Origin of the sequence: Kitasatospora sp. NPDC056184, from assembly GCF_042268405.1 — a bacterium.
Taxonomy (GTDB): domain Bacteria; phylum Actinomycetota; class Actinomycetes; order Streptomycetales; family Streptomycetaceae; genus Kitasatospora.
The window spans coordinates 1-55,382 of sequence record NZ_JBHJUI010000025.1; the positions used below are offsets into that span (position 1 = coordinate 1).

At 75.4% G+C, this 55,382-nt stretch carries 48 protein-coding genes (1 of these 48 running past the window's edge); 25 read left to right on the forward strand and 23 right to left on the reverse strand.

The genetic code is table 11. The features are described from left to right. Window positions 1-88 precede the first annotated feature (88 nt). Both purU and ACFC0B_RS33465 read right to left on the reverse strand, forming a co-directional pair. Entirely contained in the window at window positions 89-955 is an 867-nt protein-coding gene (purU, locus tag ACFC0B_RS33460) for a formyltetrahydrofolate deformylase (RefSeq protein ID WP_376094560.1), read from the reverse strand. Window positions 956-1,078: 123 nt separating this feature from the next. Beyond that, window positions 1,079-1,594: a hypothetical protein gene (locus ACFC0B_RS33465; protein WP_376094563.1), complete on the reverse strand. Its 516-nt coding sequence runs from the start codon at window positions 1,592-1,594 to the stop codon at window positions 1,079-1,081. Between the two features lie 174 nt (window positions 1,595-1,768). On the opposite strand from ACFC0B_RS33465, the gene ACFC0B_RS33470 reads away from it, so the two are divergent. Beyond that, window positions 1,769-3,067, forward strand: a complete 1,299-nt coding sequence (locus ACFC0B_RS33470) for an ABC transporter substrate-binding protein (protein ID WP_376094566.1) — start codon at window positions 1,769-1,771, stop codon at window positions 3,065-3,067. A gap of 87 nt (window positions 3,068-3,154) precedes the next feature. On the opposite strand, the gene ACFC0B_RS33475 is transcribed toward ACFC0B_RS33470, so the two are convergent. Together ACFC0B_RS33475 and ACFC0B_RS33480 are read right to left on the reverse strand one after the other, a co-directional pair. After that, the gene (locus ACFC0B_RS33475; RefSeq protein WP_376094569.1) at window positions 3,155-4,285 is read right to left on the reverse strand and encodes a hypothetical protein; all 1,131 of its coding nucleotides are present in this window, start codon (window positions 4,283-4,285) and stop codon (window positions 3,155-3,157) included. A gap of 186 nt (window positions 4,286-4,471) precedes the next feature. After that, window positions 4,472-5,848 carry a transcriptional regulator gene (locus ACFC0B_RS33480; RefSeq protein ID WP_350553764.1) on the reverse strand — a complete coding sequence of 459 codons (1,377 nt, stop codon included), beginning with the start codon at window positions 5,846-5,848 and terminating at the stop codon, window positions 4,472-4,474. 328 nt (window positions 5,849-6,176) lie between these two features. Between ACFC0B_RS33480 and ACFC0B_RS33485 the strand changes: the two genes are divergently transcribed. After that, entirely contained in the window at window positions 6,177-6,884 is a 708-nt protein-coding gene (locus ACFC0B_RS33485; protein ID WP_376094572.1) for a bifunctional DNA primase/polymerase, read from the forward strand. Window positions 6,885-7,326: 442 nt separating this feature from the next. On the opposite strand, the gene ACFC0B_RS33490 is transcribed toward ACFC0B_RS33485, so the two are convergent. Next, window positions 7,327-8,019, reverse strand: a complete 693-nt coding sequence (locus tag ACFC0B_RS33490) for a metal-dependent transcriptional regulator (protein ID WP_376094576.1) — start codon at window positions 8,017-8,019, stop codon at window positions 7,327-7,329. Between the two features lie 223 nt (window positions 8,020-8,242). Between ACFC0B_RS33490 and ACFC0B_RS33495 the strand changes: the two genes are divergently transcribed. Both ACFC0B_RS33495 and ACFC0B_RS33500 read left to right on the forward strand, forming a co-directional pair. Further along, window positions 8,243-9,007, forward strand: a complete 765-nt coding sequence (locus ACFC0B_RS33495) for an SIS domain-containing protein (RefSeq protein ID WP_376094579.1) — start codon at window positions 8,243-8,245, stop codon at window positions 9,005-9,007. Window positions 9,008-9,310: 303 nt separating this feature from the next. Continuing rightward, entirely contained in the window at window positions 9,311-10,252 is a 942-nt protein-coding gene (locus ACFC0B_RS33500; protein ID WP_376094582.1) for a DUF4231 domain-containing protein, read from the forward strand. Window positions 10,253-10,269: 17 nt separating this feature from the next. On the opposite strand, the gene ACFC0B_RS33505 is transcribed toward ACFC0B_RS33500, so the two are convergent. The 6 genes from ACFC0B_RS33505 to pdxH all read right to left on the reverse strand — a co-directional run bounded on the left by ACFC0B_RS33505 (window position 10,270) and on the right by pdxH (window position 20,377). Beyond that, a complete protein-coding gene (locus tag ACFC0B_RS33505; protein WP_376094585.1) occupies window positions 10,270-11,232 on the reverse strand; it encodes a 2-hydroxyacid dehydrogenase in 963 nt (320 codons plus the stop codon). Between the two features lie 103 nt (window positions 11,233-11,335). Further along, on the reverse strand, window positions 11,336-13,648 hold the full coding sequence (locus tag ACFC0B_RS33510; RefSeq protein ID WP_376094588.1) for an FxsB family cyclophane-forming radical SAM/SPASM peptide maturase: 2,313 nt from the start codon (window positions 13,646-13,648) through the stop codon (window positions 11,336-11,338). Window positions 13,649-13,689: 41 nt separating this feature from the next. Next, on the reverse strand, window positions 13,690-13,869 hold the full coding sequence (locus ACFC0B_RS33515) for a hypothetical protein (protein ID WP_376094591.1): 180 nt from the start codon (window positions 13,867-13,869) through the stop codon (window positions 13,690-13,692). A gap of 35 nt (window positions 13,870-13,904) precedes the next feature. Further along, on the reverse strand, window positions 13,905-17,984 hold the full coding sequence (fxsT, locus tag ACFC0B_RS33520; RefSeq protein WP_376094594.1) for an FxSxx-COOH system tetratricopeptide repeat protein: 4,080 nt from the start codon (window positions 17,982-17,984) through the stop codon (window positions 13,905-13,907). Beyond that, window positions 17,981-19,480 (reverse strand): TIR-like protein FxsC, encoded by a 1,500-nt coding sequence (locus tag ACFC0B_RS33525; RefSeq protein ID WP_376094597.1) that lies wholly within the window; start codon window positions 19,478-19,480, stop codon window positions 17,981-17,983. Before ACFC0B_RS33525 ends, fxsT begins: the two co-directional genes overlap by 4 nt. 264 nt (window positions 19,481-19,744) lie before the next feature. Further along, window positions 19,745-20,377 carry a pyridoxamine 5'-phosphate oxidase gene (gene pdxH / locus ACFC0B_RS33530; protein WP_376094804.1) on the reverse strand — a complete coding sequence of 211 codons (633 nt, stop codon included), beginning with the start codon at window positions 20,375-20,377 and terminating at the stop codon, window positions 19,745-19,747. Between the two features lie 415 nt (window positions 20,378-20,792). On the opposite strand from pdxH, the gene ACFC0B_RS33535 reads away from it, so the two are divergent. Then, entirely contained in the window at window positions 20,793-21,893 is a 1,101-nt protein-coding gene (locus tag ACFC0B_RS33535; protein WP_376094600.1) for a citrate synthase 2, read from the forward strand. A 158-nt stretch (window positions 21,894-22,051) separates the two neighbouring features. After that, window positions 22,052-23,170 (forward strand): phosphoserine transaminase, encoded by a 1,119-nt coding sequence (serC, locus tag ACFC0B_RS33540; RefSeq protein WP_376094603.1) that lies wholly within the window; start codon window positions 22,052-22,054, stop codon window positions 23,168-23,170. A gap of 247 nt (window positions 23,171-23,417) precedes the next feature. On the opposite strand, the gene thpR is transcribed toward serC, so the two are convergent. Next, window positions 23,418-24,017: an RNA 2',3'-cyclic phosphodiesterase gene (thpR, locus tag ACFC0B_RS33545; RefSeq protein ID WP_376094606.1), complete on the reverse strand. Its 600-nt coding sequence runs from the start codon at window positions 24,015-24,017 to the stop codon at window positions 23,418-23,420. A 46-nt stretch (window positions 24,018-24,063) separates the two neighbouring features. On the opposite strand from thpR, the gene ACFC0B_RS33550 reads away from it, so the two are divergent. Next, window positions 24,064-24,582 carry a GNAT family N-acetyltransferase gene (locus ACFC0B_RS33550; protein WP_376094609.1) on the forward strand — a complete coding sequence of 173 codons (519 nt, stop codon included), beginning with the start codon at window positions 24,064-24,066 and terminating at the stop codon, window positions 24,580-24,582. A gap of 54 nt (window positions 24,583-24,636) precedes the next feature. Here the strand turns inward: ACFC0B_RS33550 and ACFC0B_RS33555 are convergent, their stop codons facing one another. Continuing rightward, complete coding sequence (locus ACFC0B_RS33555; protein ID WP_376094612.1) at window positions 24,637-26,166, reverse strand: MFS transporter; 1,530 nt, start codon at window positions 26,164-26,166, stop codon at window positions 24,637-24,639. Window positions 26,167-26,287: 121 nt separating this feature from the next. Further along, on the reverse strand, window positions 26,288-26,722 hold the full coding sequence (locus ACFC0B_RS33560; RefSeq protein WP_355359938.1) for a MarR family transcriptional regulator: 435 nt from the start codon (window positions 26,720-26,722) through the stop codon (window positions 26,288-26,290). Between the two features lie 218 nt (window positions 26,723-26,940). Here ACFC0B_RS33560 and ACFC0B_RS33565 point away from each other — a divergent pair, with 218 nt between their 5' ends. Next, window positions 26,941-27,366, forward strand: a complete 426-nt coding sequence (locus tag ACFC0B_RS33565; protein ID WP_376094616.1) for a VOC family protein — start codon at window positions 26,941-26,943, stop codon at window positions 27,364-27,366. Between the two features lie 23 nt (window positions 27,367-27,389). On the opposite strand, the gene ACFC0B_RS33570 is transcribed toward ACFC0B_RS33565, so the two are convergent. Further along, complete coding sequence (locus tag ACFC0B_RS33570) at window positions 27,390-28,313, reverse strand: DUF4231 domain-containing protein (RefSeq protein WP_376094619.1); 924 nt, start codon at window positions 28,311-28,313, stop codon at window positions 27,390-27,392. A gap of 125 nt (window positions 28,314-28,438) precedes the next feature. Between ACFC0B_RS33570 and ACFC0B_RS33575 the strand changes: the two genes are divergently transcribed. Further along, window positions 28,439-28,882, forward strand: coding sequence for a VOC family protein (locus tag ACFC0B_RS33575; RefSeq protein ID WP_376094807.1), 444 nt, complete (start codon window positions 28,439-28,441; stop codon window positions 28,880-28,882). Between the two features lie 74 nt (window positions 28,883-28,956). On the opposite strand, the gene ACFC0B_RS33580 is transcribed toward ACFC0B_RS33575, so the two are convergent. Further along, window positions 28,957-30,420 (reverse strand): NCS2 family permease, encoded by a 1,464-nt coding sequence (locus ACFC0B_RS33580; RefSeq protein ID WP_376094622.1) that lies wholly within the window; start codon window positions 30,418-30,420, stop codon window positions 28,957-28,959. Between the two features lie 246 nt (window positions 30,421-30,666). On the opposite strand from ACFC0B_RS33580, the gene ACFC0B_RS33585 reads away from it, so the two are divergent. The 3 genes from ACFC0B_RS33585 to ACFC0B_RS33595 are packed head-to-tail and all read left to right on the forward strand — an operon-like array spanning window position 30,667 to window position 33,737. Beyond that, window positions 30,667-30,951, forward strand: a complete 285-nt coding sequence (locus ACFC0B_RS33585) for a DUF2530 domain-containing protein (protein ID WP_376094625.1) — start codon at window positions 30,667-30,669, stop codon at window positions 30,949-30,951. Window positions 30,952-31,003: 52 nt separating this feature from the next. Beyond that, a complete protein-coding gene (locus ACFC0B_RS33590; protein WP_376094628.1) occupies window positions 31,004-33,481 on the forward strand; it encodes an HAD-IC family P-type ATPase in 2,478 nt (825 codons plus the stop codon). Between the two features lie 31 nt (window positions 33,482-33,512). After that, on the forward strand, window positions 33,513-33,737 hold the full coding sequence (locus tag ACFC0B_RS33595) for a hypothetical protein (protein WP_376094630.1): 225 nt from the start codon (window positions 33,513-33,515) through the stop codon (window positions 33,735-33,737). 60 nt (window positions 33,738-33,797) lie between these two features. Here ACFC0B_RS33595 and ACFC0B_RS33600 read toward each other — a convergent pair whose 3' ends face one another. Beyond that, entirely contained in the window at window positions 33,798-37,103 is a 3,306-nt protein-coding gene (locus ACFC0B_RS33600; protein WP_376094633.1) for a sacsin N-terminal ATP-binding-like domain-containing protein, read from the reverse strand. A gap of 164 nt (window positions 37,104-37,267) precedes the next feature. Further along, window positions 37,268-38,149, reverse strand: a complete 882-nt coding sequence (locus tag ACFC0B_RS33605; protein WP_376094636.1) for a DUF3027 domain-containing protein — start codon at window positions 38,147-38,149, stop codon at window positions 37,268-37,270. Window positions 38,150-38,751: 602 nt separating this feature from the next. Between ACFC0B_RS33605 and ACFC0B_RS33610 the strand changes: the two genes are divergently transcribed. The 4 genes from ACFC0B_RS33610 to ACFC0B_RS33625 all read left to right on the forward strand — a co-directional run bounded on the left by ACFC0B_RS33610 (window position 38,752) and on the right by ACFC0B_RS33625 (window position 42,372). Beyond that, window positions 38,752-40,143, forward strand: a complete 1,392-nt coding sequence (locus ACFC0B_RS33610; RefSeq protein WP_376094810.1) for an MFS transporter — start codon at window positions 38,752-38,754, stop codon at window positions 40,141-40,143. 76 nt (window positions 40,144-40,219) lie between these two features. Next, window positions 40,220-40,753 carry a hypothetical protein gene (locus ACFC0B_RS33615; protein WP_376094639.1) on the forward strand — a complete coding sequence of 178 codons (534 nt, stop codon included), beginning with the start codon at window positions 40,220-40,222 and terminating at the stop codon, window positions 40,751-40,753. Between the two features lie 10 nt (window positions 40,754-40,763). Beyond that, window positions 40,764-41,534, forward strand: coding sequence for a futalosine hydrolase (locus tag ACFC0B_RS33620; protein ID WP_376094642.1), 771 nt, complete (start codon window positions 40,764-40,766; stop codon window positions 41,532-41,534). Further along, the gene (locus tag ACFC0B_RS33625; protein ID WP_376094645.1) at window positions 41,527-42,372 is read left to right on the forward strand and encodes a 1,4-dihydroxy-6-naphthoate synthase; all 846 of its coding nucleotides are present in this window, start codon (window positions 41,527-41,529) and stop codon (window positions 42,370-42,372) included. The genes ACFC0B_RS33620 and ACFC0B_RS33625 overlap by 8 nt, the downstream gene beginning before the upstream one ends. A 15-nt stretch (window positions 42,373-42,387) precedes the next feature. Here the strand turns inward: ACFC0B_RS33625 and ACFC0B_RS33630 are convergent, their stop codons facing one another. Then, window positions 42,388-42,771, reverse strand: coding sequence for a cold-shock protein (locus ACFC0B_RS33630; protein ID WP_350541364.1), 384 nt, complete (start codon window positions 42,769-42,771; stop codon window positions 42,388-42,390). Window positions 42,772-43,262: 491 nt separating this feature from the next. On the opposite strand from ACFC0B_RS33630, the gene ACFC0B_RS33635 reads away from it, so the two are divergent. Further along, window positions 43,263-43,499: a hypothetical protein gene (locus ACFC0B_RS33635; RefSeq protein WP_376094649.1), complete on the forward strand. Its 237-nt coding sequence runs from the start codon at window positions 43,263-43,265 to the stop codon at window positions 43,497-43,499. A gap of 60 nt (window positions 43,500-43,559) precedes the next feature. Here ACFC0B_RS33635 and ACFC0B_RS33640 read toward each other — a convergent pair whose 3' ends face one another. Then, window positions 43,560-44,192, reverse strand: coding sequence for an HAD family hydrolase (locus tag ACFC0B_RS33640; RefSeq protein ID WP_376094652.1), 633 nt, complete (start codon window positions 44,190-44,192; stop codon window positions 43,560-43,562). A gap of 101 nt (window positions 44,193-44,293) precedes the next feature. On the opposite strand from ACFC0B_RS33640, the gene ACFC0B_RS33645 reads away from it, so the two are divergent. Genes ACFC0B_RS33645 through ACFC0B_RS33660 form a run of 4 tightly spaced genes read left to right on the forward strand, consistent with a single transcriptional unit; the run spans window position 44,294 to window position 48,362 of the window. Then, window positions 44,294-45,322, forward strand: a complete 1,029-nt coding sequence (locus ACFC0B_RS33645; protein WP_376094655.1) for a FecCD family ABC transporter permease — start codon at window positions 44,294-44,296, stop codon at window positions 45,320-45,322. After that, on the forward strand, window positions 45,319-46,371 hold the full coding sequence (locus ACFC0B_RS33650) for a FecCD family ABC transporter permease (RefSeq protein WP_376094658.1): 1,053 nt from the start codon (window positions 45,319-45,321) through the stop codon (window positions 46,369-46,371). The genes ACFC0B_RS33645 and ACFC0B_RS33650 overlap by 4 nt, the downstream gene beginning before the upstream one ends. 15 nt (window positions 46,372-46,386) lie before the next feature. Continuing rightward, entirely contained in the window at window positions 46,387-47,292 is a 906-nt protein-coding gene (locus ACFC0B_RS33655; protein ID WP_376094661.1) for an ABC transporter ATP-binding protein, read from the forward strand. 56 nt (window positions 47,293-47,348) lie between these two features. After that, the gene (locus ACFC0B_RS33660) at window positions 47,349-48,362 is read left to right on the forward strand and encodes an ABC transporter substrate-binding protein (RefSeq protein WP_376094664.1); all 1,014 of its coding nucleotides are present in this window, start codon (window positions 47,349-47,351) and stop codon (window positions 48,360-48,362) included. Between the two features lie 20 nt (window positions 48,363-48,382). Here ACFC0B_RS33660 and ACFC0B_RS33665 read toward each other — a convergent pair whose 3' ends face one another. The 3 genes from ACFC0B_RS33665 to ACFC0B_RS33675 all read right to left on the reverse strand — a co-directional run bounded on the left by ACFC0B_RS33665 (window position 48,383) and on the right by ACFC0B_RS33675 (window position 52,344). Continuing rightward, window positions 48,383-49,939, reverse strand: a complete 1,557-nt coding sequence (locus ACFC0B_RS33665; protein WP_376094667.1) for a protein kinase — start codon at window positions 49,937-49,939, stop codon at window positions 48,383-48,385. 453 nt (window positions 49,940-50,392) lie between these two features. Continuing rightward, entirely contained in the window at window positions 50,393-51,589 is a 1,197-nt protein-coding gene (locus tag ACFC0B_RS33670) for a hypothetical protein (RefSeq protein WP_376094670.1), read from the reverse strand. Beyond that, complete coding sequence (locus ACFC0B_RS33675; protein WP_376094813.1) at window positions 51,586-52,344, reverse strand: RNA polymerase sigma factor; 759 nt, start codon at window positions 52,342-52,344, stop codon at window positions 51,586-51,588. The genes ACFC0B_RS33670 and ACFC0B_RS33675 overlap by 4 nt, the downstream gene beginning before the upstream one ends. A 406-nt stretch (window positions 52,345-52,750) precedes the next feature. Here ACFC0B_RS33675 and ACFC0B_RS33680 point away from each other — a divergent pair, with 406 nt between their 5' ends. The 4 genes from ACFC0B_RS33680 to ACFC0B_RS33695 all read left to right on the forward strand — a co-directional run. After that, window positions 52,751-53,446, forward strand: a complete 696-nt coding sequence (locus ACFC0B_RS33680; protein ID WP_376094673.1) for a hypothetical protein — start codon at window positions 52,751-52,753, stop codon at window positions 53,444-53,446. Window positions 53,447-53,603: 157 nt separating this feature from the next. Then, window positions 53,604-54,344, forward strand: coding sequence for a tyrosine-protein phosphatase (locus tag ACFC0B_RS33685; RefSeq protein ID WP_376094676.1), 741 nt, complete (start codon window positions 53,604-53,606; stop codon window positions 54,342-54,344). Between the two features lie 28 nt (window positions 54,345-54,372). Further along, window positions 54,373-54,822 carry a GNAT family N-acetyltransferase gene (locus ACFC0B_RS33690; protein WP_376094679.1) on the forward strand — a complete coding sequence of 150 codons (450 nt, stop codon included), beginning with the start codon at window positions 54,373-54,375 and terminating at the stop codon, window positions 54,820-54,822. 41 nt (window positions 54,823-54,863) lie between these two features. Beyond that, on the forward strand, window positions 54,864-55,382 hold the 5' portion of the coding sequence (locus ACFC0B_RS33695; RefSeq protein WP_376094682.1) for a class I SAM-dependent DNA methyltransferase. Its footprint extends 189 nt past the window's final position; the window shows 519 of its 708 coding nt (coding positions 1-519); it begins with the start codon at window positions 54,864-54,866; the stop codon falls past the right edge of the window.

The following is a 55,382-nucleotide window of genomic DNA, read 5'->3' on the forward strand; positions in this document are numbered from 1 at the left end:
AGCCGACAAATCCCAAACAGGACAGTCGAGACGTCAGTCAGGCGGCGAGTCAGACCCACCCGCAGCGTCACCACGAACATCATCACTGTCAGGCGAAGACGACGGTCCGGGTGCCGTTCAGCAGCACCCGGTGCTCGCTGTGCCACTTCACCGCGCGGGCCAGCGCCTGGCACTCGACGTCCCGGCCGAGCGCCACCAGCTGGTCCGGGGTGATGTCGTGGGTCACCCGGGCCACCTCCTGCTCGATGATCGGGCCCTCGTCGAGGTCGGCGGTGACGTAGTGCGCGGTGGCGCCGATCAGCTTCACCCCCCGGGCGTGCGCCTGGTGGTACGGCTTGGCGCCCTTGAAGCTCGGCAGGAAGGAGTGGTGGATGTTGATCACCTTGCCGGAGAGCTCGGTGCACAGCCGGTCCGACAGCACCTGCATGTAGCGGGCGAGCACGACCAGCTCGACGTTCTCCTCGGCGACCAGGTCCAGCAGCCGCTGCTCGGCCTCGTCCTTGTTCTCCCGGGTCACCGGGATGTGGTGGAACGGGATGCCGTAGCCCTCGGTGAGGTCGCGGAAGTCGGTGTGGTTGGAGACCACCGCGGCGATCTCCACCGGCAGCGCGCCGATCCGGGTGCGGAACAGCAGGTCGTTCAGGCAGTGCCCGAACCTGCTCACCATGAGGACGATCCGCAGCTTCTCCTCGCTCGGGTGGATCTGCCAGTCCATCCCGAAGGAGGCCCCGATCGCGGCGAAGCTCGCCCGCAGCTTGTCGACGGTCACCGGCTCGGCGGCGGAGAAGTGCACCCGCATGAAGAACAGACCGCTGTCCCCGTCACCGAACTGCTGGCTGTCGATGATGTTGCACCCGGTCATGAAGAGGTAGCTGGAGACCGCGTGGACGATGCCCTGCTTGTCGGGGCAGGACAGCGTGAGGACGTACTGGGCGCTGGCCGGCTGCTGTTCCACGGTGGGGGTATCCGTCCTGGGCTCGTGCTGGAGTGAATGCTCCAGCGTGTCACACTCCGGAAGGACCCCCACCGGGCTGCCCGCACTGCGGGACGGGCCGCCCCCGACCTGCGCCGCGTCCCCTCAGACCTGGGTCAGGATCCGCAGCACGTCCAGCGAGCGCGGCGGGACGTCCGGGTCCTCGCCGTCGCCGACCGCCAGCTTCACGTGCGCCTCGCGGGCCGCCCGGACCGCCTCCGGCCAGCCGTGGTGCTCCAGGTAGGCCGAGGCCGGGGCGTCCGCGCCGACCTCGTGCAGGATCCGCACCACCCGCAGCACCGCGACGTCCACCAGGGTGGCCTCGGCGGAGTCCCGGAAGATCGTGCCGACGTACTTCTCGGCCGACCAGCGGTCCAGCCAGGTGTCCTCGACCAGGCGGTAGACGGCGTCGGTGACGTCCCCGTACCCCTCGCGGCCGGCCAGCCAGGCCTCCCGCTGGAACCCGGGGTCGGAGAGCATGTGCAGCGCCGAGCGGAGTCGGGCCCGCCAGCGCCACCAGGGAAGGTCGTTGAGCGGCATGCCGCCCATCGTGCTGGAGCGGTGGCCCGGACGAGAAGGGTTTCGGGCAGACCGATACGAAGATTCTGTGCTGGCGGACATGGGAATCGATCGTACGTTCCCCGACCGTTCGTGCTCCACTCCCGATCTACACGCGTCCCCCCTCGGATTTCCGCCCCCGTTTGCCGGTTGTTGGCTGGACGGTCCTCTCGGCTTGCGACACCGGGGATTGGCTGGAACCGGTGCGCAGCACTGCGCCCAGGGAGGGAAAGACCGATGACCAGCCGTACGGGCTCGTCCCAGGCCATGCACCTGATCGCGGGACGGCGCCGCCGGCGCCCGATCGCTGCCGCCGCGACCGCCGCGGCGCTGCTCCCAACCCTCTTCTCGGCCTCCGCGTGCGGCGGACCGGCCGACGCCGCCACCGGCAGCGGCGACCTCACCGTGATGACCTGGGCGCCGTCCGACACCGGTGCGGCCGACCGCCCCGGGATGACCGCCCTGGCCGAGGCCATCGGCCGGGACATCAACGTCAAGGGCGGCCTGCACGGCCGCCGGTTGCGGGTGATCACCTGCAACGAGCACAACTCCTCCGACGGCGCCAAGGCCTGCGCCCAGCAGGCGGTGGACGCCAAGGCCGTCGCGGTGCTCGGCTCCTACAGCCAGTACGGCGACGACTTCATGCCCGTCCTGGAGCGGGCCGGCATCCCGCTGATCGGCGGCTACGGCCTGTCCCAGCCGGAGTTCAGCAGCCCGCTGTCCTACCCGGTGGGCGGCGGCCTGCCGGCCCTGATCGCGGGCAGCGGCCGGCAGCTGGTGGAGGCCGGCTGCAAGTCGGTCGCGGTGATCCGCCCGGACACCCCGGCCGGCGACAACCTGCTCGGCTCCCTGGGCAACGCGCTCAAGCCGGCCGGGATCAAGCCGCTGGACGTCAAGGCTCCGGAGAAGTCCAACGACTACTCCCCGGAGGTCCGCAAGGCGATCGGCGGCGACCAGCCGGGCAACTGCGTCACCAGCGCGCTGGGCGCCGAGCCGACCGGCAACCTGCTCGACGCCTTCCGCCGGACCGGCGCGAAGAACACCCGGATCGCCTCGGTGATCGGCAGTGTGCAGCAGTCGGTGGTCGACTCCACCGGCGGCGACAACGGCCCGCTCGCCGGCGCCTTCGTGACCGGCTGGTACCCGCCGGAGTCGGCCAAGATCTGGGACGGCCTGCGCGCGGTGATCCGCGCCGACACCGCCGGCCGGCACATCGACGCCGCCGACCCCGGGGTGCAGACCACCTGGGTGGCCTTCGAGGTGTTCCGCCAGGTCTCCGACCGGCTGGACGCGGCCGGACGGCAGGTCACCGGCAAGACGATCACCGCGCTGCTGGACGGCGGCGAGCAGATCGACGTGGGGCTCACCCCGCCGCTGAACTGGGCGACCACCAACATGCTGCCGAGCACCGAGTCGCCCCGGCTGGTGAACACCTGGGTCACCTACCAGGTGGTCAAGGGCGGGCAGCTGACCCTGCAGCGGCCCGGCTTCGTGGACGTGCGCTGGGTGCTCACCGGGGGCAAGCCGCCGGCCTGATCCACCGCTCCACCCCGCGGTCCCGGGGCCCGGCCGTCCGACGGTCGGGCCCTCGCCGTGCGCGGGCGCCGCCCGGGCCGGCCGGGGTCAGAGGTCGCCGTCGGTGCGGGTCGGCAGGCCGGTCTGGCCGGCGACGGTGTTCCAGAGCCCGGCCGCCTGCTTCTTGGCGGTGGTGGCGGTGCCGCTCGCGGCGACGGCGTTCTTGTAGTGCTGGTTGTCGTTCTTCTTCGGGTCACAGCCGCCCTGGGCGTCCCCGGCCCAGGCCGCGTACTCGTCGTCGGCGGTCGCCGAGGCCGTCCACGCCGCGTTCAGCTGCTCGACCAGCTGCGGGCCGCCGGGCAGCTTGTCGGTCTTCAGCCCCGCCAGCTTGGTCTGGAGCTCCCGGCGCTGGCCGGCCGCGGCGGTCAGCGCCTGCTGCGACTCCGGCAGCTTGTCGCACTTCTGCACCGAGGCGACCGCGCCGATCACGGCCTGCCGGCTGTCGTTGGCGGTGCCGAGCAGATCGGAGAGCGCCTGCGCCTGCGCCTTGACCTCCGGGTTGACCGAGGCGGTCGTCGGGCCGGCGCTCTGGGCGGTCGCGGCCGCCGGACCGCTGCCGCTGACCGGGGGGACGGCCTTCTTCTCCGTGCCGGAGGTGTCGTCGTCGCCGTTCATCAGCACCGCGACCAGGACGGCCGCCGCCAGGCAGCCCGCCACCACGCCGCCGATGAGCAGCTTGGAGGAGGAACGGCCGGCCCGGCCGCCGTCCCGCCCGGCCGGGGCCTCGCCCGGGTACCCGGGCGCGGGCCGGTCGGCGTACGCCTGCGGCGCGGGCGGGTATCCGGCCGCCGCCTGCGGGTCCGCTCCCGGGTACGGCGGCAGGTACTGGGTCGCCTGGGCCGGGTCGGCCGGGTAGCCCGGCTGCGGGGCGCCGCCCCAGCCCGGCTGGGCCGGGATGGCCTGGGTCGGCAGCGCGCTGTCCCCGAGGTACTCCGGCTGCCCGGACGGCTGCCCCGGGTACGGCCCGGCCGGCGGCCCGCCGACCGGGGGCTGACCCACCGGCGGCCGGCCGGCCTGCTGCCCCTGCGGCGGCCCGTACGGCTGTCCCTGCGGCGGCGGGCCGGGGTGCTGCCCCGGCTGCCCCGGCTGCGGCGGACCCGGCTGCTGACCGGGCTCCGGGCGGAACAGGTCGTCCAGGTTGAAGTCACCCGAGTTGGGGTACGAGCGGCGCTGGCTCAACGCGATTCCTCACCTGTGCACGACCGCGCGCTGACGGCGGACCACATCTCGTCGGTTCTTGGGAGCATCACAGTTCCATGGACGTCGCGCCCACGCTACCGGTTCACCGAACCGGCCGACCACGTGGGCGGACCGTCCCTCACCGACCCCGCACGCTGCCCGCCGTCCTCCTCGACGGCCCCCGGCTCAGGCGGCCTCCGCCTCGGCCCGGGCCTGGAACTCGCGGACCACCCGCTGCTCCCGGTAGGGCTCCAGCCGGCGCCGGAACTCGTCCAGGTACTCCACGCCCCGGTTGGACCGCAGCCCGCTCAGCAGCCGGACCGCCTGGGCCCCGGTCTCGCAGGCCCGCTCGACGTCCCGCTGCTGGAGCTGCGCCGTCGCCAGCAGCACGAGGTCCACCGCGCGGCGCCGCACCCGGGTCGGCGGGTGCAGGTCGAGCGCCCGGCGGGCGTAGTGCTCGGCCGGGCCGGCCTGTTCGAGGTCCCGGTGGCAGTGGGCCAACTCGTCGGCGAGGTAGGCGTCGTCGAAGTGGACGATCCAGTCCGGGTCGTCCTCCGGGCGGCGCTTCTCCATCATCTCCAGGGCCTTGGCGGCCACCGCCTCGCAGGCCTTGGCGTCGCCGAGCAGGGCGTGCCCGCGCGCCTCGGCCGCGTAGAACATCGCCATCGCCGTCGGGGTGGCCACCGTCCGGGCGCCCTCCTGGGCGGCCCGGGCCAGCTGGGCGATCTCCCGCGGGTTGCCCAGGGTCGCCGCCAGGTGGCTCATCGAGGCCGCCAGCACGTACCCGCCGTAACCCCGGTCGTCGGCGGCCTGGGCGAGGCGCAGCGCCTGGATGTAGTAGCGCTGGGCCAGGCCCGGCTGGCCGGTGTCCACCGCCATGTAGCCCGCCAGCTCGGTCAGCCGTGCGACGGCGGCGAAGAGCTGACGGCCGGTCTCGTCCCGGTAGGAGCCGCCGAGCAGTCCGGAGACCACGCTGTTGAGGTAGTGCACCACCACCGGGCGGACGTGCCCGCTGCCGAACCGGTGGTCCAGGTCGACCAGCATCGCGGTGGTCGCCTTGACGGCCGCGACGTCGGTCGGGCCGACCCGGGTGCCGCCGGTGCGGGCCACCACCGGGTCGGGCGGGGTGATCAGCCAGTCCCGGCTGGGCTCGACCAGGGCGGAGGCCGCCACCGTCGCCCCGGTCAGGAAGTCCCGGCGCCCGACGTCGCTGCGCCACAGCTCGCAGACCTGCTCCAGCGCGGCGCCCAGGGTCGGCGCGAACTGCAGGCCGATGCCGGAGCTGAGGTTCTTGCCGTCGGCCATGCCGATCTCCTCGACCGACACGCTGCGCCCCAGCTTGCGCCCGAGCGCCTCGGCGATCACCGCCGGGGCCTGCCCGCGCGGCTGCTGGCCGCGGAGCCAGCGCGCGACGGAGGTCTTGTCGTACCGCAGGTCCAGACCGTGTTCGGCACCGCAGAGGTTGACTCTCCGTGCCAGACCGGCGTTGGAGCAGCTGGCCTCCTGGATCAGCTGCTGGAGACGCTCGTTGGGCTGTCGTGCGACAAGTGGTCTCGCGGCCATTTGGGCTTCGCCTCCCCACACCCTCCGGTCCCGGCCGGCGGGCGACGCTTTCTGCTGATCTCTGTTGCCGAGTTGCCGACTGTCCGACCGTTCAAGGAAACTGACACCAGGTTAGCGATCAGCAACGCCACCGGGATACCCACGGTGACGATCCCGACCCCCCACGCGCCCGGGAGAATGCTCCCGTGCGCCCCCACTGCGCCCACCCTGCCTCCCCCCGGCGCGCTCCCGCACGGTCCGCCTCACCGGTTCGGGTGAATCGGCGTCGCGCGGCGCGGCGGCCGGGAACGGGCCGTAACCCCTCTCACGCACGGTAGTTGAGCACCCCGTGGAAGAGATCCCCGCTCCCCCCGACCAGGGCCCCGGCGCCAACCCGCCCCCGCTGCTCACCGAGGCCGTCGGCTACGCCGAGACCCGTCACTGGGAGGTCACCCCGGGCACCTGGCCGGTCGACGGCGACGGGCCGGTGCGCTGTTCCTGCGGCGAGCCGCGCTGCGCTCTTCCCGGCGCCCACCCGATCGACACCGACTGGACGCGCCGGGCGAGCGCGGGTCCGGGCGCGGTGCGGCGGTGGTGGACGGAGCACCCGGAGGCCTCGATCCTGCTGCCGACCGGCCGGTCCTTCGACGTGCTGGACGTCCCGGAGCCGGCCGGCTGCCTGGCGCTGGCGCGGATGGAGCGGATGGAGCTGGCGCTCGGGCCGGTGGCGGCGGTCCCGGCCGCGCCCGGCCGGTCCGGCCGGCGGCTGCACTTCCTGGTGCTGCCCGGTGCGGCGGCCAGGGTGCCGGAGCTGCTCCGCAAGCTGGGGCGGCCGCCCGGCCGGCTGGACCTGGTGGCCCGCGGCGAGGGCGACTGGACGGTGGCCCCGCCGTCCCGGGTCGGCCCGAGCGGCTTCGCCCAGTGGGCCCGCTCGCCCACCGCGCTCAACCGCTGGCTGCCGGACGCCGCCGAGCTGATCGGTCCGCTGGCCTACGCCTGCGGACGCGCCGCGCCGTCCTCCGCCGCCCGGTCGGCCCGCCCCGCGGCGGTGCGCTGACCGCTCCCCCCGACTGCCGCCCTGCGCCGATCGGGTGAGGGCGCGCCCCGCGCGACACCCCGCGCGCCTGTGACGGGCCTTGTCTCCCACCGGAGGCGGGGCCCGTCATACGCATGTGCGGATAAGGCTTCGGTGTACCCGCTGGTCAACGGCGAAAGCCCCTCGTACGAGTGACAGCGCTCAAGGATTGCCTTGATCGTCCGAGTGGGAGAACTCTCAACGTGAGGGGCCGCCGGACGGGGCGCTCGGTCGGGGAAGCCGGGCGAGGCGGACGGGAGGGACGGAGGGGAGACCGGAGGGGAACGGAGGGGACGGGAGGGACAGGGCGGGGCCGTGGTACCGGCCGGGTTCGGGGAGGCCGGTGCCACGGGGAGCGGGAGGGAACGGGAGGGGCCGGACGGGGCCGGGTGCGCGGGGAGCGCCCGGCCCCGTCCGGCGTTGCTCAGGCCTGCGCGACGAAGACGTGCGCGGCGATCTCCTTGCCCAGCTCGGCGGCGTTGTCGCCGGTGCCCACCAGCACCCCGCCGACCCCGGCGCTCACCCGCACCGTCGACCCCGGCCGGACCCCGGCCCGGCGCAGCGTGCGCATGAGGTCGCCGTCGGTCTGGATCGGCTCACCGATCCGGCGGACCACCACGTCGGAGCCGTCCGCGCCCGGCGTCACGGAGTCCAGCGGGACGAGCCCGGCGTCGAAGCCCTCGCCCTCGGCCTTGGCGTCGCCCAGCTCGTCCAGCCCCGGGATCGGGTTGCCGTACGGGGACTGGGTGGGGTGGCCGAGCATGGCGAGCACCTTGCGCTCGACCGTCTCGCTCATCACGTGCTCCCAGCGGCAGGCCTCCTCGTGCACCTGCTCCCACTCCAGGCCGATCACGTCGACCAGCAGGCACTCGGCGATGCGGTGCTTGCGCATCACCCGCACCGCGAGCCGGCGGCCCTCCTCGGTCAGCTCCAGGTGCCGGTCGCCCGCGACGCGCAGCAGTCCGTCGCGCTCCATCCGGCCGACCGTCTGGCTGACCGTGGGACCGCTCTGCTCCAGGCGCTCGGCGATCCGGGCGCGCATCGGGGTGATGCCCTCCTCCTCCAGTTCCAGGATGGTGCGAAGGTACATCTCAGTGGTGTCGATCAGCCCAGACATCGCCGCTGGCTCCGTTCCTCGGTGTCCTCATCGCCAATTCTGACGCACCGCACCGACTACCGGGTCCGCCGCAGGGCGCGGGGCGGCGTTTCCCGCCTGTTGACAGCGGCGCCGATGAGGCAGCACGGTGCTCGCCAGAGCTTTCTCCACCAGTGGTCCGGACCACCGCGACCGCTTCCCCCACCCGGCCGGGCCCCCCACCGGCAGAGAGCGAAGGCAGCAGATGAGCGAGCTGGTCGGCCGGTACTTCGACGCCGCGATCGCCCACCTCCAGCGGGTCCGCACCGAGGAGGCGGAGAACATCGAGGCGGCCGGGGCGCTGCTGGCCGAGGCGGTCTCCGAGGGCCGCCGGATCTTCACCTTCGGCTCCGGCCACTCCTCGCTGGCCGCCCAGGACGTGGTCTACCGGGCCGGCGGGCTGGTCCCGGTCAACCTGCTGGAGGTCCCCGGGATGGCCGGGGTCACGGTGATGCCGGCGCCGCTGTCCAGCGCCCTGGAGCGGGTCTCCGGGCTGGCCACCGCCGCCCTGGACCTCACCCCCGCCACCAGCGGTGACCTGCTGTTCCTCGTCTCGCTCTCCGGTCGCCAGGTGATGCCGGTCGAGCTGGCCCAGCACGCCCGGAACCGGGGCATGAAGGTGATCGGGCTGACCTCGCTCGCCTACCCCGGCGAGATCGCCTCCGGCCACCCCTCCGGCAGCTACCTCAAGGACCACTGCGACGTCGTCCTGGACAACAAGATCGCGGTCGGCGACGGCGAGCTGACCCACCCCGGCGCCGAGACCACCTTCGGCCCCGTCTCCACCGTCGTCACCAGCGCGCTGATGCAGGCCGTGGTCGCCACCGCGGTGGAACGGCTCGCCGACGCCGCGCTCGCCGGCACCGGTGCCACGCCGCCGCTGTTCCGCTCCGGCAACGTGCCCGGCGGCACCGAGTGGAACGCCAAGCAGATGGCCGACAACGCGGACCGGGTCTTCTACACCTTCTGATCGCGCCGGGCCGTTCGCCGTACGGGGGCGGGACCGCCGGTACCGGGCGGCCTACGCCGACCGGCCGACCGGCGTGGACGCCCGTCCCCGACGGCCGGCCGCCGGGCCACCCGACGGACCGCCGACGACCTGGAGCGCGCCCGGGACCGCACGCCCCGCCGTCGGACCGCGCGCCTCCTCCGTCCCACGTCCCCCACGCCGCGTTCCCGTCCGCACCGCCCGGCCCGACCCGGTCCGAGGCGTACCGCGCCTCCGGTCCGGGCAAGTACCGCCGGGGCGGTGGAGCTGCGAGTGGGGGACGGAATGACGTCGGGTACGGGCTGGACGGACCGGGTGCGGGAGCGCGAGCTGCTGCCGGAGCTCTTCTGGGCGGCCGACTCCGCCTCCCAACAGGGGCAGCAGCGGACGGTGCGGCTCGCCGCCGCCGAACTGCTGCTCCTGGTCGCGGCCGCCACGGCCGGCTCCGCCGACGGCACGCCGTGGGCCTGGCTCGCCGCCGTCGCCTACCTCGGCGCGATCGCCCTCTCCGCCGTGACCAGCCGGCAGAACCCGCAGGGCCTCTGGTACGAGGGCCGGGCCGCCGCCGAGTCGGTGAAGACCCTCGCCTGGAAGTTCGCCGTCCGCGCCGACGCCGTCCAGCCGCCCCCGCGCCCGCTGCCGGACGCCGAGGGCCTCTACGGCCTCCAGCTGGGCCGGGTGCTGCACGCCTTCCGGGGCAGCCGCGCGGTCGGCCCCGGCCTGGCCGGCCGGCCCGCGGAGAGCCGGATCACCCCGGCCATGCGCGGACTGCGCGACCAGCCGCTGGCCGTCCGCCGGGACGTCTACCTGCGCGAACGCATCCAGGTCCAGCACGACTGGTACCGCTCCAAGGCCCGCTCCTGCGCCCGCGCCGGCTTCTGGACCGGCGTGGCGGGCGTCGGACTGCCGCTGCTCGGCCTGGTGCTCGCGGTGCTGCGGGCGATGGGCGAGTTCACCTTCGACGCGCTCGGCGCCGTCTCCGCCGTGGCCGCCTCGGTCACCGCCTGGGCCCAGCTGCGCCAGTACCGCCCGCTCGCCGCCGCCTACGGCCTGGCCGCCGACGAGCTGGCCCAGATACGCGCCCAGCTGGCCCACCTCGACGTCGGCGCCCCCGACGCCGAGGAGCTCTGGGCCCGGTTCTCCCGCGACGCCGAGGACGCCGTCTCCCGCGAGCACACCACCTGGCAGGCCCGCCGCGAGGTCAACAACCCCGCCGACCGCGCCTAGCGTCCGGCGGGGCGCGTCTACCGGCCCACCGGGGTGACCGGGTCCTTGCCGGCGAGGACGGCGAGGACGTTGTCGACGGCGAGGTCGCCCATCGCCTGGCGGGTGCGGACGGTGGCGCTGCCGAGGTGCGGGGCGAGGACGGCGCGGTCCTGGGCGAGCAGGGCGGCGGGGACGGCGGGCTCGCGCTCGAAGTTGTCGACGGCGGCGGCGAACAGCGCGCCGGACTCCAGGGCGGCGGCGAGCGCCTCCTCGTCGACGACGCCGGCGGTCATCGAGACCACCACCGCGCCGGGCGGCAGCAGGGCGAGCCGGCGGGCGTCCAGCAGGTGCCGGGTGGCCGCGGTCAGCGGGCAGGTGACGACCAGCACGGGCGAGGTGGAGAGCAGCTGCTCCAGCGGCAGCCACTCGGCGCCGTCGGCCTGCTCGGGCGGGAGCGGGGTGCGGTTGTGGTAGCGGACGGGCATGTCGAAGCCGCCCGCCCGGCGGGCCACCGCCCGGCCGATCCGGCCCATGCCGAGCACGCCCAGCGGGGTGCCGGTCAGTTCCAGGCCGAGCAGGAAGTTCGGCGCCCACGCCCAGGCCCCGCCGGAGCGCAGCAGCCGCTCCCCCTCGCCGAGCCGGCGGGTGGCGGCCAGCAGCAGGGCCCAGGCCATGTCGGCGGTGGCGGCGGTCAGCACGCCGGGGGTGTTGGTGACCGGGATGCCGCGCTCGGCACAGGCCGCGAGGTCGACGTTGTGGTAGCCGACCGCGTGATTGGCCACCACCCTGAGCCCGGGACCGGCCGCGTCGAGGAGTTCCGCGTCCACCCGGTCGTCCAGGGTGCTGATCAGCGCCCGGCGGCCGCGGACGGCCGCGAGGAGGTCCGCGCGCTCCATCGGCAGGTCGGAGTCGTGCACGGTGGCCGGCAGGTTCGCGGTGAGCCGTTCGACGACACCGGGCGCGAGACGGCGGGTGACCAGGACCGGGGGCAGCTCGTTCATGAGGTCTGAATCTACGCTCCGCCCCCTCGCCGCGGCCGGACGAGGGGGCGGGTGAGAGGTCCCGGACGTCGTGGACGGCCGGCGACGCCTGCGGCCGACCGCCCTAGAGAACGGGCTGCCGCGGCAGGGGGAGCCAGGAGTCGACCGACTCGCGGGCCCCGGCGGCGAAGCGGTGGCCGAGCGGGGTCAGGGCGCCGCTGGTGGCCAGCAGGTCCACGGCCGCGTCGGTCAGGGCGCGCCAGTGGGTGAAGCGGGCCTGCGCGGCCTCGTCCGCGCGGGCGCGGGTGCCCCAGAAGGCGGTCACCGCCAGGTGGGCGTAGACCGCCTGGAAGAGGGAGCCGATCGGGCGTGGGGAGAGGCCGAAGGCCTCGAACAGGCGGGTGTCGGTGCGGTCGTACAGCTCCCAGCGGTCGAGCACTGCGCCCAGCTTCACGTGCTGGAACTCGTGGGCCAGCAGCAGTGCCAGCGTCGGCGCCGTGCGCGGCCGGGCGATGCCGACCGCGCCGAAAGCCTGCCGGGCCGCCGAGCTGACGTCCCTCCCGTCGGCCCCCGGCCGCAGCGGAGTCACGGTGGTCAGACCGGCCCACAGCCCGGCCGCGTACGCGGGCAGGTCGCGGTCGAGCAGCTCGGCGGCCTCCGCCAGGTCCCGTGCCCAGCAGGCGTACTCGGCGGCGCCCAGCCGGTCCGCCACCGGCCAGCGGTGGGCGGCGCGCTGGGGGTCCACGTCCTCCAGTGCGAGCACGCGCCCTCCCGCCAACCCGATCCGCCGCACCGGCTGCCAGCGCGGGTCGCCCGGGCCGGTGAGGGTGCCGTCGTCGGTGCGCGCCGTCCAGCCCGTCCGTCCGCCGGTGACCAGCGCCTCCCGGGCGCCCCCGCCCAGCACCAGCCGGCCGAGGGTCGGCAGGTGCAGCACGCCCTCCCGGAGCGGCACCGCCACCGCGTCCCCGCGCCCCGCCAGGACGGCCGCCGCGGCGGCCAGTTCGGCCAGCGTGCCGAGCCCCGCGCCCGGGTCGCCGCCCAGCCGTCGCGCCGCCCAGGCCCGGACGTACGGGTGGGCCACCACCACGTCCACGGCGCCGGGTTCGGCCGCGTCGAGGTCGGCGAGCAGCTCCCAGGCGGCCGAGCGGGCCAGCCCCGAGGAGCCGTGCACGGCGGCCAGCATCGCCCGGGTGAGGGCGAGTTGGGAGCGGGCCAGGGTGCGGACGGTCTCCGGCCCGCCCAGTCCCCGTGCCAGTTCGCCCAGTTGCGCGTCGCCGAGCTCCGGCCCGGCGACGTCCACCGGCGGAGCCGGACGCCGTCCGCCCCCGGCGCGGGCCGCCAGGCCGTCGATCAGCGCCCGCAGGTCCGCGCAGTACACCGAGGGGTGGTCGAAGGAGCCGTCCCGGTAGCGGTGCGCGTACAGGCCCCCGCCGCAGGAGCGCACCACCGGGCAGGCCCGGCAGGTGGCGTTCAGCCCGGCCAGGCCCGACTGCCGGGCGGCCGTCCCGGGGTGCCGGGCGACCTCGTCGAGGCTGTGCCGGAAGACGTCCATCCCGGTGGCGGGCGCGCCGTCGTACGCCGTCCGCAGGCTGTCCGCCTGCTCGTACGTCCCGTCCGTCTCCAGCACCACCAGGTCGACCGGCTCCAGCCCGAGCGCCTCGCCGAGGCCGGGCAGCCCGGACAGGGTGCGGTGCACCGAGTCGAAGGTGCGGACGGCGAACGGGCGGCCGTCCGCCTCCCACTGCGCGTGGGCGGCCAGCAGCCAGTGGGCGTACGGCGTCGCGCCCGCCCCGGCGGGCCGTTCGGGCGGACGCTCCCAGGTGGCGTGCGGGAGCAGGAAGTCCACGGCGGGCGGCTCCAGTTCGGCGAGCGCCCGGTAGACGGCGAGCGGGTCGTTGTCCACGTCGACGGTGCACAGCAGCCCCGCGTACAGGTGCCGGAACCGGGGCTCGCGCAGCAGACCGGCGGCGCGCAGGACCTGCGGGTGGCTGGAGCGGCCGTCCGCGAACCGGCGGTGGCGGTCGTTGGCGGCCCGGTCGCCGTCCAGCGAGAGGCCGACCCGGATGCCGAGTTCGTCGAACAGCTCGCAGTACGCCGGGCTGAGCCGGACCCCGTTGCTGTGCACCCGCAGGTCCAGTTCGCAGACCTCGGGCAGCGCGGCCCGCAGCGTCTCGGCCGCCCGCCGGATCACCGCCGGCCCCGCGAGCAGCGGCTCACCCCCGTGCAGGACGACGCGCACGGCGGTCAGCCCGTGCGCGGCGGCGTGCTCCCCGATCCGCTCGGCGGCTCTCACCAGCACGGCGTCCCCGATCACGCGCGGCCGGGAGCGCCAGCCGGTGTCGGCGTGCTCGTAGACGTAGCAGTGGTCGCAGGCGAGGTCGCACCGGCTGTGGACCTTCAGGACGACCTGCGTGAGCGGAAGCGGAGGAGGCGTCATGACGCCTCATTTCCAGGGTCGGACGCCCGCTAATCATCTTCTCAGAGAGCCGAGTCGAACGGAGAGACCGGACGGACGCCCGCACCGGCCAGGGCCAGTTCGAGCCGGCCGGCCAGTTCGCCCGCGTCGAGTCGCGCCAGGTCGGCGAGGGCGGGGCGGTCCCGGGTACCGCACGGCTCGGACCGCACGGGCGCGGCACCCGGCTCCGCGGTCTGCTCCATGGACGACTCCCCTTCGCCGGTGGACCGGTCCGCCGTCACGTCGGCGGCATCTCGATCAGCGTGTCCAGCCACTCCCCCACCCGGATCGCCTCGGTGAGCGGGTGGCCGTCGTGCAGCACCGCGCGGACCCGGGCCAGCGTCCGGGCCGCCAGCTCCGCCGCCCGCCCGGACTCGCCGAGGGCCGTGAGCGCCAGGGCCAGGTTCGCCGAGGCCGCGAGGGAGTCCGGGTGGTCCGGGCCGAGGCGCTCGGTCAGCAGGGCGGCGGCCTCGTCGGCCAGCCCGGCCGCCTCGGCGTACGAACCCTGCCGGGCCAGGTCGTTCGCCCGGTTGAGCCGGGCGAGGGCGACCCACGGGTGGCGCTCGCCGAGCACCCCGTGCAGGCCTTCGAGCACCTCGCCGGAGATCGGCCCGGCCTCCTCGACCCGGCCGGCGCGGCGGAACGCCACCCCGAGGTTGCCCGCCGCGATGAGCTCCGCCGGGTGTCCCGACGCGAGGTGGTCGCGGTGGTACCGGTACGACTCCTCGGCGAGTTCGACCGATTGCTCGCCGTCGCCGAGCACGCCGAGCACCGCCGCCAGCGTCCCGGCGGCGACCGCGCCGGCGGGGTGGTCCGGCCCGTAGCGCCCGCACAACCGCTGGTGGACGTCCTCGGCCTCGACCAGCGCCTCCGGGAGCCGGCCCAGCCGCCGCAGGGTGGCGCTGCGGTACCGCCTGGCGCGCAGGGTGTCGTCGTGGTCCTCCCCGAGCACGTCCCGGCTGCGCCGGACCGCCTTCTCCAGCCGGGGCAGCGCCTCGTTCAGCCGCCCCACCTCGGACAGCGCGTGGCCGTAGGTGACCGAGCCGCTGAGCGTGTACGGGCTGCGCTTCCCGAACACCTCCAGCTTCCGCGGGTAGAGGTCCTCGTGGATGGCCACCGCCCCGGTGAAGTCCCCGGCCAGGGCGATCGAGAGCGCCAGGTTGTTCTCGGCCATCAGCGAGCGCCGGTCGTCGCGGCCCAGCACCCGGCGCGCGACCGCCAGCGTCTCCTCGTCCAGCTCCCGCGCCGCCTGGTAGCGGCCCAGGTGCCGGAGGTCCGCGCCGAGGCTGGTGGCGGCCGGGAACACGTCCCGGTGGTCCCGGCCCCGCAGGGTGGTCAGCCGGTCGAAGGCGTCCCGGTCGTTCTCGTACGCCTCCCGGGCAAGCCCCAGGGTCCGCTGGATGTTGCCGAGCTGGACGCGCAGGAGCTGCACCCTGACGTCCAGTTCGGTGCCCAGCCGGCCGACCTCGCGCCAGTGGGCGAGGACCCGCTCGGCCAGCTCGCGGCCCGCGGTGTGGAGGCTGCGCTGCCACAGGTAGCGGACCGAGTTGACGATCCACTGCCGGACCGCCGGATCGAGGGACTCGTCCGCGCCGGACGGGCGCAGGTGGGGCAGCAGTTCGGCGTACCGGGGCCAGTGGTGCGGGTCGTCGGGATCGCCGGGGTCGGCGAGGGCGAGGGCCCGGTGGGCCACGTCGCGGACCCGCTCCCGGTCGGCCCCGCCGACCTGTTCGCGCAGCAGCGCCTGGACGATCCGGTGCACCACCAGCGTTCCGGCGGCCTGGTCGTAGCGGGCCAGGTTGAACTGGTTGACGGTCCGCAGGATGTCGCCGACGGCGAGCCGGTGGTCGGACTCGGACGTGCCCAGCGGGAGCCCGATCGCGTCGATCACCGGGGGGCTGTACAGCAGCCCGATCGGAATGGCGTCCGGGCCGAGGAATCCGCAGATCTCCAGCAGCCGGGCGGCCGGGGCGTTGATCCGGCGCAGGTCGGAGCCCGCGATCCGCCAGGTGGCGGCGGTGGCGGTGGCGTTGGGCCCCTCCTCGACGGCCCGGGCGGGCCCGGAGTCGGACCCGGAGCGGACCGAGCGGTCGAGGATGTCGGTCAGCGTCTCGTCGAGCAGGTCGGCGTAGGTGGCCGCCGGCATCGGCGTCTCCTGGAGCCAGGCGGCCGCCTGGCCGACGGCGAGCGGCAGGTCTCCGAGGAGTTCGGCGATCCGCTCCGCGTCGGCCCGCTCGACGCCGGTGTTGAAGTGCCGGACGAGTTCGACGCTCTCCGCCCGGTCGAACACCTCGACCTCGGTGCGGCCGTGCCGGCGGGCCCAGCGCCGGTCGCGCGAGGTGACCAGGACGTGGCCGTCCGGCCCGGCGACGGGCAGCCAGGGGTCCAGCTGCTCCGGGTCCTCGGCGTTGTCGAAGAGCAGCAGCCAGCGGCGGTAGGGCCGGCCGCTGCTGAGCGCGTCCAGCACCGCGCGGGCGGTGCGGGTGACGTCGCCGTCGCTCTCCAGGCCGAGGCCGGGGGCGAGTTCGGCGAGCTTCTGCGGGATCACCGCGGGCTGCTGGGCGGGCACCCACCAGAGCACGTCGTAGCCGGCCGCGAAGCGGTGCGCGTACTCGATCGCGGCCTGCGACTTGCCGACCCCGCCGATGCCGTAGAGCACCTGCACCGGCGCCCCGTCGGCGCCCGCGGTGAAGCCGTCGCGGACGGCCTCCAGCAGCCGCGTCCGGCCGGTGAAGGTGGGCAGCCGCGGCGGCAGCTCCTGGACGGTGGGGCGGCCGTCGGGGAAGCGCGGCAGCCGCGAGACGGTGAACTCCCCGGAGTCCATCCAGCGCCCGGCACCGGGCGGCGGGCCGATCAGCTCGAACAGCTTCGCCTCGGCCTGCTCGGCGGAGCGGGTCGGCAGGTCCAGCACCCGGTGCCCGGCGAACTGGGGCGGTTCCGGCTGCTCCGCCGCGCCGACCCGCACCGCGAGCAGGCCGCCGGAGTCGCCCACCGGGTCCTGGGTGGTCAGCCGGCGCCAGATCTCCCGGGCCCGCGGCAGCGCGGTGTAGGCGGAGGTGAGCAGGACGAGCAGCCGGCCGTCGCCGTCCAGCGGGCCGGCGGCCTCGGGCAGCGCGGCGGCCTGCGGCGGGCCGGGGTCGAGCGGGACGGCGGCGCTGTGCAGGGTGGCGAGGTAGCCGAAGCCGCGCAGGGTCCCGGCGATCCACTCGGCCCAGACCCGGTCCGCGGGGGCGTAGCTGACGTACACCTGGCGGGACCGGGTGCGGCCGGTGCGCAGGTAGGCCGCGTACAACCGGCGGCGGGCGTCGTCGGGGACCGGGTGCAGCGCGTCGACCCGGCCGTCGGTGAGCCAGGCGGCCAGCCGTTCGAAGGCGGCGAGCAGGGTGCGGCCCTGCCGCGGCCGGTCGACGACGGTGGCCGGCACCTCCTCGTAGGCGTAGAACGGCTTGTACGGCACCTCGACGTCGCGCCAGTACTCCGCGCGGCGCTCGGGGCCGAGCCAGCGGCCCAGGTAGGGGTCGAAGGCGTCGTGGGCGAGGTCGCGCCCGGCCGCCAGTCCGGCGCGTTCGGCGTCCTCGACGCGCATCGGGACGGGCAGCACCCGGATCTCGCGCTCGTCGGCGTCGACGATGGCGCGGGCCGCGTCCACGCCGCCGCGGATGCTCTGGGCGCCGAGGGTGAAGCAGTCCACGACGATGTCGGGCATCAGGACGGTGCAGATGCCGGAGGTGTCGCTGACCCCGGTGCGGCTGTCGATCAGCACGTAGTCGTAGCCGCTGGTCCACTGCTCGCGCAGCGCGTAGAGGAACTCCGCGCCGCGGATGTCCGCGCGGGTGTAGAAGCTGCGCCAGTTGAAGCTGGTGACGGCGGCCGAGTAGGCGGCGTTCTGCCGGCCGGCCGGCATCAGGTCGAGCCGGCCGCCGGCCGGGAGGTCGAGCGCCAGACCGCACAGGTACTGCTCCAGCCGGCCGGGGGCGGCCAGCCAGTCCCGGGGGTCCGGGCCGGGGCCGGGGCGGTCGGGGCCGGGCAGCGCCTCGTCGACGTAGGCCCGGAGCATGTCGATCAGGCCGTCGGTGGCGTGGAGTTCGGGGTCGACCAGCAGCGGGTGGTAGTAGCGGTGCAGGCCCGGGGCCTCCAGGTCCCAGTCCACCACCAGGACGCGCAGGCCCTGGCTGGCCAGGATCCAGCCCAGGTTGGCGAGCGCCATGGTGCGGCCGGTGCCGCCCTTGAACGAATAGAAGGTGACGACGGTGCCGGTGGCGGGGGGTGCCAGGGCCGCGGACCCGTGGTCCGCGAGGGCGGCGTGATCGGGGCTCATCGGTCCGCTTCTCCTTCACTGGGTGCCCGGGTGGCAGGGGGCACGGTCTGCTCGTGCCGGGCCGCCCGCGCCCCGGGGGCGGCTCCGTTCCCCGGGGCGCTCCCCGGGCGCGGCAGGGGCGGCCCCGCCGGGGCCGGCGGCTCCGGCGGACGCGACGCGGCGGGCGGCGGCCAGGCCGGGATGGTGAGCCCGGGCATCGGCCGCGGGTCGGGGCCGAGCCCGAACTGGGCGCGGGCCGTCACCGGGTCGTCGTCGATCTGGTCCAGCAGCCTGTTCTGGGCCACGGTGACCGTCGACAGGAGCTCGCGCTCGAAGCGTTCCCGCCGGACGTGGATGCGAAAGAGCGGCTCGGGCCCGGACCGGTGCAACCAGGTGCGCGCGAACACCTCGCGCACCCCCTCCCAGAGCCGGGCGCGCGCCGGACCGGACGGCGGGTCGTCGGAGCTGTCGGGCAGCAGGACGGCGGTGACCGGGTGGTTCTGCCGGTCGAAGTCGCGCAGCGCCTGCCGGTAGGGCTCCCGGCCGGCCGCCCACGGGTCCACCAGCAGGACGCTGACCTCGTTGTTCTCCCGGGCCCGGTCGAGCGCGTCGGCGAGGTCGTCACCGACCGTCTCCAGGCTGGTGCTGTGCCCGGCCCGGGTGATCACCTGCTGGGCCTGGACCGCCAGCGAGGGCAGCCGCGGCGGGTGGTAGGGCGCCCAGTCCCGGGGGTGCGCCCCGTACCAGCCGCCGCGGTACCGCTCGTCGGAACCGCCCGCGCCGTCCGTGCCCGCGGCCGCCGCGGTCCCGGAGCGCTGCGCCGGGACGCGGTCGCCGTCCTCCGCGGCCGCGGCCGGTCGGTCCCCGGCCCAGCGGGCGGCGACGAAGAGCCGGACCAGGCTGCTGCGGCCGGCGGGGACGGCGATCTCCGGGACCGGGAAGCAGCCGTCCACCCGTCCGAGGTCGAGGTCCCGGTGCTCGGCGACCCGCCAGGCGGCGGCCTCCCGCACCCGCTCGGCGATCACCCGCACCACCGAGCGGTACGCCGCGCCGTGCGGGTCGGTCCGCAGCAGGTGGCGCAGCCCGCCGGTGGCGTACTCCGCGCCGAAGTCGTGCTGGACGTACTGGATCCGCCGCACCTCGGCGGGCAGGTCCTCGGGCGGCGGTTCCCACAGCACGGGGATGAGCGCCGGGACGCTCTCGCCGGTCTGCTCCTCGTGGCGCCGCGTCCGGAGGTCGAAGGCGGTCCACTCCTTGCCGCAGTAGTCGCTGGCGAAGTAGGCGGGCGAGTAGAGCGCGACCATGGTGCGGCTGGCGCCGACCATCCGGGAGAGCTGCCGCTCCCAGTCGTCGCCGACCCGCAGCCGCTCGGTGTCGCGGTAGGCCAGCTCGCCAGGCCCGGCCTCCGGCTCGATCCGCGCCAGTTCGTCCCGCAGGTCGGTGAAGAACTGGTCGACGAAGGCGCCTCCGGCCAGATGGTCCCGCCGCGCGTAGCTGAAGAAGAAGTACGGCCGCACCCAACAACCCCCCACCGACCCGGTGAACGTCTTCACCTTACTGGCGGGGTGACGGCGGGTCAGCCGGTGAGCGGAGGAAGTTGTCGCGGTGTCGTCACAGGCGCGGCCCCGCGCCTCGACGCCCCTGGTCAGGGGCGTGCGGCCGGGGAGCGCGGGCCGCCCCCCGGGCGCCCCGGCGGGCAGCTCCGCACCCGGCCCGGGGGCAGCGCCGCCCCGCCCCGGGGGCAGAGCCGCGGGCGGCTCACGGGCAGCGCCGCTCCCGCCTCACGGGCAGAGCCGCTCCACCCGCCAGCCCGTCGGGGCGGTCGGCTCGGCGACGTACCGCAGCCGGTCGTGCAGCCGGTTCTCCCGCCCCTGCCAGAACTCCACGCTCGCCGGCACCACCCGGTACCCGCCCCAGAACGGCGGCACCGGCACCCCCTCGCCCTCCGGGTAGCGCCGCTCCAGCTCCGCGTAGCGCTGCTCCAGCACCTCGCGCGAGGCGACCGGGCTGGACTGCTCGCTGGCCCAGGCGCCCAGCTGGGAGCCGTGCGGGCGGGTGCGGAAGTAGGCGGCGGTCTCGTCCCGGCCGACCTTCTCCACCCGGCCCTGGACGATCACCTGGCGGGCCAGCGCGACCCACGGGAAGAGCAGCGCCGCGTGCGGGTTGGCGGCCAGCTCGGTGCCCTTGCGGGAGCCGTAGTTGGTGAAGAAGACGAAGCCGCGGGCGTCGAACGCCTTGAGCAGCACGGTGCGCGCGCTGGGCCGTCCTCCGGCGTCGGCGGTGGAGAGCACCATCGCGTTGGGCTCCACCACCCCCGCCTCGTCCGCCTCGTGGAACCACCGGGTGAACTGGCCGACCGGGTCGGCGGCGAGCTCCTCCTCGACCAGGCCCTCGTGCGCGTAGTGCTTGCGCATCACGGTGAGGTCCGGTCCGGGGCGGGCCTCGTCGGCCAGGATCCGGGTGGCGGGGGTCAGGGGCGTCGACTGGGCGCGGTCCGGGGTCTGCACGTCAACATCATCCCGTACGACAAGCAACCGGCACCGCTACCTCCGGACAAACCCCGGTGGGAGTTAAGGTGTCCCGCCACCGTCCGGCTGCCCGTCGTGCGGTGATTTGTCCGCAACCGCACGCTTGGTTCCGGAGATCCGCCGGGCACGACCGGCCGTGGGGCGAAAAGTCAAGCGGGCTCCGGGAAAACATCACCACCGTGGTGTATGGCGCAATGCACCCCGTGCCTGTCACCCTGGCACCGAGTGCCAACCACCATTCGGTCAGAGGCGGGCCTCCCCACCACGGCGGCCGCCGATCGCAGAACTGAAGGAGCCGTGCATGTCCGACTTCGTACCCGGGCTCGAAGGTGTCGTCGCGTTCGAGAGCGAGATCGCCGAACCCGACCGTGAAGGCGGCGCTCTGCGGTACCGGGGCGTCGACATCGACGACCTGGTCGGCAATGTCTCCTTCGGCCACGTCTGGGGCCTGCTGGTCGACGGCAAGTTCAACCCCGGCCTGCCGGCCGCCGAGCCCTTCCCGATCCCGGTCCACTCCGGCGACATCCGGGTCGACGTGCAGTCCGCCCTCGCCATGCTCGCCCCGGTCTGGGGCCTCAAGCCGCTGCTGGACATCGACGCCGAGCAGGCCCGCGACGACCTCGCGCGCGCCGCCGTCATGGCGCTCTCCTACGTCGCCCAGTCCGCCCGCGGCCAGGGCCTGCCGATGGTCCCGCAGAGCGAGATCGACAAGGCCGCGACCGTCGTCGAGCGCTTCATGATCCGCTGGCGCGGCGAGCCGGACCCCAAGCACGTCAAGGCCATCGACGCCTACTGGACCTCCGCCGCCGAGCACGGCATGAACGCCTCGACCTTCACCGCCCGGGTCATCGCCTCCACCGGCGCCGACGTCGCGGCCGCCCTCTCCGGCGCGGTCGGCGCGATGTCCGGCCCGCTGCACGGCGGCGCGCCGTCCCGCGTGCTCGGCATGATCGAGGAGATCGAGCGCACCGGCGACGCCACCACCTGGGTCAAGAACGCGCTGGACAAGGGCGAGCGCCTGATGGGCTTCGGCCACCGCGTCTACCGCGCCGAGGACCCCCGCGCCCGGGTGCTGCGCCGCACCGCCAAGGAGCTCGGCGCGCCGCGCTTCGAGGTCGCCGAGGCGCTGGAGAAGGCCGCGCTGGAGGAGCTGCACAACCGCCGCCCGGACCGCGTGCTGGCCACCAACGTCGAGTTCTGGGCCGCGATCATGCTGGACTTCGCCGAGGTCCCGGCGCACATGTTCACCTCGATGTTCACCTGTGCCCGGACGGCGGGCTGGTCGGCGCACATCCTGGAGCAGAAGCGCACGGGCCGGCTCGTGCGCCCCGCCGCGCGCTACATCGGCCCCGGTCCGCGCAGCCCGCGCGAGATCGAGGGCTACGACGCCATCGCGCGCTGATCCGCCCGACCTCCGCAGGTCACCGCACAGACGCGGGAAGCAGCGGGTCCGGTATGTGAACCGGACCCGCTGTTTCCGCAGCTCGCGGGCGGGTCGGCGGCATCTCAGCGGGCGGACCGCCGTCGAATCCGGCCACCCCGGCGGGTAGGCTGCGCCCCGTGGCTCAGATCCAGATCCCCGCTGACATCAAGCCCGCCGACGGCCGTTTCGGCTGCGGCCCGTCCAAGGTGCGCCCCGAGGCCCTGAGTGCCCTCGCCGCGACCGAGACCTCCCTGCTCGGCACCTCGCACCGCCAGGCCCCGGTGAAGAACCTGGTCAAGCGCGTGCGCGAGGGCGTGAGCAGCCTGTTCTCCCTCCCCGAGGGGTACCAGGTGGTGCTCGGCAACGGCGGGTCCACCGCCTTCTGGGACATCGCGGCCTTCGGCCTGGTACGGGAGAAGTCCCAGCACCTCGACTTCGGCGAGTTCTCCTCCAAGTTCGCCTCCTCCGTCAAGGCCGCGCCCTGGCTGGCCGAGCCGAGCGTGATCAAGACCGCCCCGGGCACCCACCCGCTGCCGGTCGCCGAGGCCGGCGTCGACGTCTACGCGCTCACCCACAACGAGACCTCCACCGGCGTCGCGATGCCGATCACCCGCCCGGCCGGCGGCGACGAGGGCTCGCTGGTCCTGGTGGACGCCACCTCGGGCGCCGGCGGCCTGCCGGTGGACATCGCCGAGACCGACGTCTACTACTTCGCCCCGCAGAAGTCCTTCGCCTCCGAGGGCGGCCTGTGGCTGGCGTCGTTCTCCCCGGCCGCGCTGGAGCGCGCCGCCGAGATCGCCGGCTCCGGCCGGTACATCCCGCCGTTCTTCGACCTGCCGACGGCCATCGACAACTCGTCGAAGGACCAGACGTACAACACCCCGTCGATCGCCACCCTGTTCCTGCTGGCCGACCAGCTGGAGTGGCTGAACGGCAACGGCGGGCTCGACTGGGCCGTCGCCCGTACGGCTGATTCCTCGTCCCGGCTGTACGGCTGGGCCGAGAAGTCCTCGTTCGCCGGCCCGTTCGTGGCGAACCCGGCCGAGCGCTCGCAGGTCGTCGGCACGATCGACTTCGACGACGCGGTGGACGCCGCCGCCGTGGCCAAGGCGCTGCGCGCCAACGGCATCGTCGACACCGAGCCGTACCGCAAGCTGGGCCGCAACCAGCTGCGCGTCGCGATGTTCCCGGCGATCGACCCGGCCGACGTCGAGGCGCTCACCGCCTGCATCGACTACGTGGTCGAGCACCTCTGAGCGGACCTCGCGGACGAACGGCAAAGGGCCACCGCCTGCGGGCGGTGGCCCTTCGTTCGGTCTCCGGCCCTTATCGGTTGACCAGCGAGCTGACCAGGACGACGACCAGCAGCAGCACCAGCGCTCCGGTCACGATTCGCATGCGAGTCTTGGGATCCACGGTCAACGAGCGTACCCCCGGCCGGGTCGCGGCCGGACGCCGAGGTCGGCGATCCGGACGGCGGGGCCGGCGGTCCGGCCGCCCCCGCTACTGCGGCCCGGCCTCCCAGCGGGCCAGCGGCCAGGAGCGCAGCGAGGTGTGGCGGACGGCGCCGCCCTCCTGCGCGCTGCGCATCAGGTGCAGCTCGGCGGCCTCCCACTCCGGCCCCCGGTGGCCCTCCAGCGCCTGCGCCAGGGCGGCCAGCCGACCGGCCGCCGCCCGCTGCTCCGCCCGCCGCCGGCCGTGCGAGGAGCCCGCCCGGGCCAGCGTCAGGTGCGGGTGGAAGGTGAAGGCGTCCGTCTCGCCGACCACCCCCGCGGTGGCCTCGTGCACCGCCTCGGCGAGCCGGCGCAGCGCCCAGTCCTGCCCCTCCACCCCGGCCCAGAGCACCCGGTCGCCGAACCGTCCGCCGCCGGCCAGCCGCAGGGTGTGCGCCGGGTGCCCCTCGGCGACCGCGGCCAGCGCGGCCTCCAGCTCGGGCACCCGTTCGGCCGGCACCTCGCCGAGGAAGGCCAGGGTCAGGTGCCAGGCGTCGACCGCCGTCCAGCGCAGCCGGTCCGCCCCCGGCAGCCCGCGCACCGGGGCCACCGCGTCGGCCAGGTCCTGCAGCGCCTCCACCGGGGGCAGCACCGCCACGAAGAGCCTCATGGAGCCATCTTCCCGCGCGCGACGGTTTGGACTAGAACGGTTTCCCATGAAGATCCGCACCGGGGGCCCCGAGGACATCCCCGACATCCTGTCCCTGCTCGACGGCGCCGTGGCCTGGCTGGCCGCCCGGGGCCGCACCCGCCAGTGGGGCGAGCACGCGTTCAGCGGCTCCGCCGCGCGCGTCGAGCACATCGGCAGGTACGGGCACGAGCCGTTCCTGATCCGGCTCGCGGTCGACGGCGAGGGACGGACGGTCGGCTCCTGCGTCCTGTCCGAGGAGCGCCCCGAGTACGCCACGGCGGTGGACGAGCGCGAGCTGTACATCCGCAACCTGGTGACCGACCGCGGCCGCAAGGGCTCCGGGATCGGCGCCGCGCTGATCGCCGACGCCCTCGACGAGGCCCGCCGGCGCGGCATCGGCCTGCTGCGGGTGGACTGCTTCGGCGGCGACGACCGCAAGCTGGTCGGCCAGTACCGGGCGCTCGGCTTCAGCGAGACCGAGTCCTTCGAGGTCGAGCAGCCGGCCGGCCCCTGGCCGGGGCAGATCCTGGCGATCCGGCTCTGACCGGTCGGCGGGCCCCGGGAAGGCCGCGGCGGCGCTCCCGGGGCCGTCCGGGGGTCAGCAGGCCGTGGCCAGCTCCGGCTTGGCGCCGGCCACCGGACGCGGCACCAGCGCCACCACCCGGCCGCCGCGGCCCGGGTGCAGGTCCAGCCGCAGCCGCAGCTCGGCGCTGCGGGCCAGCACCAGGCCGACCGCACCGGCCGCCGCCGCCGAGACCAGGCCGCAGGCCAGCAGCCCCACCCGGGGCCCGTACGAGGCGGTGACCCAGCCCACGATCGGCGCGCCGATCGGCGTTCCGCCGGTGAAGACCAGCATCAGCAGGCCCATCACCCGGCCGCGCATCGCGGGCTCGGTGGCCAGCTGGAGCGAGGCGTTGACCGAGGTGTTGAAGCTCAGCCCGAACACCCCGACGAGGGTGAGCAGCAGCGCGAAGGTCCAGTAGCCGGGCGCGAACGCCGCCACCACTTCCAGCGCGCCGAACGCGAGCGCGGCGCCGACGAGTCTGCGCAGCCGCGGCACGCCCCGGCGGGCCGCGATCAGCGCGCCGGTCAGCGAGCCGACCGCCATCGCGGTGTTCAGCAGGCCGTACTGCCCGGCGCCGACGTGGAAGGTGTCGGAGGCGAAACCCGCCAGCAGCGTCGGGAAGTTGAAGCCGAAGGTGCCGATGAAGCCGGCCAGCACCATCGGCCAGAGCAGCTCGGGCCGCTCCTTGACGTACCGCAGGCCCTCCCGCAGCTGCCCCTTCTCGCGGGCGATCGGCGCGGTCGGGCGCAGTTCGCTCTCCCGCATCGCGAGCAGTCCGCCGATCACGGCGGCGAACGACAGCGCGTTCAGCGCGAACGCCCAGCCGCTGCCGACCGCGGCGATCAGCAGGCCGGCGACGGCGGGGCCGACCAGCCGGGCGGTCTGGAAGTTGGCGGCGTTCAGGCTGACCGCGTTGGCGAGGTCCTTCGGGCCGACCATCTCGGAGACGAAGGCCTGCCGGGTCGGGTTGTCGACCACCGTGACCAGGCCGAGCAGCAGCGCGAACACGTACACGTAGGACGGGGTCACCACGCCGCCGACGGTCAGCACGGCGAGGCCGGCGGCGAGCAGGCCCATCGCGCCCTGGGTGCAGATCAGCAGCCGGCGCTTGGGCATCCGGTCGGCGAGCACCCCGCCGAACAGGCCGAACAGCAGCATCGGCAGGAACTGCATGGCGGTGGTGATGCCGACCGCGAGCGGGCTGCCGGTGAGGCTCAGGACCAGCCAGTCCTGGGCGATGCGCTGCATCCAGGTACCGGTGTTGGACACCACCTGGCCGGCGAAGTAGTAGCGGTAGTTGCGAACGCGCAGTGAGGAGAACATCCCCCCGGGCCGGGTGAACTCCGCGCCGGTGGGGGACGGGGCCGCGCTGGTGCGGCCGGGAGCGGCGGGTTCGTCCGCCGCGGTGCGTTCGTCGGGGTCGTCGTCGCCGTTGCCGGGCAGCCCCGCGGGGGCGGGTGCCTGGGCGTCGGCGGCCGCGGCGCTCGCCGCGGCGGGGTCGGTGGGCTGCTCGTCGGTCCGGGTACGGGTGGCGGCGGCGCTGGCTGCGGCCGGCGGTGTCACAGTGGTCTCCCCTCGCGGCGCGACGGCCCGTGGCGGGGCCGTCGCGCTCCTGGTGTCGGTCATCGGTCCTGCGGTGATGCGGTTCTCCTTCGTCCTCCGGCGGCCACCGGATTCGCTGTGCCTAGAGGTGTGCGAGCTTGTAGAGCACGGGCGCCGCCTCGCGGAGCTTCGCCCACTCCTCCTCGTCGAGCCCTTCGGCGAGCTCGGCGAGCCAGGCGTTGCGGCGCCGGCGGGACTCCGCCAGGATCGCCTCGGCCTGCTCGGTACTGCTGACGACCACCTGCCGGCGGTCCTCCGGGTGCGGTTCGCGCCGCACCAGGCCCTTCTCCTCCAGCATCGCGACGATCCTGGTCATCGAGGGCGGCTGTACGTGCTCCTTCCGGGCGAGCTCACCCGGCGTGGCCTTCCCGCACCGGGCGAGGGTGCCCAGCACCCCGATCTCGGTAGGACTGAGCGACTCCTCGACCCGCTGGTGGCGCAGTCGACGGGAGAGGCGCATGGCGGACGATCGCAGCTGACTGATGGCTGCGAGGTCCTGCTCGGACATCTCGGGCATGTTCTTTAGCCTACGTCATTACTCTGGCTAAAGAAAACGGGATTCCGATCGTCCGCCTCCGGGCTCCGGCCCGGGAGCGGGCCGGCCGCCGGCCCGCTCCCCCGCCCCGGTCCGGCTGGCCGTGCCCTCCGTGACCCCCGGTGCGATGCTGGTCGTGGGGACCCGGTTCACACCGGCCCCGGCGCCGCACCACCGCTCAGCAGAAGGGCCGACCAGACATGACCGACGTCGCCGCCGAGCAGGCCACCACGGTCGGCCCGGCCGAGCAGAACGACACCGGCTTCGCCCGCCTCGCCATGGTCACCATCGACTGCGCCGACCCGGTCGCGCTGGCCGCCTTCTACGGCGCGCTGCTCGGATGGGAGACCCGGCACGTGGACGAGCGGTTCGCGATCCTGGACAACCCGGAGGGCGGCAGCCCGCTCGGCTTCGGCCGGGTCAGCGGGTACCGGCCGGAGCCGTGGACCGAGCCGGACGGCGGCAAGCACTTCCACCTGGACTTCTACGTCGACGACCTGGAGGCGGCCACCGCCCGCGCGCTGGCCCTGGGGGCGACCGAGCCCACCCACCAGCACGGCCGCACGCTCAAGGTGCTGATCGACCCGGCCGGCCACCCGTTCGGCCTGGCGCCGCTGGACGCCTGACCGGCGGGGTCCGCCGGCGCGGTTCAGCGCGGGAAGGCCCGCCGCGCCCGCCAGGTGGTGTGCTCGCGCGACACCGCGTCCTCCGCCTCGGCGGCCAGCCGCGCCCAGCGCTGCTCGGCGTCCGGCGTCCGCGCGTCGAGGTCGGACAGCTGGTTGCCGACGTTCTCCAGCTCCCGCGCCGCCAGCTGGTACGCCGCCGCCAGCGGGCGGAGCTGCTTCAGCTGCGTCCAGGCGATCACCGCCGCGGCCGCCGCCGAGGTGGCCCCGAACACGTGCACCTCCAGCGCCCCGGTCGCCTGCGCGACGGCCGCCGCCGCGCCCACGATGATCAGCGCCGCCACGCCCAGCCCCCAGGTGACCGCCTGCGACTCGCAGGACTCGGCGCGCGAGCGGTACCACGTCCGCTGGCCCTCCACCCGGGTGCGCAGGTAGAGCGTCCGCCGCGAGGTCAGCGACTCCGCCCGCACCCGGCGCATCTCCGGGGTGATCTCGGCGGCCGACCCCGGCGGCACGATCGCCGGGTCCTCGAACGCCCGCAGCACGTCCTCCACCTGCAGCAGGTAGCCGCGGTCGACGTCCGCCGACTCCGCGTCACCCTCGAACGGCCGGGCCCGCACCGAGTACTTCCAGGCCAGCGTCTTCACCGACTCGGCCGCCGCCCGCGCCTCGTACCACCGCGCCTGCGGGTTGCTGCGCCGCAGCCGCGACCAGAAGTACCCCGCCACCAGCAGGGCCACCACCGAGAACAGCGGCGTGACGTCGGAGGCCCCCTTCTCGTCCGGCCCGGGCAGCGAACCGACCGCCGCCGCGACCACCAGCATCGAGATGAGCCCCCGGTACCAGCGCAGCGTCTGCTGCTGCCCCGACAGCGACGCCTGGTCGGCCGTCCGGAACAGCTCCGGCAGCAACTGCGCCTCGACCCCCGCGGGCGGATCCTGTCTCACCATCGAACCGCTCCCCTCCCCCGTCTCAGCCCGGAGTATGCCCCCGGGCAACTCCCCTACACCGACGCCTCCTTGACATATCCTCTTGCCCCCGTCCACGCGCAACCCCTATAACCGGTTACATGCCCATGCACTGGAAGCTCGTCATCGACGCCGCCGACCCGCACCGCCAGGCCGCCTTCTGGGCCGCCGCCCTCGACTACGCCGTCGAGGACCACAGCACCCTGATCGCCGGCCTGCTCTCGGCCGGCGCGATCACCCCGGACCTGGTCACCGAGGTCGACGGCCGGCACGCCTGGCAGACCCTCGCCGCCGTCCGCCACCCCGAGGACCCGTACGACCCGGCCGGCGGCACCGGCCTCGGTCGGCGCATCCTCTTCCAGCGCGTCCCCGAGCCGAAGCAGGGCAAGAACCGCCTCCACCTCGACCTCCACCCGGGCCCCGACGCCCGCGCCGCCACCGTCGCCCGCCTTGAGGCCCTCGGCGCCACCACCCTCCGCGAGGTCGCCGAACCGGGCGGCTCCTGGACCGTGATGCAGGACCCCGAGGGCAACGAGTACTGCGTCCACTGACCCGCCCGGCCCCACCGACGCCGACGGCCCCGCGCTCCGGAGGGAGCGCGGGGCCGCAGGTGCGCCGAAGGCCGTCAGAGGAGGCCGAGGGCGGGCATCAGGTAGTAGAAGGCGAAGACGGCGGAGACGGCGTACATCGGGATCGGGACCTCGCGGCCGCGGCCGGTGGCGAGGCGCAGGACGCAGAAGGTGATGAAGCCGAAGCCGATGCCGTTGGTGATCGAGTAGGTGAACGGCATCATCGCGATGGTCAGGAAGGCCGGGATCGCGATGGTGTAGTCGGCCCAGTCGATGTCCCGCACGGAGTTGGCGAGGATCAGGAAGCCGACGGTGACCAGGGCCGGGGTGGCGGCCTGGGCCGGGACCATGGTGGCGAGGGGGGTGAGGAAGAGGGCCACCACGAAGAGGCCGCCGGTGACGACGGAGGCGAAGCCGGTGCGGGCGCCCTCGCCGACGCCGGCGGTGGACTCGACGAAGCAGGTGTTGGCGGAGGAGGAGGTCGCGCCGCCCGCCGCGGTGGCGATGCCGTCGATCATCAGGACCTTGTTGATGCCGGGCAGGTCGCCCTTCTCGTCCAGCAGGTGGGCCTCGTCGGCGACGCCGAGGATGGTGCCCATCGCGTCGAAGAAGCAGGACATCAGGACGGTGAAGACGAAGAGCGCGCCGGTGAGGACGCCGACCTTCTCGAAGCCGCCGAACAGGCTGACCTCGCCGACCAGGCCGAAGTCGGGGGCGGCGACCGGGTTGCCCGGCCAGGTCGGGACGGTCAGGCCCCAGCTGAGGGCGGGGATGTCGGCGAGCTTGTCGATCACGACGGCGACGGCGGTCATCACGGCGATGGAGACCAGGATCGCACCGGGGACCTTGCGGACCATCAGGACGAGGGTGAGCAGCAGGCCGAGCACGAAGACCAGCACGGGCCAGCCCAGCAGGTGGCCGCCGGCGCCGAGCTGGAGCGGGACGGTGGTGTGGGCGGCGTCGGGGATGCGGCTGACGAAGCCGGAGTCGACCAGGCCGACCAGGGTGATGAACAGGCCGATGCCGATCGCGATGGCCTTGCGCAGCCCGAGCGGGACGGCGCTCATGACCCGCTCGCGCAGGCCGGTGGCGACCAGGAGCATGATCGCGAAGCCGGCCAGCACGACCATGCCCATGGCGTCCGGCCAGGTCATCTTGGGCGCGAGCTGGAGGGCGACGATGGTGTTGACGCCGAGGCCGGCGGCGAGGCCGATCGGGACGTTGCCGATGACGCCCATGAGCAGCGTGGTCAGACCGGCGGTGAGCGCGGTGGCGGTGACCAGCTGGGCGCTGTCCAGGTGGGCGCCGGTCATGTCCGTGGCGCTGGCCAGGATGATCGGGTTCAGCACCAGGATGTACGCCATGGTGAAGAAGGTGGCGACGCCGCCGCGGATCTCGCGCGGCAGGGTCGAGCCGCGCTCGCTGATCCGGAAGTAGCGGTCCAGTGCGCCGAACGGGGGCTTCGGCGCGTCGGGCTGGGCGGGCTCGGGCGACTCGGTGGTCGGCTGGGCCACGGGCATGCTGCGTCCTCTGTGGGGGGCGGAGGAGAGGGGGACCCGCCCGGGACGACGGTGGCCGGGCGACCCGGTGGGACGGGCACGAAGCACGATGTCCTGAGCATGCCGCGGCCGACCGGAGAGACAAGTATGGGTTCCCGATCGCTCGTACGCTATCTTCGCGCGTAGAACGAATAACCCCCGTAACGCGCGCGGACAGGCCCTGCGCAGAATCGATCGGACGTGCGGCCGCACCGTACCCTAGGGCCCATGCCCAAGACGCCATCGCACCCCTCGCCCCCGCCGCTGGAGGCCAACGACGTCGCGATCGTCGGCGGCGGCACGGTGCTCTGGTTCGTGGCGTTCGTCGTCCTGCTCCCGTTCTGGGGCACCCTCTCCGACCACGGCCACGGCACCTGGCCGTGGATCTGCCTGGCCGGCGGCGGACTCGGACTGATCGGACTCTGGTACTGCCGGGCCCGCCGGGAGGCCATCGCGCGCAGCCGGGCCACTGCCGGAACGGACGCCGAGAATCCGGCCACCCGGTCGGACTGAATAGTCCTTTAGTAGCACGCATCGGACATAAGGCGCCCGTAGAGTCGGTGCCATGACGCAGCCCGCGCAGCCAGCCGAGGACCAGCCCAGCGGTGACCAGCCGGACGGCGCCCACCCGCTCGGCCTGCTGCCCGGGCGCGTCGGCGGGCTGACCGCCGCCGAGGTGGCCGAACGGGTCGCCCGCGGCGAGGTCAACGACGTCCCGGTCCGCTCCAGCCGCTCCACCCGGGAGATCGTCCGGGCCAACGTCTTCACCCGGTTCAACGCGATCATCGGCGTGATGTTCGCGATCATCCTGGTCGTCGGCCCGCTCCAGGACGGCCTGTTCGGCCTGGTCATCGTCGCCAACACGGCGATCGGCATCATCCAGGAGCTGCGCGCCAAGAAGACCCTGGACAGCCTCGCGCTGATCGGCGAGGCACGGCCCCAGGTGCGCCGGGACGGCGCCGCCCGGCAGGTCGCCGTCGGCGAGATCGTGCTGGACGACACCGTGCTGCTCGGCATCGGCGACAAGGTGATCGTCGACGGCGAGGTCACCGAGGCGGACGGCCTGGAGATCGACGAGTCGCTGCTCACCGGCGAGCCGGACCCGGTGCTCAAGCACCCCGGCGACCCGGTGATGTCCGGCAGCTTCGTGGTGGCCGGCGCCGGCGCGTTCACCGCCACCAAGGTCGGCCGGGAGGCGTACGCGGCGCAGCTGGCCGAGGAGGCGAGCCGGTTCACCCTGGTGAAGTCGGAGCTGCGCTCCGGCATCGACAGCATCCTGCGGTTCATCACCTGGCTGCTGGTGCCGACCGCGATCGGTCTGATCATCAGCCAGCTGGCGGTGGAGGGCCGGGACTGGCGCGAGGCGGTCCGCCGGATGATCGCCGGGATCGTGCCGATGGTGCCCGAGGGCCTGGTGCTGCTGACCTCGGTGGCCTTCGCGATCGGCGTGGTCCGGCTGGGCCGCAAGCAGTGCCTGGTGCAGGAGCTGCCCGCGATCGAGGGGCTGGCCCGGGTGGACACGGTCTGCCTGGACAAGACCGGCACCCTCACCGAGGGCGGCATGGACGTCGTCGACCTGCGGATCATCGGCGCCGACGAGGGCGGCGAGCCGGACGCCGACGCCCTCGGGGACGACGGCGCCCGCAAGGAGACCGTCCGGCAGGCGCTCGGCGTGATGGCCGGCGCCGACGCCCGCCCCAACCCGTCGATGCAGGCCGTCATCGACGCCTACGGCGACGGCAGCGGCGGGCGGCGCGACGGCTGGCGGGTGATCGAGGCGATGCCGTTCTCCTCCGCCCGCAAGTGGAGCGGCGTGCAGCTGCTGGAGCCGCGCGGCGACGAGGCGAGCTGGCTGCTCGGCGCCCCCGACGTGCTGCTGCCGTCCGGCCACCCGGCGCTGGCCGAGGTGGACGAGCTGGGCGCCCAGGGCCTGCGGGTGCTGCTGTTGGGCCGCACGCCCGTCCCGCTGGACGCCCCCGACCCGGCCGCCGGGCTGCGGCCGCTCGCCCTGGTGGTGCTCCAGCAGCGGCTGCGCGAGGACGCCGCCGAGACCCTGCGCTACTTCGCGGGCCAGCGGGTCGAGGCGAAGGTGATCTCGGGCGACGCGGCCGTCTCGGTCGGCGCGGTCGCCGCCCACCTCGGGCTGCCCGGCGCCGACCACCCGGTGGACGCCCGCACCCTGCCCGCCGAGCCGCAGGCCTTCGCCGACACCGCGGAGCACACCACGGTCTTCGGCCGGGTCACCCCGCAGCAGAAGCGCCAGCTGGTCGGCGCGCTGCAGTCGCGCGGGCGCACCGTGGCGATGACCGGCGACGGCGTCAACGACGTGCTGGCGCTCAAGGACGCGGACATCGGCGTGGCGATGGGCAGCGGCAGCGACGCGACCAAGGCGGTCGCCCAGATCGTGCTGCTGAACAACTCCTTCGCGGTGATGCCCTCGGTGGTCGCCGAGGGCCGCCGGGTGATCGGCAACATCGAGCGGGTGGCCGGGCTGTTCCTGGTCAAGACGGTCTACTCGGTGCTGCTGGCGCTGCTGGTGATCTTCACCCACTCGCCGTACCCGTTCCTGCCCCGGCACTCCACCGTGCTGTCCACCCTGACGATCGGCGTGCCGGCCTTCTTCCTGGCGCTCGCGCCCAACAACGAGCGCGCCCGCACCGGCTTCGTGCGCCGGGTGCTGCGGCTGGCGATCCCGGGCGGCGTCATCGCGGGGACGGCCACCTTCACCGCGTACGCGCTGGCCCGCGCCAACCACGCCACCGACCTGGAGTCGGACACCAGCGTGGCCACCCTGACCCTGTTCCTGGTCGCGATCTGGGTGCTGGCGATCGTGGCCCGTCCGTACAACTGGTGGCGGCTGCTGCTGATCGGGACGATGGGCGGGGCGTTCGCCCTGGTGCTGACCGTGCCGTGGCTCTCCGACTTCTTCCAGCTCTCGCTGACCGGCACCCGGGACCCGTGGGTCGGTGTCGGCATCGCGCTGGTCGCCGGGGTGGTGCTGGAGGTGGTCTGGCGGATCATGCGCCGCCGGACCGATGATTGACCCACGAAGCAGAACGACCGCGGGGGGCCGCATGGCGCGCAGGGGCGGGGAGCTGGAGGCGTTCGCCGCCTTCCTGGGCGGGTTGCTGGCCACCGGGCTGCTGGCCCTGGCGATGGCGGGGGTCGGCGCACTGGCCGGGATCCACCCCGGACCGGGGCTGACCAAGGCGGTGGCCGCCGTGCTGACCGCCGTCTGGGTGGTGGCCACCCTCGCGATCTACCTGCGGCTGATCGCCCGCGGCCGGACCCGCTCCTGAGACGGCCGGACCCGCTCCGGCACCCGCTCGTGAGACGGGCGGGCACCGGAGCCCGGCGGATCAGCCCTCGAAGTCCCGGGCGGCGGACAGCTCGTAGGCGCGGTCCGGCTCGCTGAGCGCGGCCAGCACCTCGAACCGGCGGTGCCACTGCCCGACCGACCAGGCCAGCCCGGCGGCCAGCCCCTCCGGCGTGGCCGCGTGCAGCAGCCCGGACACCGGCGGCACCTCGAACTCGTCGTCCTCGTCCGCCTCCTCGGCCCGCTCCGGGTCGTACGGCGCCTCCGGGGTGGCGGCCGCGGCGTCCCAGCGCCAGTCCACGGCGGCCTCCTCGCCGTCCGGGCCGACCACCAGCAGCTCCTCGTGCTCCTCGTACGCGACCGGGCAGCCGGGCAGCAGCTCCCGCACCACGGCCGGCACCCGGTGCAGGGCGCCCTGGGAGAGCACCCGCCCGCCGGCCACCTCGCTGGCCAGCGAGACGTGCAGCCGCTCGGCGAGGTCGGCGGCGAGCGCCGGGGCGACCGGCAGCAGCGGGTGGTCGTGCAGCAGCTCCACCAGGTCGGGGGCGTCCGCGACGACCGCCTCGGCGGCGTCCACCACAACGGTGCGGTCGGGGCGGCGGCCGGTGGCCCGGTCCATCGGCGGCACCGCCCGCACCACGTCCAGCGGCTCGATCCGCTCCGCCCCGACCCGCGCCAGGGCGCTGTGGATGCCGTGCAGCTGGCGGTGCCCGACCTCGGCGGCCGGGTCGGTGAGCCGGTCCAGCACCTCGTCCGGCCCGTGCGGCTCGGCGAGCAGCGCGGCCAGCGTGGTGCGCACCCCCAGCGCGTGCAGGAACTGCTCGTCCAGGGTGGTGCGGGCCTCGTCGTAGAGGCCGCGCAGCAGCGGGTCGGCGCCGGCCGCGCGCAGCCCGGCGGGCTCGCGGCCGTCCAGCACCGGGTGGTCGCGCAGCCACCAGGCGGTGTACGGCGGCAGGTCGGCGTAGGTGCCGTCGGGCAGCAGCGTGCGGACGGGGGTGACGACGGCGTCCCGGTACGGCGGGCGGGCCAGCGCGGCCAGCGCCTGCGGCCAGGCGTCGTCGTCCACCAGGTCGAGGTCGCGGACGGCGAGCAGCTCGGCGGCGACCGGCGGGACGCCCACGGTGTCCCCGTCGTCGGCGTGCAGCGCCTCCAGCGCGTCCTCGGCCCAGTCGGCCAGGCCGTCCGGCGCCTCGTCGATCAGCCCGGTGGGGTGGCCGCCGGCCGCCCGGTCGGCGGGCGCGGTGGGGTCGAGCCGGTCCAGGTCGTCCGGGTCGAGCACCACGTCCTCGGCGCGGACCAGCACGAACTCGGCCGGCACGCCGGCGGCGGCGAGCACCTCCGGCCCCCAGCGCTCCAGCAGCTCGTCGTCCACCCAGGCGGCGTCGTCCTCGCGCGCCAGCGCGGCGAGCGGGCTGTCCGGGAGCAGCAGCTCACCGGCGCGGGCGGGCTCGCCCTCGTCGTCGAGCAGGGCCAGCCGGGCCAGCCAGGGGTGCTCGCCGGGCGCCGGGGCGGCCGCCTTGACGAGCGCCAGCACCGCCTCGGCGAGGTCGGCGGCGGCGTCCGGGTCGTCCTCGGCCAGCTCGTAGGAGCGGGCGACGGCGGCCCGCACCTCGGGCGTGTCCAGCACCCCGGCCGGGGTGGCCGCGCCGGCGCCGAGCTTGGCCAGCAGCGGGTGGGCGGCCTCCGGGTGGGCGAGCCGCAGGTCGAGCACGGCGAGCGCGTCGGCCAGCGACTCGGGGTAGCCGGGGAAGGCGGCCCAGTCGGCGTCGGCGGAGGGCAGCAGGACCCGGCGCGGGCCGGTCACCGTCCGCCCGTCGGCGAGCGGCACCGGCAGCGCGCCGAGCGCCTCCGGGTCGGCACCGCCGAGCGCCGCGTACAGGTTGCGCCACCAGGCCGGCTCCCGGTCCAGGCCGCCGAGCTGGTCGACCACCTCGGCGAGCGGGACCCGGCGCACGTTCAGCACCCGCAGCTCGGTGCGGCGCTCCAGGCCGGCCGGCAGCAGGCCGGGGAAGATCGGCGCCAGCGCCTCGACCACCGAGCCGTCCGCGCCCTCCAGCAGCGTGGCGTCCCGGGGCCGCAGCGCGGGCGTGCCCTCCTCGACCGGCGCCGGGTGCGGCAGGAACGGCGTGCCGGGCAGCCGGGAGAGCACGGCGGCGCGCAGCGCGTTGTCCAGCGTGCCCTGGCCGAGCGGTCCCGGCACCAGGCCGAGCGAGCCGAGGTCGCCGCCGCGGGCGCGCAGCAGATCGGCGTAGGCGTCGGCGGCGCGCTCGGTGAGGAAGTCGGCGAGCGGGCCGGGGGCGACGTGCCGGCGGGTGGAGTCCAGCGGGTAGGACGCGATCAGCAGCGCGGGCAGGCCGAGCGGCTCGTCGCTGGGGGTCGGCGCGTGCAGCACCGGGGCGATCGCGGGCCGCTGCGGGGCGCCCTCGTCGGAGACCGGCACCGCCCAGGTCACCGTCCAGAAGGGGCGGGCGCGCTCCTCGGTGGGCCGGTCGGCGAGCAGCTCGGCGGCGAGCGCGCCGGCCGCGCCGGCGGTCTGCCAGACGGTGCGCCGCAGCCCCCCGCCCGCGTCGTCGGTGACCGTCACCTCGGTGACGCCGTCGGGGCGCGGGTCCGCGGCCGAACGGGTCAGCGTGCGGGTGCCGTCCGGGGTCTCCACCACCACCTCGGCCAGGCCCGGCAGGGTGAGCAGCAGCGCGTCGTCGATGCCGGCCAGCAGCCGCCGGGTGAGGTCCTCGGCGGCGGCGTCGCGCAGCGGCAGCACCACCACCGTGTCGTAGCCCTCCGGCGCCGGGCCCTCGGCCGCGAACGGCAGGCGCAGCAGCGGGACGTGGCCGTCCCGGCGGCGCAGCTCCTCGGCCAGCCCGGACCGGCCCTCGGCCAGGGCCCGGGCCTCCGCGAGCGACCAGCGCACACCGCCGGCCGAGCCGAGCACGGCGGGCTCGTCGGTGACCGCGAGGACGGCGGCGAAGCCGACGCCGAACCGGCCGACCGTGGTGTCGCGCTCCCCGCGCTTGGAGGAGGCGCGCAGGGTGGACAGCGACTCGACGGCGGCGGCGTCCAGCGGCGCGCCGGTGTTCGCGGCGGCCAGCACGCCGTCCGCCAGGGTGAGCCGCAGCCGGCCCGGGGCGTGCCCGGCGCGCACGGCGGCGTCGGCGGCGTTCTGCGCCAGCTCGACCACCAGCCGGTCGCGGTAGCCGCCGAGGGCGAGCTCCTCCTCGGCGTTGGCGTCCTCCCGGAACCGGGCCGGGGAGGCGGCCCAGGCGTCCAGCACCCGACGGCGCAGTTCGGCGCTGCCGAAGGGGTCCGCGAGGTGCTCGTCCGTGCCGCTGCCGATGATCCGAGGTTCCACTGGACCTGCCGCCTTCCGCCGCCCTGTTGTGCCCTACGAGGGGCATTCTTCCTTGCCGGGAGGACTGCCCCGGACCATGCCCCCGGCGGCGGCACGCCCGCGGGGCGGCGAACGGCGCCGGCCCGCCCCACGGGGTGGGACGGGCCGGCGGCGGACGGCGGTGCTCAGGAGTGGCCGAGCTCCTCGGTGGGCGCGTCCGGCTCCACCGAGCCGGAGAGCCGGTCCGGGTGCAGCGGCAGCGGCTCGACCACCAGCTCGTCCAGGATCAGCTCGGCGGGCGCCGGCGGGGCCGGGATGACGGCCGCCTCGGAGTGCCCGCCGCAGCCGTACGCGAAGGAGACGATCTGGCCGTCGGCCGGGCCGAACTCGTTGCCGCAGATGCCGAAGGCCTGGCCGAGCGTGCCGCCGATCGGGATCAGGAAGCCGCAGCTGACGCAGGAGGCCGGGGCGGATTGCGCCATCGGCGTCTGCGGGCCGTGCGCCTTCTCCCAGCGGTCGGCGGCCAGGTGCATGCCGAGCCGGGAGAGCACCCGGCTGCGGCCCATGCCCAGCTCGTCGGCGACGGCGCTGATCTGGGCGCGCACCGGCGCCGGCTGGATGTCCGGGTCGGAGACCAGCACGTCCTCCTGCGCGGCCTGGGCCACCGCGGAGTTCGGCGCGGGCTCGTCCTCGCCGGTCCAGCCCGGCTCCAGGCGCACGTCGTCGGCGTCGGTGGGGAGCAGGTCCCCGGGGCCCATGTCGCCCGGGCGCAGTCGCTCGCTCCACGGCACCCACTGCGGGGCCAGGATGGCGTCGGCGCCGGGCAGCAGCACGACCTCGTCCAGCGTCACGTTCTTGGCGCGCGGGGCGCGGGCCACGGTGACGGCCCAGTGCCAGCCGCGGTAGGCCGCGTCCAGGCACGCGAAGGTGTGGGTGACGACACGGTCGGCCTCGGCCTGGACACCCAGGTGCGCTCCGACGGTCTCGGCGCCGACGGCGTCCTCGGCGGCCTGACGGGCGAGTTCGACGGCCTCGGCACAGAGCCGATCAGGGGTACGGCTTCGCATCGCAGCACTCACGGCGTCGATTCTCTCCCAGTTCTTCTGTCGCCCACGGCGAGTTGCCTGTTCCGTCGCGGCTCGATTTCCCTCGTCCATTCTGCGCGACCGCGGGCCGCCGCGGATACCGGCCGCGCCGCTCGTCAGGTCCGCCGGCGCCGGTCGGGCCGTCGGGCGGACCCTGGGCAGGCTACCCGTCGGTCGGCCACCCGGCACAGTCCGGGGCGTCCGGAGCTGCTCAGGGACGTCCTGAACGGGAACGCCGGACGTCGGCCGCGCGGCGCGGAGCGGAATCCCGCGTTGTCGTCACGATTCTGGGGCAGGATGGGCTTGTGGCGGACGAGAACCCGTCGCAGCACGCACTGCGCGCCTCGCAGTCCGGCAGCCCCGACGAGGTGAACGCCGTGCCGCGACAGCAGCCTCCGGTCCACGCCGCGGACGAACCGCGGGCGGTGGACCCCTCGCCACTGCCCGCCGACGAGCCCGCGGAGGCGCTCGAAACGATCGATGCGGCCGAACCCGCCGAACCCGCCGAACCCACCGGGGCGGTCGAAGCGGTCGACGGGGAGGAGGCGGTCGACGAGGAGGAGGACGGCCCGCGCCGGCACTTCCTGGTCCGCACCGCCTCCGCGGCCGGCTCCCGCACCGGCAAGGTGGTGCACGGCACCGGCCGCCGGATCCGCCGGGCCACCGCCGCCGAGGGCGCCGGCGAGTCGGGCCTGGCCAAGCTCATCGAGCTGCACGCGCTGAACTCCTTCGGCGACATGCTGATCACCGTGGCGCTCGCCTCCACCATCTTCTTCTCGGTGCCCACCGGCGAGGCCCGCGGCCGGGTGGCGCTCTACCTGCTGGTCACCATGGCGCCGTTCGCGCTACTGGCCCCGGTGATCGGCCCGATGCTGGACCGCCTGCCGCACGGCCGCCGGGCCGCGATGGCGATCTCGATGCTGGCCCGCGCGGTGCTCGCCTGGACGATGGCCGGCGTGGTGGCCGGCGGCGGGCTGGCGCTCTACCCGGAGGCGCTCGGCGTGCTGGTCGCCTCCAAGGCGTACGGGGTGGTGCGCAGCGTCGTGGTGCCCCGGCTGCTGCCCAGCCGGCTCTCCCTGGTGAAGGCGAACTCCCGGGTGACCCTGGCCGGACTGCTGGCCACCATGGTCGCGGCCGGCGTGGGCGGACTGCTCCACCTCATCGGGCCGGGCTGGCCGCTGCGCGGCGCCTTCCTGGTGTTCGTGGCGGGCACCCTGATGGCCTTCCACCTGCCGCACGCGGTGGACTCCGCCAAGGGCGAGCAGCGCGCCGTGCTGCACGCCGAGGAGCACCCGCCGGGCCACCACCACGGCGTGCTGCACGGCCGCGGCGACGCCGGGTCCGCCGAGCCGGCGCCCGCCGGGCAGCGGCCCAGGGCCTCGCTGCGCACCGTCGGCCCGTCGGTGATCCTGGCGCTGCGCGCGATGGCGGCGATGCGCTGGCTGGTCGGCTTCCTGGTGCTGTTCCTGGCGTTCCTGCTCCGCGACGAACCGGTCGGCGGCCTGCAGCCGACCCTCGCGCTCGGCCTGGTGGCGCTGGCCGCCGGGACGGGCAACGCGCTCGGCTCGGTGCTCGGCTCCTGGCTGCGCCCCCGCGGCCCGGAGGTGACGGTCACCGCGATGCTGCTGCTGGCCGGCTGCGCGACGGCCGCCGCCGCGCTCTGGTACGGCACGGTGACGGTGGTGGCGGTCGCCGGGACGGCCGGGCTGGCGGCCTCGCTGGGGAAGCTGTCGCTGGACGCGCTGATCCAGCGGGACGTCCCCGAGGCGGTGCGCACCTCCGCCTTCGCCCGCTCGGAGACGGCGCTCCAGCTGTCCTGGGTGGCGGGCGGCGCGGTCGGCATCCTGCTGCCGCTGAACGGCGCGCTGGGGCTGTCGGTGGCCGCCGCCGTGGTCGGCGCGGTGCTGCTCTGGACGCTCCGCTCGCTGCTGCGGGTGGGGGTGCGCCACCGCGCGGCCGCGCCCCGGGTCGCCTAGGGGCGCGCCGTTCCGGGGGCAACACGTTGCCGACCCGCGCGTAGCGTGATCGCGAAAGCCCGGTAGCCTCTGACGCATGAGCCTCAGCACCCGCGCAGTCGCCGGCCTCGGCGCCGTCGTCGTCATCGCCGCCGGCACGGTCGGCGGGTCCATCGCCTACGCGTCGAACCAGACCGAGATCAGCGACCACCGCGCCACCCTGGTGGTGGGCAACTCGTCGCAGGCCCGCGACCCGTTCTGCTTCAACGAGGGCAAGCCGCTGACCGACCAGCAGCAGGAGGAGTGCCAGGACAAGGCCGGCAAGGCCCTGGAGGACGGCACCCTCCCCTCGTCCGACGTGGTCGTCAGCGACCGGATCGCCATCGGCGTCAGCCCGGAGGTGGCGGACCGCGGCTGGTGGGCCAACACCAACGGCGGCCAGCAGGGCCAGGGCGGCCGGTTCATCCTGGCCTCGGCGGCGCGCAACGCGACCTTCTCGGGCTCCGTTCCGGCCGGCAAGGCGCTCAACTCCTCCGGCAAGACCCTGGTCACCGTGGTCGAGACCGACCCGAAGGCGCCGGACTCGATCTACGCCGTGTGGTACTTCCAGCTGAACACCCAGGACAGCTGACGGTCGTCCGGTGACGGTACGACTCCCCGACGAGCAGTCGGGCCCCGCGCGGGCCCGGCTGCTCGTCGTCGTCGCGGTGCCGGCCGAGGCCGACGCCGTGCTGCGCGGCCTGGGCGCCTCCCCGCAGGCCTCCCCGGCCTCCGCCCCGGAGCGGGTGGCGCTGCCGGGCGGCGCGCTGGACCGGGTCGCCCACCCCTCGGGCGTGACGGTGGACGTGCTGGCCGGCGGGGTCGGCCCGGGCGCGGCGGCCGCCGCCGCGGCCACCGCGCTCACCGCCGCCCGCTACGACCTGGTGCTCTCGGCCGGGATCGCCGGCGGCTTCGCCCCCCGGGCGCCGATCGGCGCGACCGTGGTCGCCACCGGGATCGTCGCCGCCGATCTGGGCGCCGAGACCCCCGAGGGCTTCGCCGACGTCACCGAGCTGGGCTTCGGGACCGTCCGGCACACCCCGGCGCCGGCCGCCGCGGCGCTGGCCGCCGAAGCCCTGGGCGCGGTCGCCGGGACGGTGCTGACCGTCTCCACGGTGACCGGCAGCGCCGAGCGCGCCGCCGCCCTGGCCGCCCGCCACCCCGACGCGGTGGCCGAGGCGATGGAGGGCTTCGGGGTCGCCGAGGCCGCCGCCCGGCACGGCGTGCCGTCCTTCGAGCTGCGGACCGTCTCCAACGCCGTGGGCCCGCGCGACCGGTCTGCCTGGCGGATCGGCGAGGCGCTGGCCGCGCTGGAGCGCGCCTTCGCCCTCCTGCCCCACCCCGCGCTAGTGAAGGAGGCCGGCCGTGGCTGAACGGCTGAGCATCGCGTACTCGCCCTGCCCGAACGACACCTTCGTCTTCCACGCCTGGTCGCACGGCCTGGTCCCGGGTGCGGACGCCCCCGAGGTCACCTTCGCCGACATCGACGTCACCAACGGCCTGGCCGAGCGCGGCGAGCTGGACGTCCTCAAGGTCAGCTACGCCGCCCTGCCGTGGGTGCTGGACGAGTACACCCTGTTGCCCTGCGGCGGCGCGCTCGGCCGCGGCTGCGGACCGCTGGTGCTGACCCGCCCGGAGAACGGCGACGACCTGAGCGGGAAGACCGTGGCCGTCCCCTCCGAGCGGTCCACCGCCTACCTGCTGTTCCGGCTCTGGGCGGCGCGCGCGGTGCCCGGCGGCCTGGGCGAGATCGTGGTGCTGCCGTTCCACGAGATCATGCCCGCCGTCCGGGACGGCCGGGTGGACGCCGGCCTGGTCATCCACGAGGCCCGGTTCACCTATCGGAACTACGGCCTGCGCTGCCTCGCCGACATGGGCGAGGCCTGGGAGCGGGAGACCGGCCTGCCGATCCCGCTGGGCGCGATCATCGCCCGGCGCTCGCTGGGCGCGGAGCGGCTGCGGGCGCTCGGCGAGGCGATCCGCGGCTCCGTCCGGCAGGCCTGGGACGACCCGGAGGCCAGTCGCGGGTACGTGCTGGAGCACGCCCAGGAGATGGACCCGGACGTCGCGGACCAGCACATCGCCCTGTACGTGAACGAGTTCACCGCGGACCTCGGCGAGGAGGGGTGCGCGGCCGTGCGCGCGCTGCTCACCCGGGCCGCCGCGGAGGGGCTGGTGCCGCCGCTCGGCCCGGGTGCGCTGGACTTCTGAGCCCCGCCGGGGGCGCTACACGTCGAACTGGTCGGCCACCCCGCGCAGCAACACGGCGAGCTTCTGCCCGGCCGGCTTGGCCGGGTAGCGGCCGTGCTGCAGCCCCGGCAGCACGGCGTCCATCATCGTGATGAGGTCCTGGACGAGCGCCGCCATGTCGTCCGGGCTCTTGCGCTGGGCGGCGGCCACCGACGGCAGCGCGTCCAGCAGCTGGACCTGCATCGCCTGGTCGCCGCGGTGCCCGGCGACCACGCCGAACTCGACCCGCTGGCCCGGCTTCAGCGACGTGATCCCGGCGGGCAGCGCCTTGGTGTGGACGAAGACGTCGCCGCCGTCGTCGCGCGACAGGAAGCCGAAGCCCTTCGTCTCGTTGAACCACTTGACCTGGCCGGTGGGCATCTCGAACAGTCCTCGATGTGGGTGTGAGGGATCCCGGACCTGGCCGGGGATCACTGGGTGGTGGGAGAGCGGGCCGGCCCGGGGGGACACGCCCGTGGGGCGCGCACGGTCAGCACACTGTAAGGAGCAGACTAACGGTCCGTCACTGTCTCATCCGCGTTCCGCACAAGATCCGTACGGAGCTCCGACGGCCGCCGGCGACCCGGGACCGGCATGGCCGGGGCGCGGCTCGGCGCTGTCCACAGGCACGCACCCCCGGTCGGAGAGAAACGGGGCGCACTGATCGCACCCCTCGGCACAGCCTGCATACCCCCGCCCAGCAGGGATCAAAACTCCCAGCGCCCGGAAAACTGCGCAACGTGACGGGCCGCTCGTCCGCGAAGCGCTCGCCGGCGCCCCGCGCGGCACCGCGCGGGAACGGCCCCCGGCGCCCTCTGCGAGACTGGGACGGCAGCCGCACCCGCCGTCCCCGCCGCAGAGGAGCAAGCCCCGTGAGCAGCCAGAGCGCCGACCGCGGCGACGCCTACGTCAAGGCCGGAGCGATCGTCTTCGGGCTCGGCGCGCTCGCCACGCTCGTCACCTTCGTCCCGCTGTTCCTGCACCTGACGCCGCTGCCCACGGCCGCGTACTGGCTGAGCATGCTGATGCCGCTGGGCTTCCTGCTCGCCCTCACCGGCCTGCTGCTCTCCGCGCGGGCCCAGCGCCGCCGGACCCGCGCGAACGCCTGACGCGAACGCCTGACGCGCAGGCGGCACGCGCGGGCCGCACGCGCACGCCCGGCCGAACGCCTACCCGCTCGCGGCGAGGTGCCCGGCCAGCCAGGCCGGGAAGGCGGTGAGGTCGGCCAGCACCACGTCCGCGCCCGCCGCCCGCAGCTCCCCGGCGCCGTACGGGCCGGTGGCCACCGCCACCGCGACGGCGCCCGCGCGCCGGGCGCCCCGGATGTCGCCGAGGTGGTCGCCGACGTAGACGGTGGCGCCGTGCTCGCGCAGCGCGTCCCCCTTGGTCTCCGCCCAGAGGTCGCCGGCCACCGCGTCCGCCCGCAGGCCCGCGTGCTCCAGGTGGAGCCGGGCGTTCGGCTCGTACTTGCCGGTGATCACCGCGACCCGGCCGCCGTGCGCGCGGACCGCGTCCAGGGCGGCGTGCGCGCCGGGCAGCGGGACGGTCGGCGCGAAGGCGTGGTCCCGGTAGAGCGTGCGGTAGCGGTGCACGACCGCCTCCAGCCGCTCCTCCGGGAACCAGTTGCGCAGCTCGTCGAGGAGCGGCGGCCCGAGCCGGGTCACCACCAGGTCGGCGTCGATGGCGGTCCCGGTCTCGGCCGACAGCGCCAGGTAGGTGGCCCTGATGCCGGGCCGGGTGTCCAGCAGCGTCATGTCGAGGTCGAAACCGACGGTGAGCGGGGCGTCCGAGGTCGCAGGCATGCCGCCAGGCTATCCAACGGGCCGGGCCGACCAGGAGGAACGATTTGCCCGGGCTTCGGCGCGGAACTTAGGTTTGCCTGAGCTATCTGCGAGAGAGAGCCATGACCGACACCACCACGCCCGGCAGAGTCCGCCTGCTGCGCCGCCGCATCCTGTGGCTCGCCGCCGCGCTGGCCGTGCTGGCCGCCGCGGTGCTGCTGAGCCTGGCGGTCGGCAGCCGGAACATCCCGTTCGGCGACACCCTCGACGCCCTGCTGCACGGCGGGGACTCCACCAACGCCGTCGTGATCCGCGAACTGCGGGTGCCCCGTACGGTCGTCGGCCTCGCGGTCGGCGCGGCGCTCGGCATGGCCGGCACCGTCATGCAGGGCATCACCCGCAACCCGATCGCCGACCCCGGCATCCTCGGCGTCAGCCAGGGCGCGGCGGCCGGCGTGGTGCTGGCGATCTCCGCGTTCGGGATCTCCACGCTCACCGGGTACGTCTGGTTCGGCTTCGCCGGCGCCGTGATCGCCACCGTGGTGGTGTACGGGCTGGCCGGGCGCGGCCGCGGCGGGGCGACGCCGGTGAAGCTGGCGCTGGCCGGATCGGCGGTGTCCGCGTTCATCGCCTCGCTCAACACCCTGGTGCTCACCACCGACGCGGCCGCCATGGACCAGTTCCGGTTCTGGCACGTCGGCTCGCTCTCCGGCCGCACCGCGGACGTCGCCTGGCAGCTGCTGCCGTTCCTGGCCGTCGGCACGGTGCTGGTGTTCGCGGTGGCGCGCGGGCTGGACGCGCTGGCGCTCGGCGACGACACCGCCAAGGGGCTCGGCGCCAAGACCGGGCTGGTGCGGGCCGTCGGCGCGCTCGGCGCCACCGTGCTGACCGGCTCGGCGGTCGCGGCGGCCGGACCGGTCGCCTTCGTCGGCCTCGCCGTGCCGCACGCCGCGCGCGCCGTGGCCGGCGCCGACCACCGCTGGGTGCTCGTGCTCTCCGCCGTGCTCGGCCCGGCGCTGCTGCTGCTCGCCGACACCCTCGGCCGGGTGCTGTTCCCGCCCTCCGAGGTGCCGGCCGGGGTGATGACCGCACTGGTCGGCGTGCCGGTGCTGGTCGCCCTGGTGCGGCGCCGGAAGGTGGTGGCGGCATGACGGCCCCGACGGTCCCGCTGCGCGGCTACACCGTGGTGCGCGCCCGGGGCGCCTCCTTCCTGCTGCACCGGCGCTCGGCCTGGGCGGCGCTCGGCCTGCTGGTGGCGCTGGCCGCCACCGCCGTCGCCTCGCTCTGCCTGGGCGAGTCCGCCGTGGCGCCCGGCGAGGTGCTCAAGGTGGTGTTCGGGCAGCCGAGCCCGCACGAGCTGGTGGTCGGCGAGTTCCGGCTGCCCCGGGTGGTGGTCGGCCTGCTGGTCGGCACCGCGCTCGGGCTGGCCGGGGCGCTGATCCAGACCGTCGCCCGCAATCCGCTGGCCAGTCCGGACGTGGTCGGCGTCTCCTGGGGCGCCACCGCGACCGTGGTCGGCCTGCTGGCCTACGGCGTGGTCGGCTCCACCGGCCAGGTGCCGTACGCGGCCGTCGCGGGAGGGCTGGCGGCGGGCCTGCTGGTCTATCTGCTGGCCTGGCGGCGCGGGCTGCACGCCCAGCGCTTCGTGCTGATCGGCATCGGCATCTCGGTCGCGCTCTCCTCACTGACCTCGGTGTTCCTCACCAAGGGCGACGGCTTCCAGGCGCAGGCCGCCAAGGTGTGGATGACCGGCAGCCTGAACGGCTCCGGCTACGACCAGGCCGGCTGGCTCGCCTGGGTGCTGCTGGCCGCCCTGCCGGTGGCGCTGTGGGCGGCCCGGGCGCAGCGCTCGATCTCCTTCGACGACGCCACCGCCGTCGGCCTCGGGCTGCGGCTGAACCGGATCCGGCTGGGCATGGCGCTGCTCGGCGTCGTGCTCGCCTCCTGCGCGGCGGGCGCGGCCGGGCCGGTGGACTTCGTCGCGCTGATGGCCCCGCAGATCGCCGTCCGGCTGGCCCGCTCGGCGCAGATCCCGCTGCTCTGCTCGGCGCTCACCGGCGCGCTGGTCGTCGTACTGGCCGACCTGCTCGCCCGCCGGCTGCTGGCGCCCACCGAGCTGCCGGTCGGCGTGGTGACCGGGCTGGTCGGCGCGCCGTACCTGATGTGGCTGCTGATCCGCTCCCGCCGTGGAGGTTCCTGAGTCGTGGAGGTCCCGATGCCCGCCGACGCCGAGTCCGTCCGCACCGAACCCGTCCGCACCGAGCCCGTCGGCACCGAATCCGTCCGCACCGGGGCCGATTCCGCCGCCGACCGGGCGGCCGCCCACCGCCTGGAGGCGCGGGACCTGACCCTCGCCTACGAGGCGCGCACCGTCGCCGAGAAGCTCTCGCTGCGGATCCCGGACGGGAAGGTCACGGTGATCGTCGGCCCGAACGCCTGCGGCAAGTCCACCCTGCTGCGCGCGCTGGGCCGGCTGCTCAAGCCGGTCCGCGGCGCGGTGCTGCTGGACGGCGAGGAGTTGGCGCGCGTCCCCACCAAGCGGATCGCCCGGCGGATCGGGCTGCTGCCGCAGTCGCCGAGCGCCCCCGAGGGCATCGCGGTGGCCGACCTGGTGGCACGCGGCCGCCAGCCGCACCAGAGCTGGTGGCAGCAGTGGTCGGCGGAGGACGAGACGGCGGTCGCGGAGGCGCTGGAGCGCACCTCGACGGCCGAGCTGGCCGAGCGCGGTGTGGACGAGCTGTCCGGCGGGCAGCGGCAGCGGGTCTGGATCGCGATGGCGCTGGCCCAGGGCACCGACATCCTGCTGCTCGACGAGCCGACCACCTTCCTGGACATCGCGCACCAGGTCGAGGTGCTGGACCTGGTGCGCCGGCTGAACGTGGAGCGCGGGCGGACCGTCGTCGCGGTGCTGCACGACCTCAACCAGGCGGCCCGGTACGCGGACCACCTGGTGGCGATGCGGGACGGGCGGATCGTCGCCGAGGGCCCGCCGGCCGAGGTGGTGACGGCGGAGCTGGTGCGGGAGGTGTTCGGGCTGGAGTCGGTGGTGGTGCCGGACCCGGTGACCGGGACGCCGCTGGTGGTGCCGGGCGCGCCGTGGGCGGCCGCTGCGGACGCGTAGCGACGTTTTATGCGCTGATTACGCACCAATTCGGACATAATCGACGGACTGCGCTCATGTTCTCCCCGCCGTCCGAGGTGCCGATGCCCCCGCTCACCCGCCGCACCCTGCTGGCCTCGCTCGGCGGGCTCGGCGGCGCCGCGCTCACCGGCTGCACCACCACCCGTCGCGCCGCGTCCCCGCCGGCCGGCCCCGCGGCCGCCGCGACGCCCTCCCCCACCCCGCTGCCGGAGGTCACCGTGGCCACCGCCACCGGCCCGGTCACCGTGCCCGGCGCGCCGATGCGGGTGGTCGCCCTGGACACCGCCGAACTGGACTCCGCGCTCACCCTCGGCATCACCCCGGTCGGCGCCGCCCGGCCCGCGGCGGACCGGGCCTTCCCCGACTACTGGCCCGCCTCCCGGCTCGCCCGGACCGCCTACGTCGGCCCGGTCGGCGACCCGGACCTCGCCGCGGTCCGCGCCCTGCGGCCCGACCTCATCCTCTCCAACCAGACCCGCGACGGCGACCGCTACGAGGAGCTGCGGGCGATCGCCCCGACCGTCCTCACCCAGACCACCGGCGCGCCCTGGAAGGCCAACGTCCAGACCCACGCCCAGGCGCTGAGCCGGCAGGACGCGGCGGCGGCGTTCGCGGCCTCCTACCAGCGGCACGTCAGCCAGGTGGTGACCGCGCTGGCGAACGCCAGGGCGGGCGGGCGGAAGGTCAGCCTGCTCCGCTTCGTGGAGGGCGGCGGCATCCGGCAGTACGCCCGGCAGACCTTCCCGGGCTCCGTGCTCGCCGACGCCGGCCTCGGCCGGCCGGACGCCCAGAACACCGACCAGGCCGACCAGGAGCTCCCGCCCGAGCAGCTCGCCAGGGCCGACGGCGACCTGCTCCTCTACGCCGGCTACGGCGACCCGGACCGCAACGGCCTCAACGCCGTCCTGGCGAGCCCCGGCTGGCAGTCCCTGGAGGCCGTCAAGGCGCACCGCGCCTTCCCCGTCGACGACCAGCTGTGGTTCCAGGGCATCGGCTACACCGGCGCCAACTACGTCCTCGAACAGCTCCAGCGCTTCCTCGGCGGCTGAGCCGCCGTCCCCCGGTCCGCTCAGTCCTCCTCGTCGACGGCGGCGTTGAGGGAGGTGATCAGGGCGGAGAGGCGGGAGTTCCAGTTCTGGTAGGTGGCGCCGTCGATGGCGTGCTTCTTGGCGAGGTCGCGGACGGTCCGCTGGGCGCCCTTCAACGTGGCCGCGGCGTCGTCGGGCTGACCCTCGTTGAGGCGGGCGGTGGCCTCGTCGAGGGTGCGCAGCAGGTCGATCTGGCGGCCGCGGTCCTTCTCCACCTGGGTCTGCGCGATGCTCTGCCGCAGGGCGTTGATCTGGACCAGCGGGGCCGGGTTGTGCGGGGCCGGGGTGGTGGCGGGAGCCGTCGGGGTCGGACGGGCGGACGGGGTGGTGGCGCTCGGGGTGGGCGTCGGCGTCGGGGTCGCGGCGGGCGTGGACGCCGGGGCGGCCAGAGCGGTCGCGGTGGGGCGGGTGGACGGCGCGGCGGCGGGGGTGACCGGGTCGTCGAAGGCGCTGAGCGCGAGCACCGCGGCGCCGGCGACACCGGCCAGGCCGAGGGCGCCGAGCACGATCGGCTTGCGGCGGCTCTCGCGCTCGGGCTCCGGCATCGGCGGCCGGGCCGCCGGGATCGGCGCCATCACCGAGGTGGGGGCCGGGGCCGCGAACGGCACCGCCTGGGGCGGCAGGAGGGTGGTGTGCCGCTGGTCCGGCGGGGCGGCGGTGGGGAAGGCGGGCGGCAGCGGGGCGGCGGCGAGCAGTTCGCCGGTCGGGTCGGCGGGCACCAGCCCCGGTACGCAGGCCAGCAGTTCGGCCCGCGCCGCGGCGGCGTCCGCCGGACGCTCCGCCGGGTGCTTGGCGAGCAGTCGCAGCACCACCGCGTCCAGCACGGGCGGCAGTCCGGGACGCCGGGCGGAGGGCGGCGCCGGCAGTTCCCCGACGTGCTTGTAGGCGATCGCCACCGGCGTCTCGGCCGTGAACGGCGGCGCGCCGGTGAGCATTTCGGTCAGCACGCAGCCGACCGCGTACAGGTCGGTGCGGCCGTCCAGCGGGCTCGCGGTGGCCTGCTCGGGCGACAGGTACGCGGCGGTGCCGAGCACCGAGGCGGTCTGGGTGAGGTTGTGCGAGGAGCCCGCCCGGGCGATGCCGAAGTCGACGACCTTCACCCCGCCGTCATCGGTGATCATGATGTTGCCGGGCTTGATGTCCCGGTGCACCAGGCCCGCCGCGTGCGCGTGCGCCAGCCCCTCGCAGACCGCGGCCGCGATCCCGACCGCCTGCTCGACCGGCAGGCCCGGCCGCTGGGCCAGCAGCGCGGCCAGCGAGCGGCCCTGCACCAGCTCCATCACGATGTACGGCGAGCCCTGGTCCACCCCGGAGTCGAAGACCATGACGATCCTCGGGTGGACCAGCATCGCGGCGTGCTGCGCCTCGCGGCCGAACCGCTCGGCGAACCTCGGGTCGTCGGCGAGGCCCCCGTTGAGGACCTTGACGGCCACCTGACGGCCCAGCACGTGGTCCACCCCGCGCCAGACCGTGGCCATGCCGCCGACGCCGAGTATCTCGACGAGTTCGTAGCGCCCGTTCAGCGCGCGTCCGATCACCTGGAACCGCTCCCCTCAGAAGCCCTGCCCGGGGTCCCGGACCGCCTCGTGCACCTGTGCACGATAGCCCCCGGCGGCGATCGGCAGCCGGGCGCCGGCGGCTTCCCGGGAAGGGGGGCGGCCGGGGAACCGGGCAGCGGATCCCCGACCGCCGGCTCGTGGGTCGTCCCTCGACGACGGTTCACGATCGGTCCGGTCCGGACTGGTCGAGCGGGGTGCCGGCCCGCCCTGACTGCGGGCGGGCGGGCCGGCGGGTTCCGGTCCGTCCGGACCGGCGGGCGCGTTCCGGGGTGCGCCTGCCGGTCCGGACGGGGCCGGCCGGGTGGACGGGCGGCACGGGGGAGCCGGCCGGCCACTCGGGGTCCTGCGGTTACTGCGGTGGTGCGGGTGGTGCGGTCCGGATGGGCGACGGGCCCGGGGGGATTCGCTCGCCGCCCATCCGGAGATCGTGGGTCACCTCGTGTTGCCCGAGGCGGCGTCGTCGGGCTTGTCGGCGCGGTCGGTCCCCGGCTGCCCCGGCAGGGCCGGCGTGACCGCCGCGGGCGGTGCGGACAGTGCGGTGCCGGCGGGCTTCGGCGTCCGGTCGGCGCTGCCGCCGCCGTTGTTGCCGGAGCCGTTCGAACCCTGGCCGTTGGAGCCCTGGCCGTTGGAGCCCTGACCGTTGGAGCCCTGGCCGTTCGAACCCTGTCCGTTGCCGCCGGAACCACCGGTGCCCCGGCCGTTGCCGCCACCGCCGCCCCCGGAGGCCGCGGCGCCGGAGCGGGTGGGTGCCGGACCGCCCTGGTGGTCGCCGTCGCCACCGTCGCGGAGCAGCCGGGCGCAGTAGTCCTCCACCTTGTCCGTCCCGCCGGCCTCGCCGACCAGCCCGCCGAACTGCGGATCGGTGACCAGCGTGCGCGGGCGCTCGCCCTTGCCCGCCCGGTCGGAGAACGCCTTGCAGAGCGCCGCGTGGGCCGCCGGGTTCGACGGACCGCGCCCGTCCCCCGGCGTGGCGGCGGGCGGCTGCGGCGCGGTCGGCCGGTTCGCCGAGGCGGACGGACCGGTGGTGGCCGGGCCGCCCGACGGGCCGGCGGAGGTTCCACCGGTCGGAGCGGCGGTGATCGGCCGGTCCGACGAGCCGCCGGCCGACGGGGTTCCGGAGCGGCTCTCCGTAGCGCTCGCCGGAGCGGACGACACGGGGGCGACCACGTGCCGCTTCGGCTCGTCCGAGCGGCCGCCCAGCGCCGGGGGGAGGTTGCCCGTCCCGGCCGCGACCGCGACCCCGCCGAGCGCGGTGGCGCCGAGCACGACGACGGCGGCCTTCGTGCTGAAGGCCCTCGTCAGCGCGGCGGTTGCCATCGATCGTCTCCGGACGGGTGCGGGTGCGGCGGGTACGGCGGGAGCAGGTGCGAGACGGGCCTCCCGGAACGCGGCCAGGGCCGCCTCCTCCCCGGCCAGTTCGCCCCGCGCCGCCGGCGCCGCGGCGGCGGCGAGCACCCGGGCGACCCGCTGCTCCGGCCCGTCGCCGGGCCGGAGGGGTCCCGTGTGCCCGGTGCTGCCGTCCGGGCCGGTGAGCGAGGCGTCCCGCCCGGCCGACGGTCCGCCCACGGCACCGGCGAGCAGCTGCTCGGCGGTGTCACGGTCGATCCGGCGGGATCGGTTGGTGCTCATCTCATGTCCTTCAGCGTCGCGGCCCGGCGTTCTGTCACACCCTGCGGAGAATTTTTTCTCCCGGCTCGTCCGAGCCCCTTCCGGACCGTCCCGCCGGCGGTCGGCCCCCCGGCCCGACCGCCGGCCTGACCGCCGGCCGAACCGTCCGTCGGACCACCGTCCCGGCCCGAGCGCGCGGCCGGGATCCCGGCTCCGGCCGCGCCCGCCGGGAAGGACTGCTCCAGCAGCTTGGCGAGCCGCTTCAGCCCGCGGTGCGCGGCCATCCGGACGGTGCCCGAGCGCTTGCCGAGCACCTGGGCGGCGCTCTCCGCGTCCAGGCCCATCACCACCCTCAGCAGCACAGCCTCGGCCTGGTCCCGGGGCAGCCGGGAGATCAGCGCCAGCGCGTCCGAGGTGCCGACGGAGGCGAGCGCCGCCCCGGCGGTGTCGTCGCCGCCGGCCAGCCCGGCCAGGTGCTCGAAGGGCAGGTCGGTGACCGGTCGGCGGCGGCGGGCCCGCAGGTGGTCCAGCGCCCGGTTGCGCGCGACGGTCGCCGCCCAGCCGCGGAAGCCGTCGCCGTCACCGGTGAAGGAGCCGAGGTCCCGGGCGATCTGCAGCCACGCCTCGGACGCGATGTCCTCGGCGTCCTGGGCGTCCTCGGGCCGGCCGCCGACCAGGGCCCGCAGGTAGCGGAGCAGACCCGGCTGGACGGTCCTGAACAGCAGCCGGAAGGCCTCCTCGTCCCCGCCCTGAGCGGCCCGGACCGCCTCGGTCAGCTCGACGGGGGTGGTGCCCTCGCCCGTGGGCGGGCCGGGTGGCGGGCCTGACGTCGGGCCCGGTCCGGACCGGCCGACGGCGCTGTCGGTGCCCGCTCCGGGGCGTTCTGCACTCTGCACCCGCCACATCATCCGCCATCCGGGCGAACGCCCCGTTCGGGCGGGCCCGGACGGCCGCCCCGCCCCCCCGTCCGCCGTCCGGCTCGTGGGGGACCGGGCGCGGGCCCTACGGCAAAGCGCCTTCAGGTCGAAGGTCCTGAGACCTTCTGGCCTTCGTCTGCGGTATAAAAATCGACTTATCGCCTATGTTGTAGGTGAACGATTCGTTCCGGCCCTCGCCCGTGCGCCCCCACCGCTTCCGCGCACCCCGGGCGCCGCCGGCTGCTCCCCCACCCCCAGGAACGCCATGACCCCCGCCGCCCACGAGCTCTTCGAGCGCGGCCTGCGCGACCACCTCGCGCCCGCCCTCCGCCTCCTGGGCCTCACCGGCTGGCGGCGGAGCTTCAGCCTCCCCGACCCGACCCACTGGGCCCTGCTGGGCGTGGTCGAGCACCGCGCCGACGGCCGGCTCCGCTACACCTTCGGCCTCAGCCTGGTCCGCCGGAGCGACTGGACCGCCGCGGCCCTCCCCGGCCCGCGCCCGGACCCGCGCGCCGTCTACGGCATCGAGTCCTGGCGGGCCCGGATCGGCGACCTGCTGCCGGTCTGCGCGGACGTCTGGTGGGAGGTGCTGCCCGGCCCGCGCTGGCGGGTCGCCCTGGACGACTCGGTGGCCGCCGTCCGCCACTACGGGCTGCCCGAGCTGCGCCGCCGGGCCGAACGGGAGCGCGGCGGGGCGACCGGCGAGACCTACCTCTCCCGCGCCGAGCTGGAGCAGGTCAACGCCGCCCTGCTGGCCGTCCCGGTCGCCCGGATCCAGCGCGCCGAACTGGTCGACGGCGCGCTCGTCCTCACCGGCGCCTGGACGCGGGCGGACGCGGCCGCCCGCACGGTGCTGCGCGGCGTCGCCCACGGCTTCCTCTCCGCCGAGGACGAGCTCTTCGCCGTCGTGCGCTGCGCGGACACCCTCGGCCGGCCGCTCTGGGACTTCACCCGCCCGTAGCGCGCTCCCGCGACTCGACGGCACCGTCACGGCGCACACCGCCGCCGAGGCCCCCACCCCACTGATCATCCGAACATCTGAGGAACCATCCCGCCGCACCGGAAGTCCACATAACGAGGGGGTAACGGGACCTCCTCGTCGAGGAAACGGGGAACGAATGAGCCGGGCCGACGCGCGAGCCACCACCACCGAGGACCGCACCCTGGTCTGGGACGGCTGCCTCAACGTCCGCGACCTGGGCGGACTGCGCACCGCCACCGGCGCCCGCACCACCCGTGGAGCGATCGCCCGCGCCGACAACCTGGACCGCCTCACCGCCGAGGGCTGGGACGCCCTCCTCGACCACGGCGTGCGCACCGTCGTCGACCTGCGCGACATCGAGGAGTACAAGCCCCTCCTGCCGCTCCCCGAGGACGTCGAACTCATCCGCGTCCCGCTGGACGAACTCGCCGGCCCCGCCTGGTGGCAGGACTACGGCCACCTCGACGGCACCCCGCTGGCCCTGCGCCCCTACCTCGACCACTGCCCGCACGCCGCCGCCGAGCTGATCACCACGATCGCCGGCGCCCGCCCCGGCGGCCTGGTCGTCCACTGCGGCGCCGGCCGCGACCGCACCGGCCTCGCCGCCCTCCTGCTGCTCGCCCTCGCCGACGTCACCCCCGCCGAGATCGTCGCCGACTACCTCCTGAGCGCCCCCAACGTCCGCCCCCTCTACGGCATGCTCGGCCTCCCCGACCCGTACCGCCGCATCGACGCCGCCCTCGCCGAAGCCGGCACCACCGCCGAAGCCGCCGTCACCGCCACCCTCGCCGGCTTCACCCCCGCCCCCTACCTGCTCGCCGCCGGCGTCGCCCCCGCCGACCTCGCCGCCGTCCGGGCCCGCCTGCTCCCCTCCTGAGCGGTCCGCGCCCTGGCAGACTCCGGGCGTGATCCTCCGAACCGCCACCCGCCGGGACCTGCCCGCCGTCATCGCCCTGCTCACCGACGAGGAGGGGGTGACCGATCCCGCCTCCGTCGAGGTCGGCGAGGCGTACGCCCGGGCCTTCGCCGCCATCGACGCCGACCCGCGCAACGAGATGCTGGTGCTCGACGAGGGGGACGGGACGGTGCTCGGGTGCCTCCAGATGACCTACGTCCCGGGGCTCGGGCGGGGCGGTGCGGAGCGCGCGCTGGTGGAGGGGGTCCGGGTGCGGGCGGACCGGCGGGGTTCCGGGCTGGGGCGGGAGTTGATGGGGCGGGCGATCGAGCGGGCCCGTGAGCGGGGGTGCACGCTCGTCCAGCTGACCAGCCACAAGCGGCGGTCCGGGGCGCACCGGTTCTACGCCTCGCTCGGCTTCGACCGCAGCCACGACGGGTTCAAGCTGACGCTCCGATAATCGTTCGCGGTCGGCCGGGCCGGCCCCCAATACTGCCGGGCATGGTGGACTTCTCCGACTTCGACACCCGCAACTACCCCACCGTGGACGTCCGGACCGGCTACGCCGGCTGGGTCGACACCTACGAGCAGACCGTCGAGGACGCGATGGACCTCGCCGTCCTCGAACAACTCGCCCTCCCCGCCTGGCCGGAGGTCCGCCGGGCCGCCGACCTCGGCTGCGGCACCGGCCGGACGGGCACCTGGCTGCGCGGCCGGGCCGCCGCGGGGCTGGTGCTGGACGGCGTGGACCTCACGCCCGAGATGCTGGCGCGCGCCGAGGAGCGCGGCGCCCACGACAGCCTCGCCGAGGGGGACGTCGCCGCCACCGGGCTCGCCGCCGGCGCCTACGACCTGGTGATCTCCTCGCTGATCGACGAGCACCTCGCCGACCTCGGCCCGTACTACCGCGAGGCCTTCCGGCTGGCCCGCCCGGGCGGGCGCTGCGTCCTGGTCGGCCTGCACCCGTACTTCATCATGGCGGCCGGCATGCCGACCCACTTCACCGGCGCGGACGGCGCG

Coding starts and splice junctions, on each gene's coding strand:
- ACFC0B_RS33465 (WP_376094563.1), bottom strand. CDS start 1,594: ATGTCCGCCAGCACAGAATCTTCGTATCGGTCTGCCCGAAACCCTTCT.
- ACFC0B_RS33470 (WP_376094566.1), top strand. CDS start 1,769: ATGACCAGCCGTACGGGCTCGTCCCAGGCCATGCACCTGATCGCGGGA.
- ACFC0B_RS33480 (WP_350553764.1), bottom strand. CDS start 5,848: ATGGCCGCGAGACCACTTGTCGCACGACAGCCCAACGAGCGTCTCCAG.
- ACFC0B_RS33490 (WP_376094576.1), bottom strand. CDS start 8,019: ATGTCTGGGCTGATCGACACCACTGAGATGTACCTTCGCACCATCCTG.
- ACFC0B_RS33495 (WP_376094579.1), top strand. CDS start 8,243: ATGAGCGAGCTGGTCGGCCGGTACTTCGACGCCGCGATCGCCCACCTC.
- ACFC0B_RS33500 (WP_376094582.1), top strand. CDS start 9,311: ATGACGTCGGGTACGGGCTGGACGGACCGGGTGCGGGAGCGCGAGCTG.
- ACFC0B_RS33505 (WP_376094585.1), bottom strand. CDS start 11,232: ATGAACGAGCTGCCCCCGGTCCTGGTCACCCGCCGTCTCGCGCCCGGT.
- ACFC0B_RS33510 (WP_376094588.1), bottom strand. CDS start 13,648: ATGACGCCTCCTCCGCTTCCGCTCACGCAGGTCGTCCTGAAGGTCCAC.
- ACFC0B_RS33515 (WP_376094591.1), bottom strand. CDS start 13,869: ATGGAGCAGACCGCGGAGCCGGGTGCCGCGCCCGTGCGGTCCGAGCCG.
- fxsT (WP_376094594.1), bottom strand. CDS start 17,984: ATGAGCCCCGATCACGCCGCCCTCGCGGACCACGGGTCCGCGGCCCTG.
- pdxH (WP_376094804.1), bottom strand. CDS start 20,377: ATGCGCAAGCACTACGCGCACGAGGGCCTGGTCGAGGAGGAGCTCGCC.
- ACFC0B_RS33535 (WP_376094600.1), top strand. CDS start 20,793: ATGTCCGACTTCGTACCCGGGCTCGAAGGTGTCGTCGCGTTCGAGAGC.
- thpR (WP_376094606.1), bottom strand. CDS start 24,017: ATGAGGCTCTTCGTGGCGGTGCTGCCCCCGGTGGAGGCGCTGCAGGAC.
- ACFC0B_RS33550 (WP_376094609.1), top strand. CDS start 24,064: ATGAAGATCCGCACCGGGGGCCCCGAGGACATCCCCGACATCCTGTCC.
- ACFC0B_RS33560 (WP_355359938.1), bottom strand. CDS start 26,722: ATGCCCGAGATGTCCGAGCAGGACCTCGCAGCCATCAGTCAGCTGCGA.
- ACFC0B_RS33565 (WP_376094616.1), top strand. CDS start 26,941: ATGACCGACGTCGCCGCCGAGCAGGCCACCACGGTCGGCCCGGCCGAG.
- ACFC0B_RS33570 (WP_376094619.1), bottom strand. CDS start 28,313: ATGGTGAGACAGGATCCGCCCGCGGGGGTCGAGGCGCAGTTGCTGCCG.
- ACFC0B_RS33575 (WP_376094807.1), top strand. CDS start 28,439: ATGCACTGGAAGCTCGTCATCGACGCCGCCGACCCGCACCGCCAGGCC.
- ACFC0B_RS33580 (WP_376094622.1), bottom strand. CDS start 30,420: ATGCCCGTGGCCCAGCCGACCACCGAGTCGCCCGAGCCCGCCCAGCCC.
- ACFC0B_RS33585 (WP_376094625.1), top strand. CDS start 30,667: ATGCCCAAGACGCCATCGCACCCCTCGCCCCCGCCGCTGGAGGCCAAC.
- ACFC0B_RS33590 (WP_376094628.1), top strand. CDS start 31,004: ATGACGCAGCCCGCGCAGCCAGCCGAGGACCAGCCCAGCGGTGACCAG.
- ACFC0B_RS33595 (WP_376094630.1), top strand. CDS start 33,513: ATGGCGCGCAGGGGCGGGGAGCTGGAGGCGTTCGCCGCCTTCCTGGGC.
- ACFC0B_RS33605 (WP_376094636.1), bottom strand. CDS start 38,149: ATGCGAAGCCGTACCCCTGATCGGCTCTGTGCCGAGGCCGTCGAACTC.
- ACFC0B_RS33615 (WP_376094639.1), top strand. CDS start 40,220: ATGAGCCTCAGCACCCGCGCAGTCGCCGGCCTCGGCGCCGTCGTCGTC.
- ACFC0B_RS33630 (WP_350541364.1), bottom strand. CDS start 42,771: ATGCCCACCGGCCAGGTCAAGTGGTTCAACGAGACGAAGGGCTTCGGC.
- ACFC0B_RS33640 (WP_376094652.1), bottom strand. CDS start 44,192: ATGCCTGCGACCTCGGACGCCCCGCTCACCGTCGGTTTCGACCTCGAC.
- ACFC0B_RS33645 (WP_376094655.1), top strand. CDS start 44,294: ATGACCGACACCACCACGCCCGGCAGAGTCCGCCTGCTGCGCCGCCGC.
- ACFC0B_RS33650 (WP_376094658.1), top strand. CDS start 45,319: ATGACGGCCCCGACGGTCCCGCTGCGCGGCTACACCGTGGTGCGCGCC.
- ACFC0B_RS33655 (WP_376094661.1), top strand. CDS start 46,387: ATGCCCGCCGACGCCGAGTCCGTCCGCACCGAACCCGTCCGCACCGAG.
- ACFC0B_RS33660 (WP_376094664.1), top strand. CDS start 47,349: ATGTTCTCCCCGCCGTCCGAGGTGCCGATGCCCCCGCTCACCCGCCGC.
- ACFC0B_RS33670 (WP_376094670.1), bottom strand. CDS start 51,589: ATGAGCACCAACCGATCCCGCCGGATCGACCGTGACACCGCCGAGCAG.
- ACFC0B_RS33680 (WP_376094673.1), top strand. CDS start 52,751: ATGACCCCCGCCGCCCACGAGCTCTTCGAGCGCGGCCTGCGCGACCAC.
- ACFC0B_RS33685 (WP_376094676.1), top strand. CDS start 53,604: ATGAGCCGGGCCGACGCGCGAGCCACCACCACCGAGGACCGCACCCTG.